42 protein-coding genes, 5 tRNA genes and 1 pseudogene (1 of these 48 running past the window's edge) are annotated in these 57,671 nt (G+C 51.6%); 23 read left to right on the forward strand and 25 right to left on the reverse strand.

The window, feature by feature from the left end; translation table 11 throughout:
• The coding region (locus CSQ88_RS23650) for a transposase (RefSeq protein ID WP_143449455.1) at positions 1-384 on the reverse strand (384 nt) is incomplete at its 3' end.
• A 197-nt stretch (positions 385-581) separates the two neighbouring features.
• On the opposite strand from CSQ88_RS23650, the gene ppa reads away from it, so the two are divergent.
• Positions 582-1,109: an inorganic diphosphatase gene (gene ppa / locus CSQ88_RS09400; RefSeq protein WP_099397856.1), complete on the forward strand. Its 528-nt coding sequence runs from the start codon at positions 582-584 to the stop codon at positions 1,107-1,109.
• A gap of 502 nt (positions 1,110-1,611) precedes the next feature.
• Here ppa and fghA read toward each other — a convergent pair.
• Complete coding sequence (fghA, locus tag CSQ88_RS09405; protein WP_180273615.1) at positions 1,612-2,445, reverse strand: S-formylglutathione hydrolase; 834 nt, start codon at positions 2,443-2,445, stop codon at positions 1,612-1,614.
• Positions 2,446-2,668: 223 nt separating this feature from the next.
• On the reverse strand, positions 2,669-3,781 hold the full coding sequence (locus tag CSQ88_RS09410) for an S-(hydroxymethyl)glutathione dehydrogenase/class III alcohol dehydrogenase (protein ID WP_218963056.1): 1,113 nt from the start codon (positions 3,779-3,781) through the stop codon (positions 2,669-2,671).
• A gap of 540 nt (positions 3,782-4,321) precedes the next feature.
• Between CSQ88_RS09410 and CSQ88_RS09415 the strand changes: the two genes are divergently transcribed.
• Positions 4,322-5,191: a LysR family transcriptional regulator gene (locus CSQ88_RS09415; protein WP_099397859.1), complete on the forward strand. Its 870-nt coding sequence runs from the start codon at positions 4,322-4,324 to the stop codon at positions 5,189-5,191.
• A 524-nt stretch (positions 5,192-5,715) separates the two neighbouring features.
• Here the strand turns inward: CSQ88_RS09415 and CSQ88_RS09420 are convergent.
• Positions 5,716-6,072, reverse strand: coding sequence for a translation initiation factor Sui1 (locus tag CSQ88_RS09420; protein ID WP_099397860.1), 357 nt, complete (start codon positions 6,070-6,072; stop codon positions 5,716-5,718).
• 210 nt (positions 6,073-6,282) lie between these two features.
• Here CSQ88_RS09420 and CSQ88_RS09425 point away from each other — a divergent pair.
• Positions 6,283-6,368 (forward strand) — tRNA-Tyr (locus tag CSQ88_RS09425).
• 201 nt (positions 6,369-6,569) lie between these two features.
• On the opposite strand, the gene CSQ88_RS09430 is transcribed toward CSQ88_RS09425, so the two are convergent.
• Positions 6,570-7,370, reverse strand: a complete 801-nt coding sequence (locus tag CSQ88_RS09430; protein ID WP_180273611.1) for an energy transducer TonB — start codon at positions 7,368-7,370, stop codon at positions 6,570-6,572.
• A gap of 169 nt (positions 7,371-7,539) precedes the next feature.
• On the opposite strand from CSQ88_RS09430, the gene CSQ88_RS09435 reads away from it, so the two are divergent.
• The gene (locus CSQ88_RS09435) at positions 7,540-8,814 is read left to right on the forward strand and encodes a ferric reductase-like transmembrane domain-containing protein (RefSeq protein ID WP_099397862.1); all 1,275 of its coding nucleotides are present in this window, start codon (positions 7,540-7,542) and stop codon (positions 8,812-8,814) included.
• Positions 8,815-9,067: 253 nt separating this feature from the next.
• Here CSQ88_RS09435 and CSQ88_RS09440 read toward each other — a convergent pair whose 3' ends face one another.
• The 5 genes from CSQ88_RS09440 to CSQ88_RS09460 form a co-directional block, all read right to left on the reverse strand.
• Positions 9,068-9,649, reverse strand: a complete 582-nt coding sequence (locus CSQ88_RS09440) for a DUF1294 domain-containing protein (protein ID WP_099397863.1) — start codon at positions 9,647-9,649, stop codon at positions 9,068-9,070.
• A gap of 130 nt (positions 9,650-9,779) precedes the next feature.
• Positions 9,780-13,469: an SIR2 family protein gene (locus tag CSQ88_RS09445; RefSeq protein ID WP_218963051.1), complete on the reverse strand. Its 3,690-nt coding sequence runs from the start codon at positions 13,467-13,469 to the stop codon at positions 9,780-9,782.
• Positions 13,470-13,687: 218 nt separating this feature from the next.
• Complete coding sequence (locus CSQ88_RS23150) at positions 13,688-14,710, reverse strand: nuclease-related domain-containing protein (RefSeq protein WP_218963052.1); 1,023 nt, start codon at positions 14,708-14,710, stop codon at positions 13,688-13,690.
• A gap of 218 nt (positions 14,711-14,928) precedes the next feature.
• On the reverse strand, positions 14,929-18,894 hold the full coding sequence (locus tag CSQ88_RS09455) for a Pls/PosA family non-ribosomal peptide synthetase (protein WP_099397865.1): 3,966 nt from the start codon (positions 18,892-18,894) through the stop codon (positions 14,929-14,931).
• 145 nt (positions 18,895-19,039) lie between these two features.
• Complete coding sequence (locus tag CSQ88_RS09460) at positions 19,040-19,705, reverse strand: DNA alkylation repair protein (protein WP_099397866.1); 666 nt, start codon at positions 19,703-19,705, stop codon at positions 19,040-19,042.
• A 1,050-nt stretch (positions 19,706-20,755) separates the two neighbouring features.
• Between CSQ88_RS09460 and recB the strand changes: the two genes are divergently transcribed.
• The 3 genes from recB (at position 20,756) to recD (ending at position 27,288) form a co-directional block, all read left to right on the forward strand.
• Positions 20,756-24,400, forward strand: a complete 3,645-nt coding sequence (recB, locus tag CSQ88_RS09465; protein WP_099397867.1) for an exodeoxyribonuclease V subunit beta — start codon at positions 20,756-20,758, stop codon at positions 24,398-24,400.
• A gap of 417 nt (positions 24,401-24,817) precedes the next feature.
• Positions 24,818-25,447: a PolC-type DNA polymerase III gene (locus CSQ88_RS09470; protein WP_099397868.1), complete on the forward strand. Its 630-nt coding sequence runs from the start codon at positions 24,818-24,820 to the stop codon at positions 25,445-25,447.
• Positions 25,448-25,605: 158 nt separating this feature from the next.
• The gene (gene recD, locus CSQ88_RS09475; RefSeq protein ID WP_099397869.1) at positions 25,606-27,288 is read left to right on the forward strand and encodes an exodeoxyribonuclease V subunit alpha; all 1,683 of its coding nucleotides are present in this window, start codon (positions 25,606-25,608) and stop codon (positions 27,286-27,288) included.
• A gap of 416 nt (positions 27,289-27,704) precedes the next feature.
• Here recD and CSQ88_RS09480 read toward each other — a convergent pair whose 3' ends face one another.
• The 4 genes from CSQ88_RS09480 to CSQ88_RS09495 all read right to left on the reverse strand — a co-directional run bounded on the left by CSQ88_RS09480 (position 27,705) and on the right by CSQ88_RS09495 (position 31,923).
• On the reverse strand, positions 27,705-28,466 hold the full coding sequence (locus tag CSQ88_RS09480) for a class II glutamine amidotransferase (RefSeq protein ID WP_099397870.1): 762 nt from the start codon (positions 28,464-28,466) through the stop codon (positions 27,705-27,707).
• A 71-nt stretch (positions 28,467-28,537) separates the two neighbouring features.
• Complete coding sequence (locus tag CSQ88_RS09485; RefSeq protein WP_099397871.1) at positions 28,538-29,323, reverse strand: enoyl-ACP reductase; 786 nt, start codon at positions 29,321-29,323, stop codon at positions 28,538-28,540.
• 150 nt (positions 29,324-29,473) lie between these two features.
• Positions 29,474-30,457, reverse strand: a complete 984-nt coding sequence (locus CSQ88_RS09490) for a folate-binding protein YgfZ (RefSeq protein ID WP_099397872.1) — start codon at positions 30,455-30,457, stop codon at positions 29,474-29,476.
• A gap of 206 nt (positions 30,458-30,663) precedes the next feature.
• Positions 30,664-31,923 (reverse strand): AsmA family protein, encoded by a 1,260-nt coding sequence (locus CSQ88_RS09495; RefSeq protein ID WP_099397873.1) that lies wholly within the window; start codon positions 31,921-31,923, stop codon positions 30,664-30,666.
• Positions 31,924-31,995: 72 nt separating this feature from the next.
• Here CSQ88_RS09495 and CSQ88_RS09500 point away from each other — a divergent pair.
• The 4 genes from CSQ88_RS09500 to CSQ88_RS09515 all read left to right on the forward strand — a co-directional run bounded on the left by CSQ88_RS09500 (position 31,996) and on the right by CSQ88_RS09515 (position 32,516).
• Positions 31,996-32,071 (forward strand) — tRNA-Asn (locus tag CSQ88_RS09500).
• Between the two features lie 51 nt (positions 32,072-32,122).
• Positions 32,123-32,198, forward strand: a tRNA-Asn gene (locus CSQ88_RS09505).
• 84 nt (positions 32,199-32,282) lie between these two features.
• Positions 32,283-32,358, forward strand: a tRNA-Asn gene (locus CSQ88_RS09510).
• 82 nt (positions 32,359-32,440) lie between these two features.
• A tRNA-Asn gene (locus tag CSQ88_RS09515) sits at positions 32,441-32,516 on the forward strand.
• A 123-nt stretch (positions 32,517-32,639) separates the two neighbouring features.
• Here the strand turns inward: CSQ88_RS09515 and CSQ88_RS23350 are convergent.
• A complete protein-coding gene (locus CSQ88_RS23350) occupies positions 32,640-32,762 on the reverse strand; it encodes a hypothetical protein (protein ID WP_257212542.1) in 123 nt (40 codons plus the stop codon).
• 14 nt (positions 32,763-32,776) lie between these two features.
• On the opposite strand from CSQ88_RS23350, the pseudogene CSQ88_RS23155 reads away from it, so the two are divergent.
• Positions 32,777-33,040, forward strand: a pseudogene (locus CSQ88_RS23155) (PaaI family thioesterase); the annotation flags it as partial.
• On the opposite strand, the gene CSQ88_RS09525 reads toward CSQ88_RS23155, so the two are convergent.
• Positions 33,037-33,828: a class I SAM-dependent methyltransferase gene (locus CSQ88_RS09525; protein WP_218963054.1), complete on the reverse strand. Its 792-nt coding sequence runs from the start codon at positions 33,826-33,828 to the stop codon at positions 33,037-33,039. The pseudogene CSQ88_RS23155 and the gene CSQ88_RS09525 overlap by 4 nt on opposite strands.
• Complete coding sequence (locus tag CSQ88_RS09530) at positions 33,825-34,625, reverse strand: zinc-dependent peptidase (RefSeq protein WP_180273612.1); 801 nt, start codon at positions 34,623-34,625, stop codon at positions 33,825-33,827. Before CSQ88_RS09530 ends, CSQ88_RS09525 begins: the two co-directional genes overlap by 4 nt.
• A 132-nt stretch (positions 34,626-34,757) precedes the next feature.
• Between CSQ88_RS09530 and CSQ88_RS09535 the strand changes: the two genes are divergently transcribed.
• Both CSQ88_RS09535 and CSQ88_RS09540 read left to right on the forward strand, forming a co-directional pair.
• Positions 34,758-35,873 carry an exo-alpha-sialidase gene (locus tag CSQ88_RS09535; RefSeq protein ID WP_099397875.1) on the forward strand — a complete coding sequence of 372 codons (1,116 nt, stop codon included), beginning with the start codon at positions 34,758-34,760 and terminating at the stop codon, positions 35,871-35,873.
• The gene (locus tag CSQ88_RS09540; protein WP_099397876.1) at positions 35,870-36,382 is read left to right on the forward strand and encodes a hypothetical protein; all 513 of its coding nucleotides are present in this window, start codon (positions 35,870-35,872) and stop codon (positions 36,380-36,382) included. The genes CSQ88_RS09535 and CSQ88_RS09540 overlap by 4 nt, the downstream gene beginning before the upstream one ends.
• Positions 36,383-36,388: 6 nt before the next feature.
• Here CSQ88_RS09540 and CSQ88_RS09545 read toward each other — a convergent pair whose 3' ends face one another.
• Both CSQ88_RS09545 and prmB read right to left on the reverse strand, forming a co-directional pair.
• Positions 36,389-37,147 (reverse strand): biotin/lipoyl-binding protein, encoded by a 759-nt coding sequence (locus CSQ88_RS09545; RefSeq protein WP_180273613.1) that lies wholly within the window; start codon positions 37,145-37,147, stop codon positions 36,389-36,391.
• 161 nt (positions 37,148-37,308) lie between these two features.
• Positions 37,309-38,217, reverse strand: coding sequence for a 50S ribosomal protein L3 N(5)-glutamine methyltransferase (prmB, locus tag CSQ88_RS09550; RefSeq protein ID WP_099397878.1), 909 nt, complete (start codon positions 38,215-38,217; stop codon positions 37,309-37,311).
• A gap of 156 nt (positions 38,218-38,373) precedes the next feature.
• On the opposite strand from prmB, the gene CSQ88_RS09555 reads away from it, so the two are divergent.
• The 3 genes from CSQ88_RS09555 to dapA all read left to right on the forward strand — a co-directional run bounded on the left by CSQ88_RS09555 (position 38,374) and on the right by dapA (position 41,383).
• Positions 38,374-39,753: a DEAD/DEAH box helicase gene (locus CSQ88_RS09555; protein ID WP_099397879.1), complete on the forward strand. Its 1,380-nt coding sequence runs from the start codon at positions 38,374-38,376 to the stop codon at positions 39,751-39,753.
• Positions 39,754-39,760: 7 nt separating this feature from the next.
• Positions 39,761-40,195, forward strand: a complete 435-nt coding sequence (locus CSQ88_RS09560; protein ID WP_099397880.1) for a YiiD C-terminal domain-containing protein — start codon at positions 39,761-39,763, stop codon at positions 40,193-40,195.
• A 312-nt stretch (positions 40,196-40,507) separates the two neighbouring features.
• A complete protein-coding gene (gene dapA / locus CSQ88_RS09565) occupies positions 40,508-41,383 on the forward strand; it encodes a 4-hydroxy-tetrahydrodipicolinate synthase (protein WP_099397881.1) in 876 nt (291 codons plus the stop codon).
• A 47-nt stretch (positions 41,384-41,430) separates the two neighbouring features.
• Here the strand turns inward: dapA and CSQ88_RS09570 are convergent, their stop codons facing one another.
• A complete protein-coding gene (locus CSQ88_RS09570) occupies positions 41,431-42,180 on the reverse strand; it encodes an ABC transporter substrate-binding protein (protein ID WP_099397882.1) in 750 nt (249 codons plus the stop codon).
• Between the two features lie 257 nt (positions 42,181-42,437).
• Here CSQ88_RS09570 and CSQ88_RS09575 point away from each other — a divergent pair, with 257 nt between their 5' ends.
• The 5 genes from CSQ88_RS09575 (at position 42,438) to CSQ88_RS09595 (ending at position 50,570) form a co-directional block, all read left to right on the forward strand.
• Positions 42,438-43,493, forward strand: a complete 1,056-nt coding sequence (locus tag CSQ88_RS09575; protein WP_099397883.1) for a choice-of-anchor A family protein — start codon at positions 42,438-42,440, stop codon at positions 43,491-43,493.
• Positions 43,494-43,735: 242 nt separating this feature from the next.
• Positions 43,736-45,178: a DUF3375 domain-containing protein gene (locus CSQ88_RS09580; protein WP_099397884.1), complete on the forward strand. Its 1,443-nt coding sequence runs from the start codon at positions 43,736-43,738 to the stop codon at positions 45,176-45,178.
• A gap of 36 nt (positions 45,179-45,214) precedes the next feature.
• Positions 45,215-45,820: a DUF4194 domain-containing protein gene (locus CSQ88_RS09585; protein ID WP_218963055.1), complete on the forward strand. Its 606-nt coding sequence runs from the start codon at positions 45,215-45,217 to the stop codon at positions 45,818-45,820.
• On the forward strand, positions 45,813-49,181 hold the full coding sequence (locus CSQ88_RS09590) for an ATP-binding protein (RefSeq protein ID WP_099397886.1): 3,369 nt from the start codon (positions 45,813-45,815) through the stop codon (positions 49,179-49,181). The genes CSQ88_RS09585 and CSQ88_RS09590 overlap by 8 nt, the downstream gene beginning before the upstream one ends.
• A 219-nt stretch (positions 49,182-49,400) precedes the next feature.
• The gene (locus CSQ88_RS09595; RefSeq protein ID WP_099397887.1) at positions 49,401-50,570 is read left to right on the forward strand and encodes a Wadjet anti-phage system protein JetD domain-containing protein; all 1,170 of its coding nucleotides are present in this window, start codon (positions 49,401-49,403) and stop codon (positions 50,568-50,570) included.
• Here the strand turns inward: CSQ88_RS09595 and fdhD are convergent.
• A complete protein-coding gene (gene fdhD / locus CSQ88_RS09600; RefSeq protein ID WP_099397888.1) occupies positions 50,528-51,352 on the reverse strand; it encodes a formate dehydrogenase accessory sulfurtransferase FdhD in 825 nt (274 codons plus the stop codon). The two genes, CSQ88_RS09595 and fdhD, sit on opposite strands and share 43 nt — an antisense overlap.
• Entirely contained in the window at positions 51,349-53,571 is a 2,223-nt protein-coding gene (locus tag CSQ88_RS09605; protein ID WP_099397889.1) for an FdhF/YdeP family oxidoreductase, read from the reverse strand. Before CSQ88_RS09605 ends, fdhD begins: the two co-directional genes overlap by 4 nt.
• 305 nt (positions 53,572-53,876) lie before the next feature.
• Between CSQ88_RS09605 and CSQ88_RS09610 the strand changes: the two genes are divergently transcribed.
• Positions 53,877-54,599, forward strand: a complete 723-nt coding sequence (locus tag CSQ88_RS09610) for a PepSY domain-containing protein (protein WP_180273614.1) — start codon at positions 53,877-53,879, stop codon at positions 54,597-54,599.
• A 436-nt stretch (positions 54,600-55,035) separates the two neighbouring features.
• On the opposite strand, the gene CSQ88_RS09615 is transcribed toward CSQ88_RS09610, so the two are convergent.
• From CSQ88_RS09615 to CSQ88_RS09625, 3 genes are all read right to left on the reverse strand, one after another.
• Positions 55,036-55,239 (reverse strand): hypothetical protein, encoded by a 204-nt coding sequence (locus CSQ88_RS09615; RefSeq protein WP_099397891.1) that lies wholly within the window; start codon positions 55,237-55,239, stop codon positions 55,036-55,038.
• 81 nt (positions 55,240-55,320) lie between these two features.
• A complete protein-coding gene (gene chrA / locus CSQ88_RS09620) occupies positions 55,321-56,673 on the reverse strand; it encodes a chromate efflux transporter (protein WP_099397892.1) in 1,353 nt (450 codons plus the stop codon).
• A 39-nt stretch (positions 56,674-56,712) separates the two neighbouring features.
• Positions 56,713-57,671, reverse strand: the 3' end of a protein-coding gene (locus CSQ88_RS09625; RefSeq protein WP_099397893.1) for a TonB-dependent siderophore receptor. It continues 1,207 nt past the right edge of the window; the window shows 959 of its 2,166 coding nt (coding positions 1,208-2,166); its start codon lies beyond the right edge, outside the window — the gene reads right to left on this strand; its stop codon occupies positions 56,713-56,715.

A 57,671-nucleotide genomic window follows, 5' to 3' on the forward strand; every position in this document is an offset into this window, starting at 1 on the left:
TGCATCCATCAGCTTATGTTTGAGCAACCACGCGGCTTTCCAGCTAATTCCCAGTTGTCGCCGCAATGCCAAGGCAGCAATATTGGTCTTGGATTGAGTCACCAAGTAAATCGCCAAAAACCATTTATTGAGAGGCAATTGACTTTGATGCATCATGGTGCCCGCAGTCAGCGTAGTTTGATGTTTGCAAGCACGGCAGCACCATAAACGAGTTTTGCTACGCAAGAACTCAGTGGCTACAGCATGTTGGCACACGGGGCAGCGAAACCCTTGTGGCCAACGTGCTTGGAACAATGCAGCTTCACATTGAGCTTGCGTGCTGTACTGCTGCAAAAAATCAGTCAGCGACAGCCCCTTTTGCATCTGGATTGGGTTGATTGCCATGACGACCACTCCACAAAAGAACGTTCGTTCACCTTAGGCCTTTTAAGTGGTTTGAGCAAGGAGATTGAGCAAGAGACATAATCAGGAAAACTTTTGCCCAGGATAAGGCACGCAAAATACCTGCAAGCAAAGGTGCATGCACCCGCTGCAAGCCTTATAATTGCCGCCGTTCTCAATTGAAACTATGGAATCATCCAATGGACATCAGCAAAATTGCCGCAGGCAAAGATTTACCAAACGATTTCAATGTCATTATCGAAATCCCTGCTAACGCACCCCCAATCAAATACGAATTCGACAAAGCATCGGGCGCGATTATCGTCGATCGTTTTGTTGGCACATCGATGTCCTACCCAATGAACTACGGCTTTGTGCCGCACACACTGTCCATGGATGGCGATCCTGTGGATGTGCTGGTTCACACTCCATTTCCATTGCTGCCAGGTATGGTCATCAAATGCCGCGCAATCGGCGTATTGGGCATGGAAGACGAAGCAGGTATGGACGCAAAAGTCATTGCCGTACCGGTAGAAAAAGTTTGTGCCATGTATGCCCACATCCAAAAGCTGGAAGACCTGCCAGAACTGCTCTTAGCCCAAGTTAAACACTACTTCGAGCACTATAAAGACCTAGAAAAAGGCAAATGGGTGAAGATTACTGGTTGGGGCGACAAAGCCGCAGCCCACGCAGAGATCATGGAAAGCTACGATCGCGCGCAGAAGTAATTAATCTACGGCAGGAAAGTTCTGCCGCCAGATACGCAAGATAAAACGCGGGTTTCACCCGCCCGATAAGATGATTGATCTTAAAGGGTGAGTGAGGCCCGCGTTTTTTATTGCGTTTTGAGGTTGCAAAACCAAAATCCTGGACCACAGAGAACATGGAGTTTCACGGAGAAAATCAGGAGATGAATTAAGCTATTTTCTTTGGATTTTAGGCATTATCAAATTGACTAATCTGGGCCTCAATCACGGCTAGTTGCACGGGGCTTAAATCTCCCCTGAATCACGCCGAAGCGAGGAACAAGCGGGGCGGGGTTTCGGCGAGGATGTTTGAGCGAGCGAAGCGAGTGAGTCCCGCAGCCGCCGACTCGATTGTCCGCAGTGAGGGGCCTTCGTGCTGTTCGGGGCGGCCTTCTTTGCTTACTTTCTTGGCCGTTCAAGAAAGTGAGTCCCTCGCGGGGGACTCCCGCACCTAAACCAACGTGCCGAAGGCGCTAAAAATGAATCACGCCCCCAAATGATCCGCATGAAAACGCAAATGCGCTTCAATAAAGCTGGCGATAAAGTAATAGCTGTGGTCGTAGCCGGGCTGGATATTTAAGGTAAACGGCCACTGTTTGGCCAGAGCAATTTTCTCTAAAGCCTCCGGCTGCAATTGCTGTGGCATAAAACTATCCTGATCGCCTTGATCAATCAGCAGCGGCAGCATCTGTGTGGCGTGCTGCATTAAGTGGCAGCTGTCATAAGCCAGCCATTTGCTTCTGTCATCGCCAAGGTATTCGCTAAACACCGTTTCGCCCCAAGGCACCTGGGCGGGGTTCACAATCGGCGCAAAAGCAGAGGCGGATCGATAGGCTTGCGGGTTTTTCAAAGCAATCATCAAAGCGCCATGCCCACCCATCGAATGCCCGCTGATGGACTTGCGGTTAGTTACTGGGAAATGCGCCTCAATTAATGCGGGCAATTCGCTGACGATGTAATCGTACATCTGGTAATGCTGCCGCCAGGGTGCCTCGGTGGCATTCACATAAAAGCCTGCCCCCTGCCCCATATCATAGCGCCCCGCATCAGCAACTTCACTGCCCCGCGGGCTGGTATCGGGCATCACCAGCGCCATGCCCAGCTCTGCGGCCACGCGCTGAGCACCTGCTTTGGTGGCAAAGTTTTCATCATTGCAGGTGAGGCCAGAAAGCCAGTAAAGCACCGGCACCTTGCCCCCCTGCGCCGTTTGCGGCGGCAAATACACCGCAAAGCTCATCTCGCACGAAGTGCTACTGGCCTGATGCTTATAGCGCTTATGCCAGCCACCAAAGCTGCGGTTACTGCTGATCAGTTCCAGAGACATAACCATCCTTTCAATTAAATGAAAACCCAAACCTTAAAACACAGAGATAAGGAGGACGCGGAGATACACGGAGAAAACCCATAAACCTTGCCATGCCACTACTTACGCAACTTACAGCTAAACCTGAAAACCTAGCTTTCGATTTTCTCCGTGAAACTCCGTGTTCTCTGGGACCTCCGTGTTTCAAGCCTTGGGTTTCCTCAGCCATGGCTAAAAATTAAAAATGGATCACCGAGCGGATTGATTTGCCTTCATGCATTAAATCAAACGCAATATTGATGTCTTCCAAAGGCATGGTGTGGGTGATGAAATCAGACAGAGCAAACTCGCCTTTCATATAGCGATCCACAAACCCAGGCAGCTCGCTGCGGCCACGCACACCGCCAAAGGCCGAACCGCGCCATACGCGGCCAGTAACCAGCTGAAATGGCCGGGTCGCAATTTCGGCACCTGCTTCTGCCACGCCAATAATCACCGATTCGCCCCAGCCCTTATGGCAGCATTCCAAGGCGGAGCGCATCACATTCACATTGCCGATGCATTCAAAGGAGAAATCTACCCCGCCATCGGTCATTTCGACGATCACATCCTGAATTGGCTTTTCAAAGTCTTTAGGATTGATCACATCGGTTGCACCTAGCTGCTTGGCGAGCCCAAACTTGCTGGTATTGATATCGATACCAATAATCCGGCTGGCCCCAGCCATACGTGCGCCAATCACCGCCGACAGACCAATACCGCCCAGGCCAAAAATCGCCACGGTGTCGCCGGCTTTTACCTTGGCGGTATTCATTACCGCGCCCATGCCAGTCGTTACACCACAGCCCAGCAGGCAGACTTCTTCTAAAGGCGCTTCTTTATTGATTTTTGCCAGCGAGATTTCTGGCAGCACGGTGTATTCAGAGAATGTAGACGTGCCCATATAGTGATAAATCGGCTGGCCGTCTTTATAAAAACGCGTGGTGCCATCGGGCATTAAACCCTTACCCTGTGTGGCGCGGATTTTCTGGCATAGATTGGTTTTACCCGAGGTACAGAATTTGCATTCGCCGCATTCCGGGGTGTAAAGCGGAATCACATGATCGCCAATCGCAACGCTGGTCACACCCTCGCCAATCGCCTCTACCACGCCTGCGCCCTCATGCCCCAGCACCACAGGGAAAACCCCTTCCGAATCCTTGCCCGATAAAGTGTAAGCATCGGTATGGCAAACCCCGCTGGCCACAATACGCACTAACACCTCGCCCTTTTGCGGCGGCATTAGATCAAGCTCTTCAATCACTAAAGGCTGATTAGGGCCCCAGGCTACGGCTGCGCGTGTTTTAAGCATCTTCATGGCGAATCCTTGTGTTTAATTGCAGCCATTTTAAGCGTTACCTAATTAAAGATAATTAGCCTAATAAGAAAGATATTGTTACTGGTGTGTAATAATTAATACGCGGGAGAACCCCATCAAACGGAAAAAACCCAAATCTTGAACCACGGAGGACACAGAGAACACGGAGTTTCACGGAGAAAAATAGGTTTTGAATTACGATATTTAAATAGGTTTTAAATGTTTTCAAACCCAGCGAACTAACTTTTTATCGCGACTCGTGACATGGGGCTTAAATCCCCCCCTTGAAGCACGCCGAAGCGAGGAATAAGTGGCTCGGGGTTTCGGAAAAGGGGTAGCGGGCTTGCTCCCGAGCAGCCTTTTTCGCCGAGCCGATTATCCGCAGTGCAGGGGCCTTCGTGTTATTGGTGTTGTGGCTTGGCTTCGTTTCTTGGCCGCGCAAGAAAGGAAGGTCCAGCGGGACGCCCGCACCTAAATCAATGTGCCGCAGGCACTAAAAAGAGTTTTTAGACTTTAGTTAAATGAGAAAAAACAATGCAATGGCAAGGAATTGTTGAATTTATCAGCGTTGCTGAAACACAAAGCTTTACGCTGGCAGCGCAAAAGCTGGAGATGTCGGTAGCGCAGGTTAGCCGCCAGGTCAGCGCGCTGGAGCAGCGCCTTGCCGCGCGCTTATTGCACCGCACCACACGCAAAGTCAGCCTTACCGAGCAAGGCCAGCTCTATTATCAATACTGCCGCCCGCTGCTCGATGGCCTGCACGAGGCCGAGCTGGCGCTGCTGCAAACGCAAGATAAGCCGGTTGGTAAATTACGCATCACCGCGCCGGTTTATTACGGCGAAACCGTGGTGGCCCCCATCCTGCACCAATACCTGATCGACTTTCCCCAGCTCAATGCGGAATTACTGCTGGATAACCGCAAGGCCGATCTGGTGGCCGATCATATCGACCTGGCGATCCGGCTGGGGCCGATGGATGAATCGTCCCTGATGGTGACGCAGCTAGGCAGCCGTATTCACCATGTTTGCGCCTCACCGCAGTATTTAGATCAATACGGCACGCCGCATACATTGGCCGAGTTAAAGCAGCACCAGTGCTTGATTGGCGCGGTAAATATGTGGCGATTTAAGGAAGGCACGCAGCACCGCGAAATATCGGTCAGCGGGCGTTTGCGCTGTAATAGCGGCAGCAGCCTGGTGCAGGCGGCGCTAAAAGGCCTAGGGCTGGTGCAATTGCCGGATTATTACGTTGATGCCTATTTGCAAAGTGGCCAGCTGATCAGCGTACTCGAACCCTTTGCCCTCACAGACGGCATCTGGGCCATCGCGCCCCGCAGCCGCTTTATCCCCCCCAAAGTCGGCCGCTTTATTGAATACTTGCAAGCGGCTTTATTGGCGGAATAAAAAAAACGGTAAAACCCAAACCTTGAACCACGGAGGGCACAGAGAACACGGAGTTTCACGGAGAAAATCAGGCTTCAAATTAAGTCAACTCAGTGATCCCGCCCGACTTGTGCGAGACTTGTACAGGCATTCGTAGCGCGGTTGAAACTCCATATTTGCTTTTGCATCAACAAACAACGAAATAATGTAATAACCACGATCTTGGCATAGGGCTTTATAGCCCCCTTGAAACACGCCGTAGCGAGGAACAAGCGGGGCGGGATTTCTTTGATCCTGTTTGAGCGAAGCGAGTCGCGCAGCCGCCGCCTCGATTGTCCGCAGTGAGGGGATTTCGTGCTGGTCGGGGCGGCCTTCTTTGGCTTCGTTTCTTGGCCGTTCAAGAAAGGAAGGCCCCCGCGGTGGCTACCGCTCCAAAACTCATGTGCCGCAGGCACTAAAAAGGTCTTTTTGCTTAGTGGCTATGCCGCTTCATAGTAAAAGCGTAAGGGAAGCAAAACCAACACCTCAAGCGAACAACATGACCCCTAGCCCCCCGCCCGCTTCACCACCCAGCCCTTAGGCTTTAAGAATTCCAGCACCACATCGCAATGGTCCCCTTGCACCTCGATCACACCGTCTTTCACTGTGCCACCTGATCCGCAGCGGGTACGCAGCTGCTTGGCCAGCACGGCCAGCTCATCATCATCCAGCGGCACGCCTTTGATCAGCGTTACACCTTTACCCTTGCGGCCCTTGGTTTCCCTGGAAACGCGCACCACGCCATCACCGGCCGGGCGTGGCTGTTTTTTGCATATGCAGGCGTCTTTTGGCTGGCTGCAGCCCGGGCACATCGTGCCGTGTTCGGTGGAATAAACAAGACCACCTAAAGCTTTTTTCATCATGATATTTTTAGGGTAGAAAACCAGACAGCGGCAGTCTAGCAGCCTGCAGTACTTTCGTGTTCATTGCGCGGTAAGAGGCCAACAAGCAATGCAAACGCATCGAAACCACGCAGGCCCGCTATTTCTGACTGATTTATGAATAAAAAATGACTAATTTATAGTAAGGGTGTTGACACACGGCCAGAGGGGCCGTATTATTCGGGCCTCTGTGGGGGGGTTACCCCAGCGGTCAACGGGTCCGGACTGTAAATCCGGCGGCTAAGCCTTCGAAGGTTCGAATCCTTCCCCCCCCACCAGAAACCAAAATCAACAGGCGATCAGCCTGTTTTTTTTCGTCTGTACATTTCAGAATGTGACCATTGCATACAGGCACAGCGCCACTCCTAGCGCGGATGCTTACCCCATAGGCGAAGCAAATTAATTTTGCATTAGCAAACAACGAAAAACGTGATTACCTAAAAAGATCTTTTTGAATTTAGTTGGCATCAAGCCCCCACTCAAGACCTTCCCCACACCGCCCTTTCATTAATAAACTGATAGTAGCGCAGCAGCATAATCTGGCCGCGCTTATCCAGAAGTGGCACAGGCACGGGGCCGAAGGTGGCGGAGCGTCTTACGATTTGCAGGGCCGCTGCATCCAGAGCAGGGTTACCCGATGATTGCTCTAAAGTCAGCGATGCAATATTGCCATCACCATTGAGCACCAGCCTGAACTGCAAAGTGCCGAACATTGAGCGCCCGTATTCATCTTTAGGGAAGTTCATTTGCCCGATGCGCTCTACCTTCTTGCGAATTTGCGGCTCCCAGATATTAAACAACGCCTGGGTATCCACACTTTGCTGCGCGCGGGTTGCGCCATTTTCCTGCTGATCTTCTTCTCTTGGCTTTAAATCTGCGTAACGAGTAATCAGCTCAGCAGGCTTACTACCCGGCTTGCCACTGAGCGCGTCCCCCAAATCAATCTCCACTTCCTTACCTGGCACAGCTTTGGCAGCAACCTGGCTGGCCGGGCGTGCAGGCACGGAGTAATCTTTTTTCACCACTACTTTAGGCTTCGCTTTCGTCATAACCGGCGGCGGAGTAGGAACAGGCGTGGGTTCGGGCGTGGGCTTTGGGGCCGGAGCAGGTTTAGGCTGCAATTGCAGCTGAATTTCCTGGCTGCCCGCTTGATGCGGCAATACCTTTGGCTCGGCGGCAGGCAGCAGCAAAAATAAAAGATGCACAAGGATAGAAGCCGCTAAGCCGTACCACAGCCAGGACGAATGTCTTTGAGAATCGTGTGATACGGCAATATTCATAGCGCTCGGATAGAAAACTGTGCGAGGCATTCTACATAAGGCACAGCATGTATGGCAGTAAACTTATTTCATTCTTCAGCCAGCGCGCCATTAATACCCAAGCGCCTTAAGTTTCAATTCATATTCATAGCGCCCAATATGGTCATTCATTCAAAGACGAATACGCCCTATGAAACCCTTACCGATACTCTTACTGATCAGTACCCTGCTCTACAGCCTGTGCAGCTACTTTCAAAACGGCATTCCTGCCAGCTATTGGGATTGGCGGCATGAATTAGTGCTGCTCAGCGGCGTGCAGCTGATGACGGTGATGTCTGCCGCCATGCTGCTGGCCACCCGCCCTGCCTGGCTGGAAAAACCCCTGCGCGGGCTGGATAAAATGTATGGCCTGCATAAGCAGCTGGGCATCGCGGCTGGCATTTTGCTGGCATCGCACTGGCTGATTAAATTATCCCCCAAGCTGGTTATGGCGATGGAATGGGCGGCCCCGCGCATCAAACGCAGTGGCGGCATTAAAGACCCGCTGGTTTCTTTTGCCAAAGATGTGGGCGAATGGGCTGCATGGGCCGTGCTGGCGATGGTGATTTTGGCGCTGCTGCGCGCCGTGCCTTACCGCTTTTGGCGCAAAGTGCATAAGCTATTTGCACCGCTGTTTTTAATGGGCGCGTTTCACGGCCTGATTCTTATGCCACGCAGCATGTGGCTGACGCCTGTGGGCGCACTGATGGCGGCGCTGCTGATAAGCGGATCAATCTGCGCGGTGTATTCACTGCTCGGCAAAATCTGCAAAAGCCGCCAGATCAATGGCCACATCAGCCAGATCACCCCACTACCCGCCAATCAGCTAGAAGTAATTTGCCAGATGAACAGCAACTGGCCCGGCCACCAGGCAGGCCAGTTTGCCCTGGTCAGCTTTAATCCAGACGAAGGCGCACACCCCTACACCATCGCCTCGGCCCCGCGCCAAAATGGCGAGCTGCGCTTTATTATTAAAGCGCTGGGCGATTACACCCGCACCCTGGCCCAGGATTTAAAAGTGGGCGGCACAGTAACAACAGAAGGCCCTTACGGCTGCTTTGATGGCGGGGCCAACAGCCCCCGCCAGGCATGGATAGCAGGCGGCATCGGCGTAACGCCCTTTTTAGCCTGGCTGGAAAGCCCGGATTTTAAAGGCCAGCAAATCGACTTTTACTACTGCGTAAAAAGCGCCAAAGATGCCGCCCGCCTGGAAGAAATCCAGGCCGCCTGCCTGGCCAAAAACCTGCGCCTGCACCTGATAGAAAGCGACGCCGGCCAGCGCCTGAATATCGCCGAAATCCAGGCAGAAACACTCGACGATATCTGGTACTGCGGCCCGCAAAGCCTGGGCAAAGCCATCAGCCAGCACCTGGCCCAAATGAGCAAACCACCGCGCTTTCACCACGAAGCATTTGCCATGCGCTAAAGATACGGCTTGAAACACCCTGGCTTTTGCCTCTCGCCTATCCCTTAGTAAAAGGGGATTAAGGCCATTGCCATTCACTTTAGTGATCTTGACTTTAGCCTCCCCCTTAGTAAAAAGGGAATTGAGGGGGATTTGCTTTTGAATCAGCTTTCGCCCTTTTATCAAAAGAGGCAGTGCCAAATCCCCGAGTGCTTTTGTCGGCGACCCGGCTATACCGGCAGGCACACAAACCGCTCCTCTTACGCACCGCCGCTCAACGCCAGCGCAGCAAAACCCACACCAAAGCCGCGCAATTCACCAGCACCGTGGCCCAAAAAACCAGCAAAAACGCAGTCTTCTTAGATTTATGCCTGAGCACCCGCTGCGCCAGCAAAGCCCCCGGCCAGCCACCCAACAGCGCCAGCAAATGCAAAGTACGCTCCTCTGTACGCCAGCGATCATTCCTGGCGGCAGATTTATCCAGTGCGTAGGCAATAAAAGTAACAATGCTCACAGCCAAATAGCCGCCTGCAATCCACCACGGCAAACGCCCCATAAAACACGCGGAAGTAATTAATCCACTAAATACCAGCATCAAAAACACAGAGCCAGGGCCGGGGCCAGATTCAGCCGCAGCCACCCTGCGCTGCCCAACAAAACAAACCTGCTCCGCCCGAAACCGCCCCTTGTTATCCTGCACCTGCACATAAGTAATCAAATCACCCTCTGCCGGTCGCCGGATGCGATTTTCAAACGCCTTAATATGCAAAAAAGCCCGCTCCCCGCCACCGTTTTGAACTACAAAACCAAAGCCCTGATCATCCTTCCAACTGGTGATTTTTCCTTGAAAGCGCATATAAATGCTCGTTTAGATACTTTTTAAAAAGGTAGGAATTTTAAAAAAACGAATATTAAATTTGGCTGGCAAGCGCCAGCAATACGTATTGCTGACGCTGAGAGCACGAACTTCAACAATCAAGACACATCTAACTTCGTTCAACCAAATCGATAAGGCGCAAATAACGAGAATCTGAACTCAGCTCAGGTTTGACATCTACAATATATGCAAGCGCCTCCTTTAACTCGTATGGCAAACGTGGAAGGACAGGAGGTATCACTCTGTTCAACAAATCAAGCGTCGTATCAGGGAATAGGACGGCAATCGGCTTTTGATCATCACCCTTATCTATCAACTGATAAAGGGGCAAGTCAAAGATATCTACTGCTGCCAAGAACTTTTTTACCGCCTCATAAACAGCAGGAAAATTATCTCCTGCGTCATCCAAGAGGCCAAACCACGCACTCATCGATGCAGTAGTCAGGGATCGACGCTCTTTCGGCCAGTCCCCATTAATTAAGGGGATCACGTGTTGTTCCCAACCGTTATCGCTCATCCTCCCAATGTGACCTAACCATGAAATGAGGCTGTTCCGATTGTCATCAGACATCGCTCGAAGGACCGAGCGCATTTCGCCTCCTGAAAGACCGCTTGGCTCATTAGGATGAAATACCCGCATCTTGCCTAGCCATTCTGCAGCCACCCTCGAGAGATCGCGATCCCACGAAAACCCTTCGACCCACGAAAATAGACGAAGCAGGAGCGGTTTGATAGCCACTATCAGCAGTGGCTCCGTCAATTTACCGCTATGAAGAAACCCATTCCATGCTGGTTCCGCATCTGGATGTTCAAAATCCAACATTGGAATGAGACGTTCCTTGGTCCAAGCGGGATCAACAGACATGAGCCAATTCATCTGGCTGCTTGCTATCGATACAGCATGATCTGAGCCCTCACCGGGTGCCAAAAATAGGCGTTCGACACGAGACTTGATGTGATCAGGGATCACTGACCCTGCCTCCTTCATCTGTCTGGGTACTACATGAAAAAGGGCATTCATGCACATGCCGATGGGGCCGTTGATCGCATAATCAACGGTGCGCCGCGACCGTTGAATGAGATTTCCAGTACGTCTGATTTCGCCAAGAGCGCTCTTTGCGGCATCTTCACCACAGCTCAAGATGCCATCAATGATGTGATCGTAGACAGCCCAGCCAAGGCCATCATCAAACTCAAGAACAGTAACCAAGTTTTGCTCGAGCCATCGCCCTAAGGTATGGCACAGTTCAGCAGTAACCGATTGAGGAAGCCGCGCAATTCTGTGCAGAAATACCCGCCTTAATCTAGGCGATATATCTGATGGAAGGTCATTAATCATGGATGACCACAATGGGCTTGAGTAGTTGCCCCCCTTACCTGCAACAGTCAGAGCTGATAATGCCTTATGCGGTTTGCGTTTCACCAATCCAGCAAAAGGCCGCTTCTCTGTGAAACTGCCAAAAACCGGTGTGTGCTCTTCCGTTGCTCTGGAAACTATTTGGTTAACAGGAAGACTCAAAATGACATCAGGGTTTTCATCTGTACTGATACAACCGCTTCGCGAGCCCCAGTTGATCACCACCGATGTCGCCCAACCGTCGTTCCATCCCGAAATGCCCTTTATCATTTCAACAAGCCATTCACTACCATCAACTGCCAGATCACACCCCTGTAGTTCGAGATAGCGGCCATATCTGGCAGCGAACTCATCCCGCAACCTTGGAAACTCTTCATCAGACCAGTTGGGGCGCTGATCGGGGCCTGTCAAAATGCGATCAGTCAGTTTATTTCGGCCAACCTCAGAGAATTGCCCCCATCGATCAGCCAGTAGGAAAAGAAGCTCTCGAACTACATACCTATCCCAGAAAGTCTCCTGATTAAGGGACAAAACCTGTTCAACAACATGGTCAGCATCAAAGACATCAACGTTGCTAAACGCATACAGCTTGAGCTTCCGAAAAAAGAACTGGTCTGTCACGGGCCAAGTCGTTACGTGTGCATGCGCCAACTTTGGCAGTGTGGCGGCCAGTCGATCAAAAAGTTGGACGAACCAAGGCAGAGCCTTAGCTGTTTTCTCAATGTATTCTCTTCCGTCCACCTCGCGCCCCGGATATAAGGTCGGTGTACGGAAGTAAACAGTCCCAATATCCCCAAGTAAGCCTGAGGCGACCATTAGTTGGTCCTCTAGGATGCCCAATATCTGAGGTAACAGATCGTCAGGGATATGTAAATCTTCCCTATACCGCTCAAGGAATACAACATCAAACTGCCCTAGACTGTTGAAAAAAACTTTATCCCAAGGCAAGCACGGTGGTCTGGACTGCTCCAAGCCAAGTGGTGCATTAATCTCTAATCGCGGAATCGAGACCCTCCGGAATTCTCGTAAAACGCCAGCGGTCCATCCCTCTACCTTGATGCGTTTCTTCAAAGCAGACCAGTCGTCTATCCTCTGACGATTGCGAGGGTTTCGATGGTGTTCAAGAATGAGATTCCAAATGTACCGAGCTCGCTCGCTGAGTGTCTCCGAATTTGCAACTTGCCATTCGATCGCTTGCAGTAGTTGCGGATGAAGTCTGCTCTGCTGAATCGCCCACCAAGCCAACACCGGGCTATCAAGAGACTTACTAATCCAGGTTATAAGATGCCAGAGCCTTTTTGGAATTGTTTCGAAGCCCCCAGCAACCCGATGAAAACTATTCGGGTTATCGTCTTTGTCACCCCAGATAAGGAGATTATGATTGCCAATGCCATGCTTACGTCCATCCTCAATAGTGCCCCCCAAATCGTCATCCAGCCCATATGCGGATTGGGGATCGAAGATTTCTGCATCAGCACAATAGCCACTACTCAACGAGGCTGAACGAATATTCGCATCCATTACGCACACCCATTCTGGATGAGGAACCGGATCAGCCTCCGAGAATAATTTAGCCCCCTGCACGGTGCGAAGGACGTGAGCAACTTGCCCACGTTCATAAGGGGCCAGATCCTTAGGGTCCTGCTGGCTCTTCGCTATTATGGATGCACGCCACTTGCGGTGATCGTCAGCCCGATCTGCCCAAGCCTCCATGCTCTTCCATAGTTCAGGGAAAGCAGAAAAAGCGATGGCAGTAACACCTCGGTCACGCCACTTGGCTTCGATCTCCTCCGGAAGCCCGCGGTCAAAGGCATAGAGTCTAGACCGGTCATACTTGCCATCATGATTAAGACCCTCAAGAAGATATTTAACAGGGGGATCTTCTGCCTGATAGCCAAGTAAAACGACGGTATATCGTTCGAGAAGTTGCCTCATGAAATTGGTGGCCCATCCTTCCGAAAGGTAGGCACGCCCGAAGTCCGCACTACTTAATACGTATGGATGATTTTCAGAAGTAACATCAACCAGTCGCCCGTGTAAATACGTAATCCCTTCAATACTCGCTCCAAAGTTCAGATAAGGAAAGGCAGGCGGGACATGCCATTTTAGATGCTCTCCGTTCTCCCCTAACTCAAACAATCGATCAAAGTTCGTCGTAACAATCTGCGGCACGCCCCCATGACTCGAAGAGATCCGCTTAATCAAAGCGTGCTCATATCCCAAATCATTGGCACCTAGGGGAATACTCAATCTCTCTGTGACCAGAGCGTTAACTTCGTCTTTGCCATATTCAAGGTGAAGCAGGTTAAAGATTTGGTCGAGAGGGACATTTACTGCAGATGAACCGTTCAACCATGGCCGAAACGCGGTCATGATTTCTGAATCGGCTGACGGATCAAAGAATTCTATGACGCCCTGAGTCAGCTTGATAAAAGTTGGCATCCCTGATGGCAATGAAACCCCAGCGCCGCACAAAAAAACGACACGGCCTTCATCACATTTTTCTAGGAGACTATCAGGTATGGAAGGACCGTCAGAATGGAATCTCATAAGCTCAATTTACCAATGCTGTTCATATATCATTACCCAATTGATGAGCAACCCTATCAAGCAATAGTTCTACAAATACTTAATCATTAATATTCCGGAGCTAGATATCTCTATGAAATTAACCCCTCAGGCCAAATAAAATATGCCCCAAATCTAGGGCTGAATTTGGCCTCACCGCCGGCTATTTTCCCTTGCTCCGTCATTGTTGTTTTGCCATCCACAATTTCCACAAATCCTTTCTCAAGCAATTTATCAATTAATTCCTGAGTATTCTTAAGGCCAAGTTTTGCGGCTAATTTAGAGCTGGTGAGCTTGGTTGTTTCTTCTGCCGTAATAGCAACAGTCACGACTTGCGGTACGATCGCCTGCACTTCAGGCTTTTGAACGACGGGAACTTCAGCAGGCTCTTTGATGCCAAACTTTGCTTTGTAATCGGGCTTTAATGGGCAGTGCTGGCTTGCGAATAACCCGGCTATTTCCATTACCGTTTCTGGGCTTACTATTTTGGCCAGGCTGCCGAATACTTGCCCAATGCTGGCATTATCTGCATTTGTCTTAGTTACCCACTCCAGAATTTTCTCTGCTTTAATAATGTTTTGGGTATCAAATTTTTTAGGGCGGGTAATACGTTGTTTATTGCTGACCATGACCACACTGGTAAAGCTGGGCATTAAGGTAAGGCCAAGCCGTTTAGGTAGAGGCAGTGTTTTGCTAAGTGCTTTTAATACTTCGATATGTTTTTCATTTTGTGCCAGCGGGCTGGGGATGCCGATTGGCTTTTTGTTATACCAGGCCGTAAATTCACCCAGCTCATTGATTTGCAGATCTGCACTGAAATTTTTGGTCTCAATGACAAATACATCCAGCAAGCGGTTGATTAATAGATGATCAATTTGTGCTACCCGGCCATTGTGTTCAATGCGCAGGTCATGAATCACGGCCCATCTTTTTGCGTCTTTCAGATAAAAATTAATTTCATATTCGCTATTCTGCTCACCCTGCATGCCTTGCTTGAGCATATAAATTTCTTTGTTAATTAATTCGCGCTGATTAGCGCTTAGGTTTGCTTGGGTAAGCAGGCTATTAAGCTCTTCAAGCTGTGCTTGTTTTGAATCGGGGGATTTGAGGATCATTGCAGCCAAACATAGGTCAATACAGATATGTAAGCATAACGCAGTTTTTAAGCTGTAACACCATACAACACACAAGAATTAATCTTATTTTTAAAGTAAGTATTTTTACGTCTGAGCTTTGCTTTACTTAGACGAGCAGCCATAGGTGGAATAGCTGGGATTTATATAAAAAATGGCACTGCTTTTAAACAGTGCCATTTAGCTATTCAGTTAAACCATCAACTCCTGCACGTCCGCCAAGGCACGGCGGGGCTGCCGGTCCAGGCCTGGCCATCGGGGATGGTTTCGCCTTTGACTACCAGGGTCAGCGGGCCGAGGCGGGCGCCGTTGCCTACGATGGCGTCGTACAGGATGGTGCTGCGCGGGCCGACGTTTACGCCAGCGCCGATTTCTACCCGGCCGATTTTCATGATGCGGTCTTCAAACAAATGGGTTTGCGGGCCAGACCATGCGTGCAGCACGGTATCGTCGCCGATGCTGACACAATCGAATTCTGTGATATCGGTGGTATCCATAAATACCCCGCTGCCAATCTTACAACCCATACAGCGAAACGCCATGGGCAGCCACGGGGTGCCGCGTAAGAAGTTAAAGAAGTTGGGCACGGCGATGGATTCGTAAAGGCTGGTCAGTGCTTCGCTGCGCCATACAAAGGATGTCCACATGGGCGCTTCTTTACGGCGGTAGCTGCCAATCATCAGCCATTTCAGCGCCACAATAAAGATAAAGGAGCCCACGCCGTATAAAACACCGGCAATCATCAGCGCCCAGAATACGCCGTGAAAATCTTCCTGCTCGGCAAAGGGCATGACTTTTAATACGGTGAGATAGCCCACGGTAATGATCACCGCCAGCGGCATTACGGTGCGCAGCGCTTCAACTAAGCCACGGGCCAGGCGGCGTGCCGGACTGGGGCGGAAGGTCAGGCTATCGGCAAAGCCGCTGACTTGCTCGCGGGCTGGCAGTGATAATGCCGGGCTGCCCAGCCATGTCTGGCCGGATTGCATACGATCATTGGCCGGGGCGCGGGATTGCACACCGATCAATACATCGTCGGGGATGATGCTGCCATCGGGCACGTAAGCGCCATTGCCCACAAAGCTGCGATTACCTACCACGGTGGGGCGCAGCGTCATCCAGCCGCGATCAATTTCTTCGTCCCCCAGCATCACCGCATCGGCAATAAAGCTGTCTTCTCCTAGGGTGAGCAGATCGGGCACCACGCCAATGGCGTTGGATATCTCGGTGCCGCGCCCTACTTTTGCCCCCAGAAGGCGATACCACCAGCCTGCGTAAACCGATGCATAAAGGCCGTGCAGGATATTAAGGCTGGATTCCTGAATCTGATTTGTCAGCCAGCGGCGGTAATACATGGGGCCAAACACGGGCCAGCTACCTAGCGGATTACGCGGCAGCAGCAACCAGCGTACAGCGGCAGAGCCGATCAGTGTCAGCACAATCAGCACCGCACTGGCGGGCAACGCCAGCATCAGATAAAACATAAAGGCTTCGGGCAGCGCCACGCCTTGCTCGGTCAGATCAAACCAATGCGCATCCAGCCAGTCAATCAGCAAAAAGCTGGGGAAAACCGGCACAAAAAACAAGATGGCCACAAGCGCTGATCCACCCGCATAAGCCAGGCCATGCAAGCCGCGCAGGGATGAATTACGCACAGGCCGTGCGGGGGCTTCTGGCACGGTATCGGCGCTGCGCCTTGCGGGCGAGCCGCTCCACACCTCGGATGCGGCAATTTTTTGCCCTCGGGATAAAGCCGATAAGCCTTCTAAACGGCCTAAATCTGCGATATGGGTGTCTGATTGCAAAACGGCATAAGAGCCAATATAAGCATCCTTGCCGATAGTAATTGGCCCAACTTCCCAATGATCGCCATCGACTCTGAAGTTTTCAAAATTGACCGAAGCGCCAATGCTGGCCCCTTCACCAATGCTCAGCAGATCGTAAGCACGCACGCTGATTGCAGCAAGGGCAACATTGCTGCCGATTTTGGCCCCCAGGGCGCGTAAGTAAAGCGATTGCAAAGGCGAGCCAGTCAGAAAATACAGCGGCGTAATATCGATCAGCCGATCAGCCAGCCACCAGCGGAAATAGGTCAACCCATAGAGGCGATAGCGCCCTGCTTTTAGCCGGCCCAAAATCAGCCACTTACCGGCAATGGCAATGGCAAAGCTAAATAACAGGCTGCCTAAATACACCAGCACAGATACGCCCACCGCCACGCCTAAGCTATCGCCCTCTTCGCCGGTCATAAAGTGATAGGTAAAAAATGGCGCCAGCCAGAGCAACATGCGCAGGCCAATTAAAAATGGCAGGGTAGCCAGCTGGGCGCTGCCACAAATCAGCCTGCGTAAGAAAGGCACTTTACGAATTGGCTCAATTTCTGCTTGCTCTGGCTGCTGCTCTGCCAGCACATCCAGACGGCTAGCAATGGCTTGCAAGGTGCGGCTTTGGTAAATCTCTTGCACCGTCATCCCGGCATAAGCCGGATTGCGCCGCAATATAGACACTAATCGCGCGGCCAGTAAGGAATGCCCGCCAAGCTCGCCAAAGAAATCATCCACAAGACGCAGCGGCTGGCCGGGGAATAAGGTGATCAGCGCCGCAAACAGGGCTTTTTCTGCATCGCTGACGGGTTCATCGCTTTCCAGATTTTTACCCGCTGGAACGATCAGCTCGCGGGCTTTCAGGGTTTTTCTGTCGATTTTTCCTGAGGTCAGCCTGGGTAATTCGCTCATAAACTCAAAGCGGGCTGGAATCATATAGGCTGGCAAGCTGCGTTTCAGCTCATTTTTTAAAGCCGCCGCATCGCTGCTTTCTGCCACCACAAAAGCCACCAGCTGATCGATACCAGCCAGCTCGCGCAGCAAAACAGCCGCCGTGCCCACGCCTGCTATCTGGCAAAGCGAGGCTTCAATTTCGCCCAGCTCTACCCGAAAGCCGCGCACTTTTACCTGATCATCGGTACGGCCCAGGCATTGAACCTGGCCTGCTTCATCGATGCGCGCTAAATCACCAGTGCGGTATAAACGCCGCTCATGCGGGAATTCTTCGAGATTTGAAAAGGGATTATCAAAGAATTTTTCAGCGGTTAAATCAGGGCGGCCCAAATAGCCATCGGCCACACCGGGGCCAATAATGCACAGCTCGCCAGTTTCACCCTGCGGCAATAAGCGGCCATCTTCGCTGCGCACCAAAAGGCCATAATTAGGCAGTGGCTTACCAATGGTCACCGGCTCGCCACGGCGTAATTGGGCTAGGCTGGCCGATACCGTGCATTCGGTTGGGCCGTAAGTATTAAACACTTGCCGCTCTGGCGTAGCCCAGCGCTCTACCAGCGATTCCGGGCACATTTCGCCGCCCAGATTAATAATCCGTAAGCTGGGGACTTCCTGGCTGAACAGCGCCAGCAGCGTGGGTACAGCGTGCAGTACGGTCACTTTTTCCTGGTTTAATACCGCAGGCAAAGCATCCGGATCGCCCGTCAGTATTTTAGGGGCCAGCCACAGGGATGCACCCACCAAATAGCTGATCCAGATTTCTTCAAACGACATATCAAAGGCAACAGAGAAGCCCTGATACACCTTGTCATCCTGACGCACACCCAACACTGAGTTTTCGCTGCGCAAGAAATGGCAAATACTGCCCTGGCTGATCGGCACACCTTTGGGCTTGCCGGTTGATCCGGATGTGTAAATCACATAGGCCGGATGGCTAGGTAAGAGGCCTTGGCGGCGCAACAAATCGCCCGCAACGGGTGCAGACAATTGCGCGCTGTCCAATACCGGCACACCCGCGCCAGCCAGATCGCCATCGCCCACCAAGAGCACCGCCGCCGCATCTTCCAGGCAAACCTGCATGCGATCAACCGGCGTATCGGCCTCAAACGGCAGCCAGGCCGCGCCCGCCTTGGCAATTGCTGCCTGCATAATCAAGAGCGCAGCACCACGCGGCAGGCACAGGCCAACTATCTGCCCCGCTTTTACGCCAAACTGAATTAAATGATGCGCGGCCAGATCGGCACGACGGTTCAGCTCGCTATAGCTCAACACTTCATCCTGCCAATAAATGGCCGGATGATCTGGAATACGCTGTGCCGTGCTTTCCAGCAAATCAGCCAGCGTTTCTGCACGCAAAAGTTCAGGAAGATATGGGCCGCGAAGAATCATAAAAGTAGCTAGTGAGCGTCAACAGAAGACTGAATTCTAACCAGATATTGCCTCATTCATATTTTTATATTTCATACAATGACATTGGAATCAAAACATTAAGAAAGCTTGTTGATCCGCCCACGCCGTGGCCTTACAGCGCTGATCACAAATGCTTAGCCGCCTCTCTGCGGCTGAGTGGCGATAATTGATCGCCCATGCCCAGTAAAAACGCGCGAATAGCGGCAGGATCGTGCCAGGCGTACTCTCTGAGCGCCCAGCCTATGGCTTTCCTGATAAAAAACTCACCCTCGGGGGCTAGCTGCCTGGCGTAGTGTTGCAAGCGGATCAAATCAGTCTCGCCCTTCCAGCCCAGCTGATGCAGCATAGCAATGCGCCTGATCCAAAAATCCGGGTGAAGCAGCGCGGCATCCATCTGGCTTTGCTGGGTTTTATCTGCTTTTGCAATCGCGCCAATCACTTTCACCAAACCATCTACCGTATCCCACCAGGATTTCTGCTGAGCTAAGTTGAGCAATGCGGGGATATCTGCACCTGTTAAAACTTTGACATGCCTTGCCAGTAAATCCACGGCGATATATTGGTATTCGCGCTGCGGAAAATTCCACAGGCCTTGCGCCTCAGCAATTAAAAACTCGGCGCTGGCTGGCTTTAGCTCTTTAATTAAAGGCATCGTTACGGCACGCCGCGCGGGTGCAGCCACACCCAGAAATTCAAACTGATCACGCTGATAGGCGCGCATGGCGATTGCGGCAGCATCATTTGCAATGGCTTGCATGGCGCTGTGGATATGGTTTTGAAAGGAAGTCATTGAGCCTCTTTAATTATTTTTCAGGTCTGGTTTATTTACTTGTAAATCCCCCCTGGCCCCCCTTTTTCAAAGGGGGGAACAACATCATTCTGAACTATTGAAGTACATGCGCCAATTGAATCAATCTTTATCCCTCCTTAAAAAAATGGAAGAACTTGCACAGTTACTTACCTTAGGGTCTGTTGACGTTTCATTCACGGCTGCGTTGGCTGCAGTTTTGGGGCTGAACAAGGCAAAAATTGCGACATGGCACGAGTACCATTAGCGATTTTTAACGATGTGCAGCCCCAAAAATGCAGTCAACCCGAAGGGCTGAGCCGGAAAACGGCCATTCACTGCGTTATGCTCCTCGACAATAACCAGTTATTGCCTTCGTCGCATGCCTTGTGCTTGGCCGTTTTCCGGCTCAGCGCAATTGTGAATGAAACGTCAACAGACCCTAGGTTTTACCCCCCTTTGAAAAGGCTATGTCTGCGTTAAATGTTGAAATTTAGTTGAGTGGATACTTACGCTTTTAGGGGGTAAATTGAAAATTTTTTCTTAAAATTTTTAATTTAAAGCGTAATTGCCACTAAGCAAAAAACAAAAAGACCTTTTTAGTGCCTTCGGCACGTTGATTTTGGAGCGGTAGCCACCGCAGGGCCTTCCTTTCTTGTACGGCCAAGAAACGAAGCTAAAGAAGGCCGCCCCGACCAGCACGAAGGCCCCTCACTGCGGACAATCGAGGCGGCGGCTGCGGGACTCGCTTCGCTCAAACATCCTCGCCGAAACCCCGCCCCGCTTGTTCCTCGCTTCGGCGTGCTTCAAGGGGAGGATTTAAGCCCTGAGCGAAGAGCGCGTTTATTGCATTCCCTGCTGTTTGCTAATAACAAACCTTAATTTCAGTTTTCAACTGTTAACGCAGACATAGCCTTTGAAAAAGGGGGGTAAGGGGATTTGCCTTTCAACTGCCGTTATATGGCCCAAAGATATTACTCAGCGTCATCACCAAGTCAGGCTGAGCCTTTATAATCCCCCTACCGCTCATCTTCCACCCCGCCTGGAATACCCATGAATCTTCGCCCCTTAAATCTGTTTGAGATGCCATTAGCTGGCCCGCATATGATCGAGGCCAGCGCGGGCACGGGCAAGACTTGGACGATTACGGGTTTATATACAAGGCTGGTGATTGAGCATGGCTTAAAAGTGCCAGAAATTTTGGTGGTCACCTTTACCGAAGCCGCCACTGCCGAGCTGCGCGATCGTATCCGTGGGCGGCTTGCCGAGGTGTTGGAATCTTTCGAGGGGGAAGAAGCGCTTGATCCGTTTTGTGAGCAGCTATTAATCCAGCACGCAGATCGGCGAACCGAGGTGATGCGCCGCTTGCAGCGTGCCATTGCCAGCCTGGATGAGGCGGCGATTCATACCATTCACGCTTTTTGCCAGCGGGTGCTTATCCAATCCGCCTTTGAAAGTGGCGCTGATTTTGGTATGGAAATCCTCAGCGATACCGGCCCTGTGCTGGATGAAATTGCTGCAGATTTTTGGCGCGAGCAAGTCTACCCTGCTGATGCGATTTACACCGAGTATTTACTTAAAAGCAAAGCCAGCCCCGAAGAATGGCTGCGGGTGGTTTATGGCCATTTAGGCCAGCCGCTGCTGCATACCGTGGAGCTGGGAGTCGCTGCCGATACCGCAGAATTAAGCGCCGCCCTGCCCGCAGCTTTTGAGAACTACCGCCAGCTTTGGAGTAAGCATTCAGCAGTCATTAAGGAAATGTTGCAAGGGCTGTCTGCCAGCAAGGCCTTAAAGCAAACCAGCTATAAGCCAGAGCAATTAGAAAAAGTCTTTTTGCTGATAGATGACCATATCGCGGGCAATGGTGGCTGGCAGGATATCGATAGCAAGGAGCTGGTGAAGCTCAGCAGCAGTAAGCTCATCAGCGGCACAGCCAAGGGGAAAATACCGCCTGAACATGCTTTTTTTGATGCAGTGGAATTACTAGCAAGCTTAATTAATGATCTCAGCACAGCTTGCGAGTTGCGGCAAAAGCAAGGCCTGGCCGAGCTGCGCCGCCGCTGTGATATCGAGCTGCCCGAGCGCCTGGCCCGCCGTCAGCAATTATCTTTTAACGATCTGCTGCTGCGCGTGTGGCAAGGCCTGACTGCGGAAGGCGGCGAGCGCTTAGCCATGGCCATGCGCCGCCGCTACAAAGCCGCGCTAATTGATGAGTTTCAGGATACCGACGGTATTCAGTACGATATTTTCTCGCGCGTGTTTGCAGATGGCAGCACGCCGCTGTTTTTGGTGGGGGACCCTAAGCAGGCGATTTATAGCTTTCGCGGCGCGGATATTCACGCCTATCACCAGGCCGAAGCCCTGGTCGATGCCAAGGAAAGCTTAGACACCAATCAGCGCTCGGTGCCCGCTTTAGTCACGGCGGTAAATACCCTGTTCGAGCGGCCTGGCGAGGCTTTTGTTGATCCGCATGTCAGTTTTAGCGCGGTAAAAGCGGCGAGTAAACCCCGGCCGGAATTGATTGTTGATGGCGAGAATGACACATCAGAAATGAAAAGCGCCCCTTTTCGCTTCCAGTTTTTGCCCGAGCCTGAAGGCGTCTCAGAAAAAGGCGTGCAAATCAGCTGGCCCAAGGAAACCGCCAATCATCTGGCCGCCCAAATCACCGCACAAGAAATCGAAAGGCTGCTGCGTTTGGCAGGGGAAGGCAAAGCCAGGCTGGCAGATAGTCCGCTCTCTGGCGGCGATATGGCCGTGCTGGTTCCTGATCGTTTTCGGGCCAAAGCCATGCAGGATGCGCTTACCCAGCTGGGCGTGCCCAGCGTGCTGAGGGTAAGAGACAGCGTTTGGGAATCACAAGAGGCCGTTGAGCTTTACTCTGTGCTGGCCGCGATCAGTGAGCCAGCCAATCAGGGCCTGGTACGCGCCGCGCTGATCAGCACCCTGCTGGGCAACAATGCCGCCACCCTGCTGCGCTTGGAAATCAACGGCTGGGATCAGATTGCAGACGCCTTTGCCCACTGGAAAAAACTCTGGCAAACGCAGGGTTTTATTCCAATGTTCAGAGAATGGCTGGAATACCAGGGTTTGGATGGGCGCAATGTGGCGCAACGCTTACTTTCTTTAACAGATGGCGAGCGGCGGCTGACTAATCTGTTACAGCTGGCCGAGCTGCTACAAGCACACAAAGCCACCGGTATTGAGCAGCACCTGGCGTGGTTTAGCCGCCAGAATAAAAACGCAGGCGATGAAGCCCTGTTGCGCCTGGAAAGCGATGAAGACCGCGTGCGCATCGTTACCCTGCACGCCAGCAAGGGCCTTGAATATCCCATCGTGTTCTGCCCGTTTTTATGGGATGGCCGCCTGCTGGGCAAGCACACCGAGGCGGTACGCTATCACCAAAACGACAAAGCCTGGCTGGATTTAGGCAGCGAAGATTTTGATGAGCATAAAGACAGCGCCAAACGGGAAGCCTTTGAAGAAAAACTGCGCCTGCTTTACGTGGGCCTGACCCGGGCAAGGAATCGCTGCTATATCGTATGGGGCAATATTGGCCTTAAAGATGGCCGGGGCTATGCAATCAGCGACGGCCTGTCGCAATCGGCTATGGCCTGGCTGCTGCATCCCCTTACCGGGGAGCATAGCGATGTATTAGAAGCACAAAAAGAGCATCTAAAAGCTTACGATCATGAGACCCTGCTGGGCGAAATTACGGCAATGTGCGCACAAAGCCCCGAAGTGTTTGCCCTGCACGATGCGCCCAGCGGTGCGCGCACCGGCCTTAAAACCGCCCCAACCGAGCCACTGGTGTTTAAGCCCTACCTCGGCAAAAAGCTCTACCCCACATGGCGGGTGGCCAGCTTTTCTGGCATGACTGCGCACAATCATTCCGAAGGGCCAGACAGAGACAGCGCCAGCAATGCGCCAGAAACCGATTCATCCGCAGCCCCCGAAGGCCGATCCGTATTTAGCTTCCCCGAGCGGGAAGCCGCCGCCACCGTGGCCGGTACTTGCCTGCACGCCATTTTAGAAGAATGGGATTGGCTAGATGCCGATGCGCTGCCCGCCACCACGGCCAAAGAGCTGGAGCGCCATGGTATCCCGGAGCATTGGCTAGAAATCGTCAGCCAAATGGTGCAAGACACCGTTTCTGCGCGGCTCGATGGCAAGGCGCTGACCTTAGCCAGCATCCCGCCGAAAAACCGCGTAGCAGAAATGGAATTCACCTATAGCGTGAGCCACTGCCAGCCCGAACGCCTGATCGCAGCGCTGCAACATCCATCGCTGCCACCTGAATTTCGCGCCGCCGCCAGCACCTTAGATTTCTTCCATATCAACGGCTTTTTAAGAGGCTTTATCGATCTGGTGTTTGAATACGAAAACGCATTTTACGTGCTCGATTACAAAAGCAACTGGCTGGGCAATAGCGTGGCCGATTACGCCCCCGCCCTTCTCATCCCCGCCATGGCCCAGCACCACTATTATCTGCAATACCTGATTTATTCAGCGGCAGTACGCCGCTTCTTACGCCAGCGCCTGCCCAACTTTAGCGACGATCAATTCGGCGGCGTTTACTACTTATTTATGCGCGGGCTGGGTAAACAAGACGGACAAAACGGCGTGTACTTCAGCAAGCCTGGTATGGAATTGCTGGATGATATTGAAGTGGCGCTGATGGGAGTGTCTGCAAAAACCTAAGATCGTTGCCACAGAGAAAACCCAAATCTTGAACCACGGAGGAAAAGGAGAACACGAAGGGGCACGGAGAAAAGCATATTTTTTAAAATGTGATTTGCTGTGCGTTTTTCAGTATTTAAGAACACCGTAAACTGGATTTATATCGTTGCTCGTTGCACAGGGCTTAAATTTCCCTTGAAGCCGCGACACAAGTATCCGTAGGGTGGGTTAGGCCAGAAAATGCATTAAAATATGGGCACAACAGTCTCTTGGCCGTAACCCACCGCAGCGCAGTGTCATGGTGGGTTACGGCCGAAATAGATCAGCGCACTTATAAGCATCAAGAGCGGCCTAACCCACCCTACGATGACCTTTTTCTTCTACAGAAATTGTGTAAAAAAATGACTTCCAAATAATATAAATGATTAAAAAGACCCCATGATTTCATTCAACCGCCCTATCGTGATGCTGGATTTTGAAGCCACCGGCATCAGCAGCAATACAGACCGCATCACCGAAGTGGCTGCACTGCGGATTGTTGACGGGCAGATTACTGATCGCTTTGTATCCCTAGTCAATTGCGGTGTGCGTATTCCCTACTTTATTACCCAGCTCACCGGCATCAGCCAGGCCATGGTCAACAAGGCCCCGCCTGCCAGCGAAGTGGTTCCGGCGCTGATCGAATTTATCGGCAGCGATGCGCTGTCGGCGCACAACGCCAGCTTTGACGCGAAGTTTCTATTGGCCGAAAGCCAGCGCCTCAATCTGTTGCCGCAATACCAGGGCCTGCACTGCACGCTTAAACTATCGCGCCGCTTATTCCCCGGCATGAGCAACTACAAACTCGCCACCCTGGCGGCAAGCTTGGGCATTCGCTTTCAAGGCACCGCCCACAGGGCCGAAGCCGATGCAGAAGTCTCGGCGCATTTACTGATCCATATTGCCCGGCACCTGGCCAAAACCTGCAAAATGCAGCAGATTGATTTGGACCTGCTGGATAAAATCAGCAAAACCGTCGCCGCCAAAGTGCCAGATTTACTCAACAAACAACTCGGGTATGCAAAATGAGTTAAATCTTGAACCACGGAGGAAAAGGAGAACACAAAGTGCCACGGAGAAAAGCATGAGAAATAAAGGTTTTCTCCGTAAAACTCCTCGCTCTCTGTGGTTCAAAATTTAGGTTTTCCATTTAGACTTTTTTACCCGTTTCGCCTCAAGAGCATCCCATGCCAGACTTTGCCTTTGAATTAAGCCGTAGCTTCGAACGCCTCTGCGGGCCGCAATCGGATGAGCTGCACACCACCCTCGCTAAGCTGTGTGCGGCGCTGGCGGCGGGGCATAGTTGCATTAAAACTGCGCCGCTGAGCAGCCCCTTAATCGGCAGGCCGGGCGAGTTTAAGCCCTTAACTCAGGACAAAGACCGGCTCTATCTCACCCGCTACTGGTGGTATGAATCGCAGCTGGCCACGCGCCTGCGGCAATTGGCAGGGGAAAAATGTGATGTGGATCTGGCCAGGCTGGCCACGCTGCTGGATGAGCTGTTTCCTGCATCCGGCATTCAGCCAGACTTACAAAAAGTAGCGGCCGCAGCAGCAGTGATGCAAAAGCTGACGGTGATTTCCGGCGGGCCTGGCACGGGTAAAACCACCACCGTGCTGCGTATTCTGGCCGCTTTGCAAATCATGGAAGGCAACACCCTGAGCATTAAAATGGCAGCGCCCACCGGTAAGGCGGCAGCCAGAATGAGTGAATCGGTGCGGGAGAGAAAATCCAGCCTGGCTGTATCGCCTGCAACACTGGCCGTTATCCCAGAAACCGCATCTACTCTGCACCGCTTACTGGGGCCGCGGCCCGATGGTAGTTTCAAGCATCACGCGGCTAATCCACTGGCGCTGGATGTGCTGGTGGTGGATGAAGCATCGATGATCGACTTGGCCTTGATGGCGCAGCTGGTGGAAGCCCTGCCCGCGCACGCCCGGCTGATTTTACTCGGGGACAAAGATCAGCTGGATGCAGTGGATGCCGGTGCGGTATTTGCCGAGCTGTGTAGCTTAAAATCACCCGGTGCCGATTTTATTCAGGCGCTCAAAACCGCAACGGGGGTGGAAATTGCTCGCAGTAAAGCCCCGGCCAGCAGCGTGGGCAATGCAGTAATGAATTTAGAACACAGCCACCGCTTTGCCGCAGGCGGAGGCATTGGCAAGCTGGCGAGCTTGGTGAATTCGGGCGACGCCAAGGGCGCATTGGCACTCTTGCAGCCGGATGATTTATTTGCCGAGGCAGAAACAGAATTAGGCTGGCAGCCCAATAGCAAAACGCTGCTCAGCCGCTGCGATCAGGGCTACGCGGCTTACTGGCAGGCCGTGCTGGCAGGCGATGTGGACGCGGCGTTTGCCGCCTTCGATACCTTCCGCGTGTTAACTGCCTTACGCGAAGGCCATGCTGGGGTAATGGGGGTGAATCAGCAGTTGGAAGCGCACTGGCAGGCCAGAAACTTCATCCCCGAAAACAGCCTCTGGTACGCAGGCCGCCCTGTGTTAATCACGCAAAATGATTACGGCGTGCAGCTCTATAACGGCGATATCGGCCTGACCTTTATCCTGGAAGGCGCGCCCCGCGTGGCTTTTAAAGGCGAAGGCAATACCCTGCGCTGGTTCAGCCCCGCCCGCCTGCCCGCCCACGAAACCGCACTGGCCCTCACGGTGCACAAAAGCCAGGGCTCAGAATTTAACGAAGTGATCTTGTTGCTGCCAGACCAGCCGCACGAGCTGCTGAGCCGCAGCCTGATCTACACCGGCCTTACCCGCGCCAAAAAGAAAGTAGAGATTTGGGGAAGCAATGACGTACTGAGCAAAGCCATTGCCAAACAATCGATTAGGCAGAGCGGGCTGGCGGCGGCGTTGAGGTAGAGGGTACTAGTGGCGTGGTGAAGCAAACCCAAATCTTTAACCACAGAGAACACGGAGGACACAGAGTTTCACAGAGAAAACCAAATGATCTCAAGCCTTTGCTTTTACATCAGCAAACAAATAACAGAAATAATGGCTGTGCTCTCGGCACAGGGCTGAAAATCCCCTTGAAACACGCCGGAGTGAGGAACAAGCGGGGCGGGGGATCGCTTGGGAGCGAGGCAGCGAGCCAATCCCGCCAGCCGCCGACCCGATTGTCCGCAGCGCAGGGGCCTTCGTGTTTCGTGGGGTCGCCTTCTTTGCTTACTTTCTTGGCGAAGCAAGAAAGTGAGGCCCACGCGGGGGACGCCCGCACCTAAATCAACGTGCCGAAGGCACTAAAAAAGTCTTTTTGACTTTGCCTTCCTTACAATACCTTACCCTGGCATCCCATCCACAAAACACAGCAACTCACCTGGCTGCATTTTGATCCAGGTTTCATTGTCGGTCAGTGGCTGGGTTGCGATGACGGCGACCCGGTCTTTTTGCGTGGTGACTTCGGAAAAATCGACGCTGACATCCGTGTCATTCAGATGCGCCAGCGTAAAGGGGGCTTTGCGCACGATGTAATGCAAATCGGTACTGCAATGGGCAAACAAGGCGCGGCCATCAGAGAGCAAAAAGTTAAATGTGCCCACTGCCATCAAGGGGCTGGCCAGCTCGGCCAATGCCTGCTTCAAAACCGGCAAGGGCGGGCAGCTGACATAACGCTGGGCAAGCTCAGATAAAATCCAGCAAAAAGCGTGTTCGCTGTCGGTATTACCAACCGGCAAAAAACGGCTGCTGCTTAAATCCGGCCGCTCCGGCAAATTGCCATTATGTGCAAAAATCCAGTAACGCCCCCACAACTCACGGCGAAACGGGTGAGTATTGGCGAGGCTGATCTGCCCCTGGGTAGCCTTGCGGATATGGGCAATCACATTGGTCGATTTAATCGGGTAGGCACGCACCAGATCGGCAATCGGCGAGCTGGCCGATGGCAGATAATCCAGAAACATGCGGCAGCCGTCGCCTTCAAAAAAAGCGATTCCCCAGCCATCAGAATGATGATCTGTCTGCCCGCCGCGACGCCGGAACCCTTCAAAAGAGAACACGATGTCGGTAGGCACATTGCAATTCATACCGAGTAGCTGGCACATGGCCTTATTCCTTGTACATATAAATGCAAAAAACGCCCGTTACGGGCGTTTTCAATGGAGTAAAAGCTTGATCAGCTTTCCATTGCGCCCGCGCCGTGGCTAAAGCCACAGTCCACCATCACTACTTCACCCGTCATACCAGATGATAGGGATGACAACAGGAAAGCAGTTACATTACCTACTTCTTCTTGCGTCACATTGCGCTTCAGTGGCGTGCCATCGGCAGCGCGCTTTAACAGCGTGCTGAAGTTAGCAATACCCGCAGCAGCCAGTGTTTTGATTGGGCCTGCTGAAACGGCATTCACACGGATAGCACGATCGCCGCCTAAAGCAGCAGCCATATAACGTACATTGGCTTCTAATGAAGCTTTAGCCAAGCCCATTACGTTGTAATTAGGGATAGCACGCTCTGCGCCCAGATAAGTCATGGTCACTAAAGAAGCGCCTTCGCTCAGCATTGGGCGGGCAGCCTTGGCCAGGGCCGCAAAGCTGTAAGAGCTGATATCGTGAGCAATATGGAAAGCTTCGCGGCTAAGGGCATCAAGGTAATCGCCTTTCAGCGCTTCGCGCGGAGCAAAACCAATGGAATGAACCAGACCATCCAGCTTGTCCCAGTGCTTGCCAAGCTCAACAAATACTTGAGCAATCTGCTCATCACTGGCCACATCACAGGGCAGAACCAAATCAGTATCGAAGTCTTTTGCCAGATCAACTACGCGCTGGCGCAAGTTTTCACTTACATAAGTGAAAGCCAGTGTTGCGCCTTCACGTTTAGCTGCCTGAGCAATGCCGTAGGCAATAGAGCGGTCTGATAACAAACCGGTAATCAGGATTTTTTTGCCGGCGAGAAAGCCCATACAAACACCTTTAATATATGTAATTAAGATACAGAGGGCGGATTATAGACGAAACCGCGCCCATTGACGCCAATGATCATCGTGAACACTACTTTAAGCTTTGATTACACGCTGTAAATCAAAGCTTAAAGCGATGCTTATCGGTTGATCTTATAAAGAATAAGGTAGATCAAGCATTTCCAGCTGCGGGCCATCTGCTGCAGCTAAATGTAAACCATGCTCAAGGCTGGCAATCTGAGCCACCAGCAAGACTTCCCACACGCCTTTTGCTGCCTGTGCAGCCAACACCAGCTTACCACTGGCTTGGCCATTCATTTCACTACTAAATACATCCTGCCCTGCTTCGACCAGCTCTGTTGCAATACGGGCACGATACATACGGCGTTTCAGCTTACCCAAATATTGGGTTCTGGCCACAATTTCCTGCCCCGGGTAGCAGCCCTTGGTAAAGCTCACACCGCCAATTAAATCCATATTGGCCATCTGAGCCACAAAAGCCTCCTGTGTTGCGGCAGTAATCCATGGTGCGCCAGCCCGAATATCACTCAAGCGCCAAAGTGACTCTGCTGCAGCCACAATGCCTGCAGCGGCTAATTGCTGCCAGAGTGCAGGGGCTGCATCTGCGCTGATCACCAGCTGATAACGCTGGCCCGGCAAGGCAATCACGGTGCAGTTTTCTTTATGTACGCTGCTAAAATCAGCATCGGGCAAAGAGCCTAATACTGAGGACAATTTTTCAGCGGCCAAAGGGCCCGCAACGCCCAATAAGCAAAGCTCGCTGCTTGCATCTCTGGCCTTGGTTTTTGAGCGCATCACAAACATAGACAGACGCTTTTGAATGGCCTCCTGCAATTCTGCCGCAATCTGCAAGCAGTAATCATCCCCACGGCGAAACACCAGAAAACTAGCCAGCATGCGCCCCTTTGGGGTGGAATAACTTGAGTATTGCGCCGAATTTTCGCCCAAAGCCCGCACATCACTGGAAAGCTGGCCCTGCAGGAAAGGCTCTGTTTCTGCCCCGGTAAATGCAATCACCGCAAAATTTGTCAGCGGGCTCATCACAGCATTTTCTGCTAAGGCCTGCAGCTCGTCTGCGCCATGTTGCAATTCGCCCTGTAGATCTGTCCAAGCCATGGAGTGCCCTGCTGTTTGCTAGAAAAACGCCATTATAAAGATTTTCATGATGAGCAAGCGAATTGGCCGGAGATTAGCGGTGTAAATTTTAATGCAGGGTGTAAACAGCCCAAAGTAAGCTAAGCCCTGCAGAGAACATCAATCATTGATGCACTCTGCAGGACATTCATATCCGCTTAAAAATAAGGGGTTTTATCCGGGGAAAACTACTGAAGCAACTCATCAACTGATGTTGCAGGAGGCTGCTCACCTGTTCTGGCCGCATTACCAGAATTTAATGCAGGCTTGCTAAGATCACCAGACAGGCGAATTTGATTTGCAATGGCTAACACACCCGCTTGCAAGCGCCCCGAAACCGAGCCATTAATCCGGCCTGCCGCAATTTGCACCGCACCCTGCGCATTAAATTTACCCGCACCCAGTGCCATGCCTTGCAACTGCACGCTGTGATCACGGATCAGCATTTTCCCTTTTAAGGTATCAAAGCGCGTTTGCCCGCCGCGGCCTGCTGGTGTTTCACCCGCACGCAGCTGAGCTACTAAATCCATATTATGAATGGCCCCATCGCGCAGCAAGAAACTGGCATCGACCTGCGGATGCGCAAAAAGCTTTAAATAATCTGCGGCGCTATATACAAACTGCACTTCTGCATCCATGCGGCCGGAAACAAACGTAGCCGGGCTGAATATTTTGCTTAGCGGCTCGGTATGAATCCCTTTTGCCAGCAGCTGCCCTTGTAAGTTCCAGTCTGTTTGCCGGGTTAGCTGTGCCTTACCGCTTAAAACACCGCCATAGGTTTCACCACGGATATCGTCAATCAGCAGGCCTTCCGGTGAGCCTTCGCCGCTTAAATACAATCTTTCAAAGACCACCGGATAGCCAAGAGGAAGCTCCCAGTTGCTGGCTTGTACCGTTACGCCAATATTGTCACCCTTAGGTTTGATATGCACATCAAGATGCCCTTGTTTATCAGCCAGCTGCAAATCGCCCATGGCACCATTTTTGGCAAACCGGATCACGCCATCAATCGGCCCCAGCTCACCCTGATCTAATAAAACGCTGGCCTTCGTCAGCTCCACATCACCCAAAGTAATGCGATCTTGCTCGAGTGCGGCAAAGCGTTTTGGCAAAGTAAATGCAAGCGCAGGCTTTAATTTCACCCCTGCCACGGTTACATTTTTCAAACTTTTACCATGTTGAAGCACGTTAAACAGGCTGAGCGGCACACTTATTTGCTCAATTTTCCCTGCTTCACCATCAATTTTTACGTTATTAAGCGTGAAAACGGGCCAGGGCTGATAGGAAAACTCGACCGTTTCGAGTGAAACTTGCGCCTGTAACAGCGAAGAAAGACGTTTTTCCAGCTGTGGTTTATAGTTATTCAAAGGCAAAATCAGCGGCAGACATACAATTACTACAAAGAATAAAAGTAAACAAAACAACAGTGTTCTTGTTTTTTTCATCATAACGTCTCGAATAATTCATACTTTATGTTGACAGAAAGGAGTTCGGATTCTACCATACGGGCCTTCATCGATTCCCTGATAGCTCAGTTGGTAGAGCGACGGACTGTTAATCCGCAGGTCCCTGGTTCGAGTCCAGGTCGGGGAGCCAAAGAATCTTACGATACTAGGCTGCGATGATAAAGTAGGTAAAAGCTGTTATTCCCTGATAGCTCAGTTGGTAGAGCGACGGACTGTTAATCCGCAGGTCCCTGGTTCGAGTCCAGGTCGGGGAGCCAAATATTTAAAGGTGCTGCTGAAAAGCAGCTTCTTTTTTCTGAGGTATAGCATTTAGCGCTCAGAAATAAAAAAAACAGTTTTATTCCCTGATAGCTCAGTTGGTAGAGCGACGGACTGTTAATCCGCAGGTCCCTGGTTCGAGTCCAGGTCGGGGAGCCAATATTTAAAGGTGCTGCTGAAAAGCAGCTTCTTTTTTCTGAAGAAAAGTATTTAAGTCCTCAGAAATAAAAAACCGTTTTATTCCCTGATAGCTCAGTTGGTAGAGCGACGGACTGTTAATCCGCAGGTCCCTGGTTCGAGTCCAGGTCGGGGAGCCAGTTAAAAAACCACAGTGCAAACTGTGGTTTTTTTTCGTCTGCTGTTTGCCCGCCATGCTACCTTAAGCACCTTCCCAATTGAGCATTTACGCTATGAATCCAAACGAATTCACGGGCCTGCAATTACTGCAAGCCATGGCCGATGGCAAACTGCCTGCGCCTTCCATTACCCAAACCATGCCGATGAGCATGGTGCATATCAGCGAAGGCCTGGTGCGCTTTACCGCGCAGGCCGATGAGCGACATCTGAACCCTATGGGGGGGTGCACGGCGGTTTTGCCGCCACCGTGCTTGATTCAGTCACCGCCTGCGCTGTACACAGCATGCTGGAGGCAGGGGCCAGCTACGCCACAGTCGATTTAAATGTAAAAATGGTGAAAGCCATTCCTAAAAACACTGAGCTGATGGCCGAAGGCAAGATTTTGCATATTTCTAAGAGCATCGGTGTTTCAGAAGGAAACATCAAATCAGCCGATGGCACCCTGCTGGCCCATGCCACCGCCACCTGCGTGATTCGGCGCTAGCGGCTCAATGGCAAATAGCCATCAAAGCGCGTACTTTCCCCGCCAAATACAAAATCAGGCTTCACACCAGCCATAACCGGAGCAATGCGCGGGCGCTTTACAATCACGCGTTTTTTAGCAATTTGCCTTGCAGGAAATAACAAATCATTCGCATCCGGATCATCACCAATCACGGTTTGGAACGCGGCCATTTCTTTTTTAGATTTGGCGCGTTTTGTCGGGTCTGGAAACATCGGGTCTAAAAACACCACATCAAACTCGGGCCCGGCAAGCGTGGGGTTAAATAAATAACTAAAACCCTGCCCGGCCAAAAATTTAGCCAGCTCCTGATGGCCATCGCCAAAAACCAAGCGCATTCTGCCCACGATCTTGCCAATAGCCGCATCGGCCTGTGCACGGCGTAAGCCATCTAATAGCAGGGCAACGGCTACAGGTGAGCGCTCGATCAGCGTGACTTCACAGCCCAAAGAAGCCAAGACAAATGCATCCCGGCCAAGGCCTGCCGTGGCATCCAGCACTCTGGGCACGTACTCGCCTTTAATCCCTACCGCTTTGGCCACCGGCTGACCACGCCCGCCGCCAAATTGCCGGCGGTGCGCGGCGGCTCCGCCGACAAAATCGACCGCTACCGTGCCTTTTTCGCCGATAGTCACCAGCTCCAGCCGCTCATTTTGCCAGCAAAGATAATGGGCAACTCCCTCGGGCAATTCACTCCAAAGCGGCAAGCCCAAAGCGACTATTTCTGCGCATAGCTCAGGGCTGGCCCCTGCTTGCAACAGGCCCATCATACCCAGCCCCCCATCACGGGTCGGTAAGGAAGCTGCGGCCTGCGCGCAGCGGGGTTCTGGCGATAAAATAAACTCAGTTGTTGATACACGTCGGGATAGCTCTCAAGCAATAAATGGGGGGCAGCAAAGAACGTTTCGCTGCACACAGCCAGACATTCTGCCGGATTTTCTGCCGCATAGAGATCAATTGTGCCGGTTTCGCCCATCGCAGCCTGCCGGCTGATGGCCTGAAACGCCTTAGAAAACACTTTTTTCCAGCGTGCATAGCTCATGCCCTGATGCAGCGGCGGGCAGCCATTGGCGCTGCCAGAGCGCATATCCAGCTTATGCGCCATCTCGTGTATCACCACATTGCTGCTTGGGTGATAAGGCGCTTCAATCACATCCATCATCGATAGCAAAACGGCGCCCTGATGCCGCGCCTGCCCGGATAAAACACGTATTTCCTGATGCACAAGGCCAATTGAATCAGTGTAAAGATCACGGCTGATAAAACGCCCCGGATACAGCACCACCTCCTGCCAATCGTCATAAGCATCAAAGCCCAGATTAAGAATCGGCAGCGTGGCCTGCACGGCAATCAGCAAGCGCAGCTCATCGTCGATCTCCAAACCATGCACCGGCGTAATGGTTTTTGTATGCAAAAACCATGCGGCGTGGTCTTTGAGCAGGGCCAGATCAGCTTCATTTAAGCCACGCAATAAAGGCAGGAGCAGCACCTTTTGCCACAAATGATCTTGTACAGGCTGGCTGGCCAGATAACGCCGCCGGCTGCGCTGGCGCAAAAAATTAAACATAGGGCTCATCCAGCAAAGGGCATATCCAATGAGATGGGCATGGTTTTATGCAAATCAAGCTGGCAACGGCGGCCCGGAGGTTTTCTCCCTGGCAATATCAGGTAAACTCGCTGACCTTACTGAATCGATCAAATGACAATGACGCTAAAAAGCTCCACTTTGCTGTTTGGCTTAGCCGCAGCATGCTTACTGGCGGTTAACTACCAGAAAAGCCCTGCAGACATGCGTTTTGCGCTTACAAAACAGCCACATCTCACCGCCAGCACGCCGCAAATGGAAGTGCAACGTTTACGCGCCCCCGTTCCTGCAGCGCATAGCGCCAGCATCATTGCACTGCCCAACGGAGAACGGATTGCTTTTTGGTTTGGCGGCAGCCGTGAGGGCGCTACCGACGTGAGCGTCTGGGCTTCGCGCTATCAGAATGGCCAGTGGATTAAGCCATGGATCGTGGCCACGCCTGCTCAAAGCTCTAAAGATCAGTGGCGCTATATTAAAAAAGTAGGTAACCCCGTGCCGGTGCTCGATAACCAGGGCCGCCTGCAATTATTTTATGTTTCGGTGTCGATGGGGGGCTGGGCCACCAGCACGCTCAACCGCATGATCTCGGCCGACAACGGCCACAGCTGGGCGCCCGCAAGTAAAATCATCACCAGCCCCTTCTTTAATTTATCTACCTTAGTGCGCACCCATGCCGCCCAGCTTGAAGATGGCGGATTTTTGCTGCCTGTGTATCACGAGCTGGCGCGTAAATTTGGTGAAATCCTGCAATTTGATAAAGACGGCAAACTCGTCCGCAAAATCCGTATGAATGCCGAAGGTGAAAACCTGCAACCCGGCATCATTGCCTACAGCTCTACCGACGCCTTTGCCCTGCTCAGAAACAGCGGGCCTTCCCGCCAGCTTTTACTGCAACAAACTCACGATGGCGGGGCCAGCTGGTCGCCGATTCAAAATCTAAATGTAAAAAACCCTGATTCAGCCATTGCAGTGGAACGCATGCCAGACGGCAGGCTGATTATGGCGCATAACCCGCGTACAGACGGGCGCAGCGAATTGGCACTCAGCGTATCGCCTGATGGTAAAAACTGGAAAAAAGTAAAAGTGATTGAAGATAACCGAGGCATGGAGTTCTCCTACCCCACCCTGCTGGTTAACGACGAAATCATGGATCTGGTCTACACATGGGAGCGCTCTGAAATCCGCCATGTACGCTTTAACCGCGCCTGGCTGGATGGAGAAAAATCATGATTGCATCTCTTACAGGACTACTGCTCTGGGGTACTACCGGGGCGGCGCTGGCCGCTGCGGGCTGGAAAAAAAATCGCTTATTAATCGCCACCGGCGCACTCCTTATCATTGGCTCGCCTTGGTTACTGGGCCTCTTGAGTATGCCCAGCCTGGCAACGCTGGGACTTGCCTGCGGCGTATTATTTAAACAAAAACTACGCCCGGCCTTAGCCGCCTGGCTGCTGATCAGCGGGCTTGCGCTCTATTCATCGGCGCTGGGATTTTGGGCTTTTGATGTGTATGCGCTGGGCTATGCGCCGCAAGTGCTGCTAATCTGGTGCGCCATCTCGCTTGCCCTTGCCTGGCAGCAGGGGCATAAAGCTTTAGCAGTCGCCTGGCTACTCGCTTTGGCACTGTTTCCGCTTGGTGTGCTGGAAAGTGCCAATCTGTGGGATGCCATGCTCGACCCGATGGCGATGATCACCGGTGCGGTGGCTTTATTGCTGAGATTAAAATCAAGGCCTGATTAACTGGCATTATGCAACAGCAAGCCAAATCTTGAGGCTAAGCCAATTGTTTTTCATTAGCAAACAACGAAAAACGTAACTTAATTTGCTCTGGCGGCAAAAGCTTAACCACGGGAGCTCCGGCTTTAATTCATGCCCCTCCCTGTAAAGCGTGTCCACCACCAGAGCGGATTTGGGCGAAGCCACGCTTTTTTGCTCTACCAGCCACCTGGCTTGCTGCAAGGCGGCCTCAGCAGCTGACCATTGCGCCCTGGCGGCTTTGAGCTGCTGATCGCGGGCTGGAAGCGCTGCAACCTGCTGTTGATTTTGTAATTCGCGCACACGGGCGGCGCTGCTTTCGGCGGCGGCAAGCGCCTCATCCGCCTGAGCTTGCGAAACGGCGTGCTCGGCATAGAGCTGGCTGATGCGATTTTTTTGCCGCAAAGCATCATGAGCGGTGGCTCGGGCCTGAATCAGCTGCTCGGCAATCACGGCGATTTCCGGGGCGCGTTTTCCCGACTGCAAATCCTGCCACTGCGAATGCGCGGCCTCGGCCTGCTGCTGTGCCTGATTTTGAGCAGCCATTTCTTTTTCGGCATCTAAGGCAAATAAGGGCGCTTTGGCAGGAACCTGCTGGCCCCGCTTCACCCAAAGCTGATCAAGCCGCCCTGCCTGTGAAGAAGAGATATACACATAATCCCCTTCCGCATAGCCCTGATAGCTGGCCCGCTCTGGCGCACTGCATCCGGCCAGCAGCCAAACCAAGCCGTAAACCCAAGATGGCCGCATACGTATCCCTGTGAAAACTTTCTTCAGCCTAGACCTTGCACCTAAGAAAGTCATAACAAGCACGGTGGGATCAAGCAATACGCTTTAGCGCATAAAAAAAAGGTGCAAGAAAATAGTATTTTCTTTGCACCTTTTTTGAATCCAAACTGCAAATAAGCCGTTTACATCCCCGCCTCTACCAACATTTCACGCGTCAGCAGGAATACAAAACCATCGCCGCTTTCGGTATCCAGCCACACAAAAGGCAGCTCGGGGAAACTGGCTTCCAGCTCGTCGCGGTTGTGGCCAATTTCTACCACCAGCACGCCCAGCGGATTCAGGAAGCGAGTCGCTTCTTCCAGAATACGGCGGGTAATATCTAAGCCGTCTTCACCACTGCCAAGGGCCATTTCCGGCTCGTGCAGGTATTCCGGCGGCAGCTCTTCTACCGAATGCGCGTCTACATAAGGCGGATTAGAAATAATCAGATCGTAGAGCTCGCCTTCCACTGCGCTGAATAAATCTGAATCCATCAGATCAATGCGCTCGCCCAAGCTGTATTCCAGCACATTAATTTCAGCCACATCCAGCGCGTCTGGCGATAAATCCAGCGCATCAATCGCGGCATCAGGGAAGGCATCGGCCATCACAATCGCAAGGCAACCCGAGCCGGTACACAGATCCATCGCGCGGTGAATCAGCTCAGGGTATTCAATCCATGGTGTTAAGCCGCCCTCACGGATAATCTCGGCAATAAACGAGCGCGGCACGATGGTGCGCTCATCCACATAAAATTTGTACTCACCCAGCCACGCTTCCTTGGTTAAGTAAGCAGCCGGTTTGCGGGTTTCTACACGCTCTTTTAATACCGCCAGCACTTGCGTTAATTCTTCTGGCAGTAATTTTGCGTCGTACATGGGCTCTAAGCGATCAAGCGGCAATTTCAGCGTGGCTAAAATCAGATAAGCCGCTTCATCCCATGCGTTGTCAGTACCATGGCCATAAAACAATTCGGCCGCGTTGAATCGGCTGACCGCAAAGCGATGTAAGTCGCGCACGGTGGTTAAGTGTTGCGAAGCGTGATCAAACATTGCGCTATTCCGTCAGGTTTAAATATGGGCGTTAGTTTAACCGATTGGCGGGCTTAGAGCCTGTTTCACTATTGTCCGATGGTCGGTCAGGGTATGCAGCGGGCCTCGCTTCGTGTAAATTGGAACGTTGTTCTTATTTTTCGGAAAGAAACACGCATGACATTCGCATCGCTCGGGCTGGCTCCGGAAGTGCTCAAGGCAGTCGCCGAGCAAGGTTATGAACATCCGACGCTGATTCAAGCGCAGGCCATCCCTGTCATTCTGTCCGGACGCGACGTTCTCGGTGCAGCACAAACAGGCACCGGTAAAACAGCTGCGTTTACTTTACCGATACTCACCAAAATCGCTAAACACGCGAACACCAGCGCGTCTCCTGCCCGCCACCCCATCCGTGTATTGATTCTTACACCGACCCGCGAGCTGGCCGATCAGGTTTCTGAAAGCGTCACCACCTACAGCAAGCACATGCCGCTGCGCAGCCATGTGGTGTTTGGTGGCATGGATATTAAAGCGCAAATCCCAAAACTGCGGGAAGGCGTTGAAATTCTTGTCGCTACTCCCGGGCGTTTACTCGATCATATCCAGCAAAAATCGGTTAATTTATCGCAGGTTGAAATTCTGATCCTCGATGAAGCCGATCGTATGCTCGATATGGGTTTTATTCTGGATATCCGCAAGATTTTTGAGCTGTGCACTACGCGCAAGCAAACACTGCTGTTTTCAGCAACCTTTGCGCCAGAAATCAAAAAGCTGGCCGAAGACTTTATGCACGACCCGGAAGTCATCGAAGTGGCGCGCCAGAATTCAGCCAATGAATCGGTGAAGCAAGAGCTGCATCCGGTAGAAAACAGCCGCAAAAAAGCCCTCGTTGCCCATCTGATCCGCACCCACAATATGGGGCAGGTCATTGTATTTTGCCGCACCAAAATTGGCGCAGAGCAATTGGGCCGCGAGCTGAAACGCGCTGGTTTTTCCGCCGAAGCTATTCATGGTGACCGCACTCAGCAATCTCGCTTAGAAACGCTGGCGGCATTTAAAGACGGCACGCTTAAAGTATTGGTGGCCACCGATGTGGCCGCACGCGGGCTAGATATTAACGAGCTGCCCTTTGTGATTAACTTTGAGCTGCCAACCAATCCGGAAGACTATGTGCACCGCATTGGCCGTACCGGCCGCGCAGGCGCATCAGGAATTGCGATTTCTTTAGTCGCACCAGAAGAAGAGAAAGCTTACCTTGGCATTCAAAAAATGCTCAAACGTGATCTGCCTCTGATTCCGGTTCCAGGCTTCTCACCAGGCACTACACCGCTTGAAACCGCTCCTCAGCCAGGCCGAGGACGCGACCGTATTCCTGCTGCACGCTCTGCTGCTGCACCTGTTGCAGCTCTGACCCGCAATATGAATACGCCGCCAAACAGCCGGGCCCGCGCACAAAGCTATGACGAAATGCCAGATGCACCACTGTCTAAGCTTAAGCGTGCACCGCAAATTGCAGCTTTATTTTTACCGCCTAAGTATCAAGTAAACCAATCATAAATCCGCCATGAGTGATTTCTCCCAACGCTGGACCACAAGACTGCATCAGGGCTTCCCCCTTTTAAAAGCCATGCAGGTTCAGCTATTGGGAGATCAATCCGGCTGGCAGCTTGCTGCGCCCTACGGCCCCAATCAAAATGATCATCACAGCGCATTTGGCGGCAGTATCAGCACACTGGCCACTATCGCTGGCTGGTTGTGGGTTTCTGAATTAGCAGGGCCCGGCGTGAATGTGGTCATTCAAACAGGCAGCACCCACTTTTTAAGCCCCTTAGAGACTGACCTGATCGCACAAGTGTGCCCGCCAGAAGCCAGCCAGACCGCTCGTTTTTTACATGCACTGCAACGTAAAGGGCGTGCCAGAATGGCACTGGAAATCACCGTGGGCGATGCAATGGGGCAGATTGCTGCGCGATTTAATGCTCAGTATGTAGCGGGCTGATGTTTCAGGCGCCTTGCGGGCAGAAAAAAATTAAAGTACATTGAGCCTTCCCCCATTCTTATTGCCAAAGTAATGATGATGCATACTACCCCACTCTGCCAAACAACAGCTCTGCTGCTGTGTTTGCATGTGGCTTGCATCAATCTACCTGGCAATAATAAACCGAAGAAACAGCTGTCCCTCTGACGGAGCAGCCTTCCCGTCAGACGATAGCCGACGGGAAGGTCTAAATAAATCCACTTCTACTTATTCCCTGAGCGCTTCAAGTCTGAAGGTATGGCCTCCCATGGTTTCGCGCACAGGAGCAAGAATATGACCGGGTTTTCTGGTATTTGGGTCCCCATGGTGACCCCCTTTTTAAATGGGCAAGTTGATCTGGCCGCAGCAGGCCGCCTGGCAAAACACTTAGAAGAACAAGGCGCAGATGGGCTTATCGTCTGCGGCACCACGGGCGAATCCGCCACGCTTTCCCAAACTGAACAGCATCAGCTGCTCACTGCCGTTATCCAAGCAGTCAGCAAAGATTATCCCGTGGCCTTTGGCATCAGCGGCAATAATACGGCAGAAGTAATTTGCGCTGCAGCGGCACTGAATGATATGCCCATCGCCGCGCTATTGGTTTCTGCCCCCTATTATGTAAGGCCATCCCAAGCAGGAATTTTGCAGCATTTTGAAGCCATTGCTGCAGCCAGCCACCACCCTGTAATTATTTATAATATTCCCTACCGCACCGGCGTAACCATAGAGCTGGCCACCATAAAAACGCTCAGCCTTAATCCGCAATTTGTGGCCATTAAAGAAAGTGGCGGCGGGCAAATAGAAGCTATTTATCAAATTATTAATGAAACCCCGCTTAAATTTCTAAGTGGTGAAGATCATCTTATTTTTATTACCAGCTGTATGGGTGGCAACGGTGCAATTGCTGCTGCAGCGCATATTCGCCCTGATTTGTATAAAAAAATGCTGCGCTATATCCAGGAAGGTAATTTAGCTGCAGCAAGGATAATTGATCTGCAATTACGCCCGCTGATTAAGCTGTTATTTTCCGAGCCCAACCCTGCAGTAATTAAAGCAGCACTGGCCATGCAGGGTTTAATACACGATGAACTCCGCTTGCCGATGACTTCTGCCTCAGCAGAAACAAAATCAAAATTAAGTACGCTGCTCGCTGAAATCAGCGCCATTTAGCATCCGCATAAAAAAGCACTTATTGTCTGTAAGTGCTTTTTTTGTATTTATTTCTGAGCGCCCCATTTTGCTTTAATTTGCTTTAACTTACCGTTATCGGCAACTATTTTATAGCCCTGCTCAAACTGGCTCAGCGCCCATAAGCCTTTGGGATGCTTAATACTAAAGCCAATAAACACATCCTGTTTGGTACTTGGAAATATCGTTTCTACCTGGTCTGCCACACCCGCGTTTTCTGCCCAATAACCAGGGATTTGTATTTCATTTGCCATAACCAGAGCAGCATCCAGGCTTTTGCCTGCCAATTGTTTTAAATTAATTTGCTCACTATTACCCATCACAAAAATAATTCCTTTTTTAGGCAACTGGCTGGCACTTGGCGGATATTCATAGCCATTGACCACGCCTATTTTTAAGCCAGGTTTAAGCTCTGCCTCGCTTTTTGCCGCAATAGGATTCGCTTTATTCTGAAAGTAAACCGGTGTGACCGTATAAAGCGGCACGCTGGGGAATTTGACTTTTCCATTTAATGCCGGCTCCCATGCCATATTAAAACAAGCAATGGCGCGGGCATCTAAAACCATATTTTTACAGCGCGCATAGGGCACAACTTTAAGTTTTGCTTCTATGCCAACTGCAGCATAAACAGCCACAATCAACTCATTGCTATAGCCTGTGCCATCTGCTTTAGAAAAAGGCTCTGCCGCATTTTCTACCATCAGCTCCACCACCGGCCCGGCAGAATAAGCTGATCCCATCAGCAGGCTGGCCAACGCCCCACAACAGATTAAACGCATCACTCCACCCCGAAGATTATTCCAGATCTAAATCTAGATTCATTCTGAGACTTAGCATCATATCCGCATGCATTGCCAGACAAGCGAAGCGGCAGTATCCGCCTTGCTTTCAATAATCAATGAGCAGTGAATACCCATTTTTTTAAAGCATATTTAGTTCTTAAAAACTAAATTAAATAAAGAAAAATTCTCAATCCCATTGACATGCCATTTTATGGCATTAAGATACGCCCATTAGTAAATTAGGATTTAATGATATGCGATTAACCCGTATGGCACTGCTTCTGAATTTCGCTATCGCAGGCTATACACACGCTTTAGTGCTTGATTTAGGTGTGGCCAATGAATACAACGGTTTTTTCTTTGCAGATATCAATACGGCAGCTTACGCAGAAGGGCGTCTGGCAGTAGGCGGCAATTTAAATGCAGGGTTTGACGTGGGCTATCGCAATGCTCACGATTCCTCTGCGCCCTCTCTTGTGGTGGCAGGCAATGTATTGCTGAGCACGGCATGGGGTAAGGCAGGCATTATCTCGAATGGTCCGGTCAAAAACACAGATACAAACACGAGTATTGGACTTAGCCCCGCCAGCTGGGTGAGCAGAGGGCCTAATCGCACAAACGGGCTGCAAATGGGCGATGTGGTCTATGGTGGTCAGCTCAACGCAGCAAGCTGGCAATATTCAGCAGCGGTTCAGAATCCCTCATTCATTGATTTTTCAGCAGCAAAAACTCAGCTCACTGCCTTGTCAAAAAAATTAGCCCAGCTGCCCTCAATGGGGCAATGGCACGCAATTGCCGAAGGCGTGGTGCTCAGTGGAAATGGCCAATCCGATTTACAAGTTTTTAACCTTGGCGATACCGATCTCACCAATGTTTACCTCAATAATATCAAGCCAGGCGCGCATATCATCATCAACAGCACGCTGAGCAAAGTTGATTTTTCTGGCCATTATGGCGGAGAGCACGCAGATTCTGCTGACGCAATAGCAAAACATCGCGATCGCATTATCTGGAATCTCAGCCATGCGCGGCAGGTAAATATCAGTCGTTTTGTAAACGGCAGCGTACTGGCCGTAAACGCCGATGTTATTGGTTCCGGCCATATTGAGGGCACACTGATTGCCAATTCGCTAAGCAATGGCAATTTAGAATTGGGCTACGAGCCATTTCAAGCCATGATCATGCCCTCGCCAATCCCAGAGCCAGAAAGCTTTGCCCTCATGAGTATAGGCTTAGCCAGCTTTTTTTTACGCAAACAGCGTGCAACGCTTACTTCCTATAAAACTAAAAAAACACACAAAAGGCAATGAGTCACCCATTCTCATCGATAACGAACACCAGTATTGTCATTCCCGCTGAGAAGGGAATCCAGCTAAGCGACGGAATCTCCGGCAAAAAAGCTCACAAACAAGCACGAAAATGCGGGCCTTGTTTCAGGATATTCATCGGGTGTCAGTGGCTATTATGATCAAATAAGGCCTTAGACTATTAAAATGTAAGCTGCAGCCAAGAATAGTATAATTGCTTGTAAACTTTTCTGCACCGGACTCCTATGGCCGACTATGCCACGCTTATTCTCTTGCGCCAAAATCACCCAGCGTGGCGCTTACTCTGCTCCGACCATGCCCCTTTGATTGCCAGTTTTTTGCAGCGGGTTTTTATCGCCCCCAATATTCGCGTCATGGCGCAAGCCGAGTTGGCAGAAAGTTTAGAAGACGAATTATTTGGCCTGCGCGAACAACTTGGTCCTAAAGCATTCCCCAAATCTGCGCTTGATTATCTAAATGACTGGGCAAGTTCTGCCTGGTTGAGAAAATTTTATGCCCAAGATTCAGACGAGCCACAATTTGATCTGATGCCTGCCACCGAAAAAGTCATCGCCTGGCTAGGCTCCTTAACAGAGCGTAGCTTTGTAGGCACGGAATCCCGCTTGCTTACTTTATTTGAATTACTCAAGCAAATGAGCCAGGGCAGCGAAACAGACCCACAGATTCGCCTTGCAGAATTACATCAGCAAAAAAACGCCATCGACGCCGAAATTTCACGGGTCATGGCGGGTGATATGGCCCTGCTGGACGATACCGCGCTTAAAGATCGCTTTCAGCAGTTCACCCAAATTGCCCGCGAATTACTCAGCGATTTTCGTGAAGTGGAGCATAATTTTCGTGGGTTGGATCGACGCGTGCGTGAGCGCATTGCCCTGTGGCAAGGGTCAAAAGGCGAGCTACTCGAAGAAATCATGGGCGAACGTGATGCCATCAGTGATTCTGACCAAGGCCGCAGCTTTCGCGCCTTTTGGGATTTTTTAATGTCGGGTAAGCGGCAAGACGAATTATCTACCCTACTCGAGCGCGTATTGTCGCTCCCACCCGTCGCCGAGCTTAAGCCCGATAGCCGCACCCGCCGCATTCACTACGATTGGTTAGAAGCTGGCGAACATACTCAGCGCACCGTCGCTGATTTAAGCCGTCAATTGCGGCGCTTTTTGGACGACCAAGCCTGGCTGGAAAACCGACGAATTATGGATATTTTGCACGGTATTGAAGCCAAAGCTCTTGCGCTAAGAGACTCTCCACCAAGCAGCCTGATGGAAATCAGCGACACCGCCGCCGATATTGAGCTGCCAATGGAGCGGCCACTCTATACCCCGACGATCAAGCCCATTATCGATAACATCTTGATTGAGTCTGGCGATTTTAACGCCGAAACCTCCGCACTCTACTCGCAAGTTGTGGTCGACAAAGCCGCCTTAACCTTACATATTGAGTGCAGCCTGCAAGATAAATCACAAATCAGCCTGAGAGAGCTCACCGAATTACAACCACTAGAGCAAGGACTCGCCGAGCTAGTGGCCTATTTGCAATTGGCAGGAGATCGCTTTAAAAGCGTTATCGACGAAGAAAACTGCGAGCTGATTGTCTGGAAACGCCGCGATGGAACAGAGCAAAGCAAACAAGCACGTTTACCACGCGTTATCTTTATCAGATCAAAATAAACATGCCTTAAGAAAACAGCAGCCCAAGAGATGATTATGAGTGAAACAGAAATAGCCAGTGCCGATCTATCCACCCTGATTATTACCCTGCTTAAAGGCGTGATTTACCAAGATAGTGAAGCGAAGCTTTGGCGGGATTTGCTCGAGCTGCAAGTGCGGGTACGTGATTATATTGTGACACTGGGGCTGGAGTTGGTGCTAGACGAGGCCGAAGGCTATGCGTTTTTAAAGTCTAAAACCGTTACGGACGATGAGGCCGCCGCGCCCAAACGGCTGATTAGCCGCAGGCAGCTCTCCTTTCCAGTTAGCCTGATGCTGGCACTGCTGCGCAAAAAACTCGCCGAATTTGACGCCAGTGGCGGCGACACCCGGCTGGTGCTAAGCCTAGACGACGCCAGCGAGCTTATCCGTGTTTTCCTGCCAGACAATAATAATCAAGCCAAGCTGCTCGACCAGATTGAAACCCATCTAAATAAAATTGCCGATCTGGGGTTTTTACGCAAAATTAAATCGGGCAATCACACGCTGTATGAAGTGCGGCGCATTTTAAAAGCCTTTGTCGATGCGCAATGGTTGGCCGAGTTTGACGATCAATTAGCCGCCTACCAAATGCAGCTCGCCGGAGGCACAAGCAATGACTAAGCCATTGCCAGACAGCCTTGGGCTAGATTTTGTCAGCGACGATGCGCTATCGGGCTTTCGACTGCAGCGCTTAGAAGTCTTCAACTGGGGCACTTTCGATGGCCGCGTTTGGGCGCTGCATCCTGCTGGAAAAAACTCACTACTAACAGGAGATATTGGCTCAGGTAAATCAACCTTAGTGGATGCTGTTACCACCCTGCTGATTCCTGCCCATCGAATTGCTTATAACAAGGCAGCAGGAGCGGATAATAAAGAGCGCTCCTTACGCTCCTATGTGCTTGGGCATTATAAATCGGAGCGAAACGAGGCCAGTGGTAATGCCAAGCCCGTTAGCCTGCGAGATAACAATAGCTACTCGGTGATTCTTGGTGTGTTTCATAACGAGGGCTACGATCCAACCATTACCTTGGCGCAAGTGTTTTGGATGAAGCAGGGAGCGAGTCAGCCAGAGCGCTTTTATGTGGGCGCAGAGCAAGATTTAACCATCGCCACAGACTTTGCCCAATTTGGCGGCGATATTAACGCGCTACGTAAAAGACTGAGGGCCAGCAAGGCCGAGCTATTCGATAGCTTCCCGCCCTATGCCGCATGGTTTCGCCGCCGCTTTGGCATTGAAAACGATCAGGCTTTAGAGCTATTTCATCAAACTGTTTCGATGAAATCAGTTGGCAATCTCACCGATTTTGTCCGCAGCCATATGCTCGAGCCATTCGACGTGGCGTCGCGGATTAGCGCACTCATCGGCCATTTTGACGATCTAAACCGTGCTCACGAAGCCGTACTAAAAGCGAAGCGACAAGTAATCTTGCTGACGCCGCTAGTAGCAGACACAGAACGTCACACCAAGCTAAGCAGCCAGCTCGAAGATTTACGCCTCAGCCGCGAAGCGCTCAGGCCCTACTTTGCTGGCCATAAACTGGCCCTGCTCGATAAACGAATCAGCCATCTACTGGATGATTGCAACAGGCAGCAAGCGCAAATTGAAAAGCTCGAGCAGCAACGCAGCGAGCAAAGGTATAGCGAGGCCGAGCTAAAGCAAAATATCAGCGATAACGGCGGCGACCGGCTGGAATTCTTAGCCGCCGAAATCCAACGTAAAGAGCAAGCACGCCAAGCCAAAGAGAAAAAAGCCGAGCGCTATGCCGAGCTGGTCAGCGCGATTGGCGAGCAGCCTTGCACAAACGAAAGCGCCTTTCTTAAACAGCAACTTGGCTTTGCCGCCATTAAAGACGCCGCTGAAGCGGAAGATGCCCAACTTAAGAATACCGAAAGAGAGCATGACTTTAGCTTTCTGCAAGGTAAGAAAGAGCGTAATGCCCTCGTTGCAGAAATCAGCAGCCTGAAAGCGCGGCTTAGCAATATTCCGGATGAGCAAGTCAGAATGCGTGCAGCGCTATGCAGCGCCTTAAGCCTCAACCCCGCTGACATGCCCTTTGCTGGTGAGCTGCTACAAGTACATGAGGACGAAAAAGACTGGCAAGGCGCGGCAGAAAGAATGCTACGCAGCTTTGGTTTATCCCTGCTGGTGCCGGATGAGCATTACGCCAAGGTGGCCGATTGGGTCGATAAAACCCATTTAAGAGGCCGCTTGGTGTATTTCCGCATCCGCCCAAGCAGCCACAGCACGCCACAAAACCTAGGGCCCGATTCACTGGCACGTAAATTGGCGGTAAAACCCGATTCGCCTTTTTACCACTGGCTAAAAAACGAAATCGACAAACGCTTTGACGTGGCCTGCTGCGCCAACCAAGAGCAATTTCGTCGCGAAACTCGCGCCATCACGCAAGCAGGGCAAATCAAAGCGCCTGGCGAGCGCCATGAAAAGGACGACCGCCACAGCCTGACTGATCGCAGCCGCTATGTGCTGGGCTGGAGCAATCTGGATAAAATCGCCGCGCTGGAAGCCAATAAACTGACGCTTGAAGCCGAAATGGCCAAAATAGCGGCGCTCATTGGCGCAATCAAGGCCGAACAAAATGTATTAAAAGATCAGCTCACAGCCTTATCTAAGCTGGATGAATACAGCGATTTTAAAGAACTCGATTGGCAAGAATTAGCCTTAGAAATAGGTAAGCTAGCAGACGAAAAACGCCAACTAGAATCCGCATCGGATCTACTACAAGGCCTTAGCCTGCGCCTAAAAGCACTGCAAGCCGAGCTGGCAGAGACAGAAAACACCTTGGCAGATAAAATCTGCGACTCAGGTAAAAGCCAATCCAGATTGGAAGATGCCAAGAGCTTACACACTCAAACTCAGCTTCAATTAAATGAAGCTCAGCCCTCGCTCATCCCACTAGAAAAACTCGACGCCATGCGTAGCGAAGCGCTGGGGGAGCACCAACTTTCGGTTGAATCCTGCGAAAACCGTGAGCGCGAAATACGCGACTGGTTGCAAAAGCAGATGGATAGAGAAGCGCAAAAAATCAGCAATCTAGGTGAGCGTATCGTCAAGGCGATGACCTCCTACAAGGAAGAATTCAAGCTAGAAACCGCCGAAACTGACGCCAGTATTGCGGCAGCCTTTGAATACAAGACCATGCTAGATGCGCTACAAGCCGACGATCTGCCTCGTTTTGAAGCGCGCTTTAAAGAACTGCTGAATGAAAACACCATCCGCGAAGTGGCCAATTTTCAATCACAGCTAGCGCGTGAGCGCGAAACCATTAAGGAGCGGATCGCGCTAATTAATGGCTCGCTGACGCAAATCGATTACAACACCGGCCGCTATATCGAGCTGCAAGCCCAGCCGACACCCGATGCCGATATTCGGGATTTCCAAAGCGAATTGCGCTCGTGTACCGAAGGCGCTTTAAGTGGCTCCGAAGACGCTCAGTATTCTGAGGCCAAGTTTCTGCAAGTGAAACAAATTATCGAGCGCTTTCGCGGCCGCGAAGGACAAACCGAGCAAGACCGTCGCTGGACGAATAAAGTGACCGATGTGCGAAGCTGGTTTGTATTTACTGCCAGCGAGCGCTGGCGCGAAGACAACACCGAACACGAGCATTATTCAGATTCGGGCGGTAAATCGGGCGGGCAGAAAGAAAAACTGGCTTACACCATCCTCGCCGCCAGCCTTGCTTATCAATTTGGTTTGGAATGGGGTGCGGTGCGTTCCAGATCGTTCCGCTTTGTGGTGATCGACGAAGCTTTTGGCCGTGGCTCGGATGAATCGGCGCAATACGGCTTGCGGCTATTTGCCCAGCTCAATCTGCAACTCTTGATCGTCACGCCTTTGCAAAAAATCCACATCATCGAGCCCTTTGTCGCCAGCGTCGGCTTCGTCCACAACGAAGCCGGCCGCGCCTCCATGCTGCGTAATTTATCGATAGAAGAATATCGTAGTGAAAAGGCAGCGAAGTAAGATCGCAAGAAGAATCACAAGGATAAAAAACCCAAATCTTGAACCACGGAGGGCACAGAGAACACGGAGTTTCACGGAGAAAACCTTGCTCATTTTTTTCTCCGTGACTCCCCGTGTTCTCCCAAACTCTGTAGTTTAAGATGTGGGTTTTAAACGGGGTCAGATTTCCTTCCTGGCAGGATGTCTACAAAAAATTTTCCCAAACAATGAGCTACAAAAATGACATGGACCACCCCGATCGAGCTGCATGCCCAAGTTAAAAAACTTTGGGATAGGGGTGAGATACTGGCTGCTTTAATCAGCGGCGAGCCGCTTTTTCCTAAGCGCTTGCGGCTCAAAGGCCCCTCTTCCGCCGAGCTATCCAGCCATTTTGATGCGGCAAGAGCTTGGATTAGCGAGCTAAAAACAATGCGCCATTGCCGCATTACCATGCGGGAAATAAATCACCGGACCCTTGGCACAAACAGCCTGCCAGATCAGGCATGGATCGATACTCAGGAAAACGCTTTGGCGCTGATCGGTAAAACCGCTGAGGCCACACGGTTTAAACAGCTGTTTGCTGTAACACACAATCAACAACTTCATCCCTGGCTGGCCAAACGCGCCTTACGGGCGCTGGAGCTGGCAGACGATTGGCCTAAGCTGCTGGCAATTGTAGCTTGGCTACAAAGCCACCCGCAGCCAGGCATTTATCTGCGCCAGGTTGATCTGCCTGATGTACACAGCAAATTGATCGAATCCCATCGTGGTGTATTGGCCGAATTACTCGATCTGGCCTTGCCACCAGATGCCATCAACAGCTCAGCAACAGGCATCACCCAATTTGCTCAACGCTATGGCTTTTGCGATAAACCGCAGCGAGTGCGTTTTCGGATTCTCGACCCGGCATATGCCTTACTGGCCAACGATGCCGATATTACCCTCGATGCGGCCAGCTTTGCCCAGCTCAAGAGCAAGATCAGCATGGTCTTCATCACCGAAAATGAAGTCAATTTTTTAGCCTTTCCCAAGCACCCCCACAGTATGGTGATCTTTGGCTCAGGCTATGGTTTTGACATGCTGGCGCAAGCTCAATGGCTGAATAACTGCCAAATTTATTACTGGGGCGATATCGACACCCATGGCTTTGCGATTCTGGACCAGTTACGCAGCCATTTTCCGCATGTGCAATCGCTGCTGATGGATAGGCAAACGCTGCTGTATTTTAAGAGCCAATGGGGGCAAGAAGAGACACCCAGCTCTGCTGAGCTAACGCAGCTGAATCATGAAGAAGCCGCGCTTTTTGCAGATTTAAAACACCATACAATCCGCAATAAGCTGCGACTAGAGCAAGAAAAAATCGGCTTTCACTGGCTGGAGCAGGCTTTAGCCAAATTGCCATCGGAGTGAATCACCCTCTCCGGGCGGGTATAAACAGTAAAACGCTGCCCACGCACAAAGCCGAGCAGGGTGATATTAGCCAGCCTTGCCTGTTCAACAGCCAGATGGCTGGGGGCGGAGATTGCGGCAATGATAGGCATTTGGGCGCGGGCGGCTTTTTGGATAAGATCATAAGAAAGTCGTGAAGACATCAGCAGCAGGCCATCCGGCCTTTGCCGCTGGCTGGCTAAATGGCCGATCAATTTATCTAAGGCATTATGGCGGCCAAGGTCTTCAAAAACCGTTAACTGCCCTGCTGCCCACCAACCCGCAGCATGCACGCCGCCTGTTTGCTGATTGATGATTTGCAGCTGACTTAAGGCCTGCATCCCGGCCAGAATATCCTGTGGATTAATTTTAAAATCAGAATCAAATGCGGGTGGTGCACGCATCACCTCGGCCAGCTGCTCAGTGCCACACAGGCCACAAGCGGTACGGCTTTGCAGATTGCGGCGACGGCTGCGCAGCTTAGCGGCAAATTGATTGGGAATTTGCAAATGCGCCTCATAGCCATCGTGGCTGGCTCTGATTTCCACAGCCAGTATCTGGTAATAGGCATCCACAATGCCCTCGCTCAGGCTAAAGCCAATCACCAGTTGCTCCAGATGAAGCGGGCTGCACAGCATCACCAGATAGGCCACGCCGTTGTAAACCAGGAGCAGCGGTACTTCTTCAGCCACCTGCTGCTCCAGCACTTGTAAGCCATCATCGGAATAAAAATGTGCTGTTACGGTTTGAATTCCCTCGCTCATGCTTGCAGATATACCACTAAGGCTTTGCTGGCCGGTGTCATCGCGTCAACGGCGTAATAATCCAGGGGCACCAGCGGATTGGTTTCCGGAAAATACGCAGCCAGACAACCACGCGGCGTATCAAAAGGCTGCAGGCGAAAATCATTCACCTGCCGCTCGCGGTCAAACCACACTGAAACGATATTCACATACTGATCGGCCTGTAAGCCCAGCTCAGCCATATCCTCAGCATTAATAAATAATACTTTCCGCTCATTCTGAATGCCGCGATAGCGGTCATTTCTGCGGTACACCGTGGTGTTGTACTGATCGTGGCTGCGGATAGTCGAAAGGAGCAGCAGTGGATGCGTGGTTAAGCCCTGCAGCTGATCACGGACAGGCGCTTGCAAGGCATGCACTTTAAAACGCGCCTTGCCCACCACCCAGCGCCGCTCTCTTGCCGTATTACCCAGATAAAAACCGCCAGGCACGCGCACCCGCTGATTAAAACCGGCAAAACCCGGAATCGCGACGGCAATCATGTCGCGGATCAAATCGTAATCCTGAATCAAGGCCATAAAATCAATCGGGCAATTACTCAGCGTGGCGGCCGCCATACGCGCCACGATTTCTGGCTCGGACAATAAATGCGGGGACGCTGGCGTTTTAACGCCCTGCGTCAGGTGCACCATACTCATCGAATCTTCAACAGAAATGCTTTGCGGCTGATCATTTTGCAGATCGATTTCGGTGCGGCCAAGGCAGGGCAAAATCAGCGCATCCAGCCCCGGCACAAGGTGCGATCGATTCAGCGTGGTGTTGATATGCACGGTCAGGTTTTGCTTACGCAATGCTGCGTGCGTGCGCTCGGTATCCGGCGTGGCAGCGGCAAAGTTACCCCCCATAGCGATAAACACCTTGCCCTTGCCTGACTCCATTGCAGCAATGCTTTCCACCACATTGCGCCCTTGCTGGGATGGCGGCGTAAAACCACAGGCCTTACCTAGTTGCTGCAAAAAGGCCGCACTGGGGCGCTCATTAATCCCCATGGTGCGATCGCCCTGCACATTGGAATGCCCGCGCACCGGGCAAACTCCCGCACCGGGCTTGCCGATATTGCCCTTCACCAGCAGCACATTGCAGAGCATCTGGATAGTCGCCACCGCATGCTGATGCTGGGTAATGCCCATACCCCAGGTAATAATCGTGGCTTTGCTCCGGATATACACATCACCAAGCTGCTTTAATTTGGCCAGTGTTAAGCCGCTATGGCTGACCAGATCTTCCCAAGAAGTGGCGGTAATATCGGCCACCAACTCGGCATAGCCTTCGGTATGCTCAGTAATAAAAGCCTGATCAGCCGCTCCTGCCTCCAGCACCAATTTAAGCAGCGCCTTAGCAATCGCCAGATCGCCGCCCAGCTGCGGCTGAACATACAGCGAGGCAATAGGGGAAGCGGAGTTGCGCAACATTTGCAGCGGATTTTGCGGATCCTGAAACGAGACTAAGCCGCGCTCTTTCAGCGGGTTAATCACCACAATCTGGCAGCCCCGCTCTGCCGCTTCATGCAAAGTACCCAGCATGCGCGGATGATTTGTGCCGGGGTTTTGCCCAAAAATAAAAATCGCCTCGGCGTGCTCAAAGTCTTCCAGCGTCACCGTGCCCTTACCCACCCCAATGCTGGCATTCAGCGCAAAGCCGCTGGGCTCGTGGCACATATTCGAGCAATCGGGCATATTATTCGTGCCATAAAGACGCACAAATAATTGATATAGAAACGCCGTTTCATTACCGGTACGCCCCGAGGTATAAAAATGCGCCTCGTCTGGCTTTATCTCTTGCAAATGCCTTGCAATCAGCTGAAACGCATCATCCCAGCTAACCGGCACATAGCGATCACTTGCCGCATCAAAGCGCATTGGCGCGGTCAGCCTGCCCTGCTGCTCCAGCGAATAATCATCCCATAGCTGCAAATCGCTGACGGTATACTCTGCAAAAAAATCAGCCTCAAGCCGCTTTGATGTAATCTCGTGGCCAATCGCCTTGGCTCCGTTCTCACAAAATTGCACACGGGTATTGGGTTTGTCCGGCCAGGCACAGCCTGGGCAATCGAAACCATCCGGCTGATTGGCGTTGGCTAAGGCAATCACGGATTTGCCCGCATGACCTGGCTCGATGGTAGCAAGCGTTGCTTTTAGCGCGCCCCAGCCGCCCGCTGGCGATGGATTTTTCTGCGACATTCTGGCTTTCCTAAGCTCAATTGCATATTGAGAACAAAACACGGCTCCGATGTGGATAGGGTGATCTGCTCCGCCCCATCTCTTGCCTAATCTTACGTAAGCAATACATTTCAATCTATCTATCTTTAAGAAAATATTCACGTAAGCATTTAAACAGCGACAAACCGCTCTATTTAATTCTAACAACTTGATCAGCCAAAGCGCACAAATACTCTGTATCCGCCTCATTCAAATAACTGTGCCCGCCCACAAAAGATGGCATTAGAATAGCGCCCACAAAAATGATTCTTAATCAGGTTATCAATATGAGTTTGGCTGCAAGCTTCTTTCGCTGGCATCGCTGGATAGGCTATCTGGTGGCATTTCAGGTTTTGGCATGGATACTGGGCGGACTGCTGTTTGCCTGGCTCCCTTTTCAGGATTGGATTAAATGCGGCGAAGTGATGGAAAAACCACGCCAGCCACTGCCTGCTAATTGGGCGGCTCAGATCGGCCCCATGCCCACTGATAAAGGCGCTTTGCTCGGCGTGCAAAGCATCGCAACCGCCACCGGCCCGGCACTTAAACTGCGTTTTGAAAAAGAAGAGCTGCTTTTGAGTGTGGCAGGCGGTGCAGTCACAGCAGCCAATGCCAGCAACATCAGCCAGTTTGCCCTCAGTATCTATAAGGGCGAAGGCAAATTAGCTGAAGTAATCAAAATCAAAGAAGCCCCTCGCCGCCTTGGCATGGTGCATGAGTTTTCTGCCCGCCAGAATGTATGGGTGGCACGGTTTGATGATGCGCTGCAAAGCCGTTTTTACTTTGACGGCCAGAGCGGCGAGCTATTAGCTGCCCGCAACGAAGCGTGGGTGATTTACGACTTTTTCTGGCGCTTACATGTGATGGATTACAGCGAGGGCGAGGATTTTAACAATAGTCTGTTGCGCGGCACCTCCATCGTCGCCATGGGGCTGACCATTACCGGCTTTGCTCTCAGTTTCTTTGCGCTAAGGCGGAGCTGGCGAAGAAAAAGGCAAACCAAGTCTTAAACCACAGAGGATGCAGAGAAAAACAGCACTCTCGCAGGGCGGGTGAAACCCACGTATTTTTCAGTACCGCTCGCGGGTTTCACCCCATGGGCGCTAACCACCTTGGTTTTCATCAGCAAACAGCGAAAATCGAGTGACTACGCTCTTTGCACGGGGCTTTTAGAGTCCCCTTGAAGCGCGCCGAAGCGAGGAACAAGCGGGGCGGGGTTTCGGTGAGGATGTTTGAGCGAAGCGAGTCCCGCAGCCGCCGCCTCGCTTGTCCGCAGCGAGGGGTTTCGTGCTTTGTGGGGCGGCCTTCTTTTGGTTGTTTTCTTAGCCGTTCAAGAAAAGAACGCCCCTGCGTGGCTACCGCTCCAAAATCAACGTGCCGAAGGCACTAAAAAGTTCTTTTTGACTTTGCTTAGCGCATATGGGGTTTCACCCACCCTACAACGCATCAAGCCTGATCAGCACCAGACTGATCATCCCTTAAACGAAAACAGGCCCGCTCGAATAAATCCTGTATATCAGGCTCCAGCTCACAGGCACCGGCCAACCGCTCCAGCAAATTGGCCGCTTGCTGTGCGGCATGATGGCAGCCCGTTTCATGGTGCTTCAGCAAGAGGCTTAAAGCGCCAATACCTAGATCTCCATTGCCCATTTCCTGCCCTCACAAGCTTGATGAAAGAATGATCCTTTAGTGTAATATAGTTGATATTAATTATCATTTATATTTCACACCTTATATGACAGCGCTCATCTTCAAAACCAGTCCCAGCAAGGCGCACGCCACAATCATATGAATGACCGATATTTTGTATCGGAACAAAGCCACCGATGCAGCCAAGGCAATCAGCCCTGATATCCAATCAAACGTGCCTGCAAAGCCCGCAGGCCACAGCACGTGATAGCCAAAAAACAGCGCCAGATTTAAAATCACTCCGACTACAGCTGCAGTAATAGCGGTAAGCGGCGCAGTAAATTTCAAATCGTTATGTGTCGATTCCACCATCGGCCCACCAGCCAGGATAAGAATAAACGAAGGCAAAAAGGTAAACCAAGTCACCAAGGTGGCCGCAGCAGCCCCTGCCCAAAACAGATTATCCGGCCCAAACAATTCCTTGGTATAGCCGCCAATAAAGCCCACAAAAGCCACCACCATAATCAAGGGGCCGGGGGTCGTTTCACCCAGCGCCAAACCATCGATCATTTGCACCGGCATCAGCCAGCCATAATGATCCACCGCCCCTTGATACACATAGGGCAGCACGGCGTAAGCTCCACCAAAAGTCAGCAAGGCCGCCTTGCTAAAGAACCAGGCCATTTGCGCAAAAGTGTGATCCCAGCCGTAGTTTGCCAGTAGCAGCCCCATAGGAATCAGCCAAAGCAGCAGGCCCACGATGGCGACTTTGATGAAGCCAGCCCAAGTAAAACGTGCATGCTCTGGCGCTGGCGTGTCATCATCAATCAGCGCGGGGCCAAAAGATACATCAACCTTGCCGTGGCCGCCGCCCGCCCTAAATTGCTCCGGCGCAATGCGCCCGCCGATATAGCCGGCTAAAGCTGCCGCGGCAACAATCACGGGAAAAGGCAGCTTTAATGCGAAAATGGCGATAAAAGACGCGGCGGCAATCGCCCACAGCGTATTGTTTTTCAGCGCCCGAGAGCCGATACGATGCGCGGCTTGCAGCACAATCGCCGTAACCGCAGGCTTAATCCCGTAAAACAATCCCGCCACCAGAGGCAGATGACCAAAGGCGATATACACCCAGGAAAGCGCAATCAGAATAAATAAGGATGGCAAAACAAAAAGCACACCCGCAGCGATGGCGCCACGGGTTTTGTGCATCAGCCAGCCAATATAAGTCGCCAGCTGCTGCGCTTCGGGGCCGGGCAGCAGCATGCAGTAGTTCAGCGCATGCAGAAATCGCCGTTCAGAAATCCAGCGCCGCCGCTCTACCAGCTCCTGGTGCATGATAGAAATCTGCCCGGCAGGCCCGCCAAAGCTAATCAAACCTAATTTCAGCCAGAATAAAAAAGCCTGCCAAAAGCTCACTGCTTGCGGTGCGACTTGGGGAGTTTCAAGCTGGGGCATACGACTCTCTGGGGGCAGGGGATTGGATGGGCGGTATTCTTATAAACGCATTTCTAAAACCGCCCGCGCCGTCATCTCGCTTTGGCTGGTAGTCGTTTGCTGGCGAACTCCGTTTTGATCTGCATAAAGAGATTCGGCGATATGGTCTTCAGCCAATATATTGGCAAATGAAATACGCAATTGCATTGCCGGGCTTATTTTCCATAAGCCATATACATCGAGCGTGCGTTTGGCTGGGTTGATTGCAGTTTGGGTATTAGAAAGCCGGGTTGTTGCCGCACTCTGAAAATTATAATTGCCACCTAAAGTCAGAAACTCACCCAGCAATTTATAATCCACACCAAAATTAGCACTCACAGGCGTTTGCTGATCAAGGCGATTATCCGGGCCTGCTATTGATTCAACTTCCGACCAATTGGCCGCCATATTGGCGCGAATATCTAAAGCAGGTGCATCAGGCCAATACTGTTGTAAATTAAATTTGGCTTCTAATTCTAAACCGCGCAAATTGGCCCGGCCCTGATTAAAAGGTTGAGAAACCCACAGGCCGTTTATTTGCATGAGTGATGGCAATATCACATCATCAATTTGGCGCGCATAAATACTGGCACTGAGCACGCCGCCTTTTTCCAGATAATGCTCAAAGGCCAAATCAGCGCCCCAAGCTAATTCAGGGCGTAAATTCGGATTACCCTTAGTGTCTGGCGTGGTAGCGCTATTATCATTGGCCACATTACGCCGTGGAATTAAATCGCGGGTATTGGGCGCTTTATAGGTTCGGCTTAACGCAAATCTCAGCTGATCTTTCTCAGCGAATTTCCATAGCGTTTGCAAAATAGGGCTAAGCACAGCAGAACGATTCGCCACGTCATCCAGGTTATTGCCCTCGCTTTGCGTAGCAATCCCTTCCCAGCGCAAGCCCATATAGAGCGACCATTGCGGCAAGATCTCCCATTCATCCTGAGCAAATACAGCTAGGCGCTCTACCCTGGCGGTAT

This window comes from Iodobacter sp. BJB302, from assembly GCF_002735645.1.
Taxonomy (GTDB): Bacteria; Pseudomonadota; Gammaproteobacteria; order Burkholderiales; family Chitinibacteraceae; genus Iodobacter.

Coding starts and splice junctions, on each gene's coding strand:
- CSQ88_RS09495 (WP_099397873.1), bottom strand. CDS start 31,923: ATGATGAAAAAAACAAGAACACTGTTGTTTTGTTTACTTTTATTCTTT.
- CSQ88_RS09580 (WP_099397884.1), top strand. CDS start 43,736: ATGGCCGACTATGCCACGCTTATTCTCTTGCGCCAAAATCACCCAGCG.
- fdhD (WP_099397888.1), bottom strand. CDS start 51,352: ATGAGCGAGGGAATTCAAACCGTAACAGCACATTTTTATTCCGATGAT.
- CSQ88_RS09530 (WP_180273612.1), bottom strand. CDS start 34,625: ATGTTTAATTTTTTGCGCCAGCGCAGCCGGCGGCGTTATCTGGCCAGC.
- CSQ88_RS09430 (WP_180273611.1), bottom strand. CDS start 7,370: ATGAATATTGCCGTATCACACGATTCTCAAAGACATTCGTCCTGGCTG.
- CSQ88_RS09435 (WP_099397862.1), top strand. CDS start 7,540: ATGAAACCCTTACCGATACTCTTACTGATCAGTACCCTGCTCTACAGC.
- CSQ88_RS09570 (WP_099397882.1), bottom strand. CDS start 42,180: ATGCGTTTAATCTGTTGTGGGGCGTTGGCCAGCCTGCTGATGGGATCA.
- CSQ88_RS09410 (WP_218963056.1), bottom strand. CDS start 3,781: ATGCTTAAAACACGCGCAGCCGTAGCCTGGGGCCCTAATCAGCCTTTA.
- CSQ88_RS09545 (WP_180273613.1), bottom strand. CDS start 37,147: ATGCGGCCATCTTGGGTTTACGGCTTGGTTTGGCTGCTGGCCGGATGC.
- dapA (WP_099397881.1), top strand. CDS start 40,508: ATGACCGGGTTTTCTGGTATTTGGGTCCCCATGGTGACCCCCTTTTTA.
- CSQ88_RS09470 (WP_099397868.1), top strand. CDS start 24,818: ATGATTTCATTCAACCGCCCTATCGTGATGCTGGATTTTGAAGCCACC.
- ppa (WP_099397856.1), top strand. CDS start 582: ATGGACATCAGCAAAATTGCCGCAGGCAAAGATTTACCAAACGATTTC.
- CSQ88_RS09535 (WP_099397875.1), top strand. CDS start 34,758: ATGACAATGACGCTAAAAAGCTCCACTTTGCTGTTTGGCTTAGCCGCA.
- CSQ88_RS09585 (WP_218963055.1), top strand. CDS start 45,215: ATGAGTGAAACAGAAATAGCCAGTGCCGATCTATCCACCCTGATTATT.
- CSQ88_RS09590 (WP_099397886.1), top strand. CDS start 45,813: ATGACTAAGCCATTGCCAGACAGCCTTGGGCTAGATTTTGTCAGCGAC.
- recD (WP_099397869.1), top strand. CDS start 25,606: ATGCCAGACTTTGCCTTTGAATTAAGCCGTAGCTTCGAACGCCTCTGC.
- CSQ88_RS09455 (WP_099397865.1), bottom strand. CDS start 18,894: ATGATTCTTCGCGGCCCATATCTTCCTGAACTTTTGCGTGCAGAAACG.
- CSQ88_RS09540 (WP_099397876.1), top strand. CDS start 35,870: ATGATTGCATCTCTTACAGGACTACTGCTCTGGGGTACTACCGGGGCG.
- CSQ88_RS09415 (WP_099397859.1), top strand. CDS start 4,322: ATGCAATGGCAAGGAATTGTTGAATTTATCAGCGTTGCTGAAACACAA.
- CSQ88_RS09605 (WP_099397889.1), bottom strand. CDS start 53,571: ATGTCGCAGAAAAATCCATCGCCAGCGGGCGGCTGGGGCGCGCTAAAA.
- CSQ88_RS09440 (WP_099397863.1), bottom strand. CDS start 9,649: ATGCGCTTTCAAGGAAAAATCACCAGTTGGAAGGATGATCAGGGCTTT.
- CSQ88_RS09610 (WP_180273614.1), top strand. CDS start 53,877: ATGAGTTTGGCTGCAAGCTTCTTTCGCTGGCATCGCTGGATAGGCTAT.
- CSQ88_RS09575 (WP_099397883.1), top strand. CDS start 42,438: ATGCGATTAACCCGTATGGCACTGCTTCTGAATTTCGCTATCGCAGGC.
- CSQ88_RS09445 (WP_218963051.1), bottom strand. CDS start 13,469: ATGCCAACTTTTATCAAGCTGACTCAGGGCGTCATAGAATTCTTTGAT.
- CSQ88_RS23350 (WP_257212542.1), bottom strand. CDS start 32,762: ATGTCGCTCATCGGCCTGCGCGGTAAAGCGCACCAGGCCTTCGCTGAT.
- CSQ88_RS09485 (WP_099397871.1), bottom strand. CDS start 29,323: ATGGGCTTTCTCGCCGGCAAAAAAATCCTGATTACCGGTTTGTTATCA.
- CSQ88_RS09460 (WP_099397866.1), bottom strand. CDS start 19,705: ATGACTTCCTTTCAAAACCATATCCACAGCGCCATGCAAGCCATTGCA.
- CSQ88_RS09420 (WP_099397860.1), bottom strand. CDS start 6,072: ATGATGAAAAAAGCTTTAGGTGGTCTTGTTTATTCCACCGAACACGGC.
- prmB (WP_099397878.1), bottom strand. CDS start 38,217: ATGTTTGATCACGCTTCGCAACACTTAACCACCGTGCGCGACTTACAT.
- CSQ88_RS09480 (WP_099397870.1), bottom strand. CDS start 28,466: ATGTGCCAGCTACTCGGTATGAATTGCAATGTGCCTACCGACATCGTG.
- chrA (WP_099397892.1), bottom strand. CDS start 56,673: ATGCCCCAGCTTGAAACTCCCCAAGTCGCACCGCAAGCAGTGAGCTTT.
- CSQ88_RS09615 (WP_099397891.1), bottom strand. CDS start 55,239: ATGGGCAATGGAGATCTAGGTATTGGCGCTTTAAGCCTCTTGCTGAAG.
- CSQ88_RS09595 (WP_099397887.1), top strand. CDS start 49,401: ATGACATGGACCACCCCGATCGAGCTGCATGCCCAAGTTAAAAAACTT.
- recB (WP_099397867.1), top strand. CDS start 20,756: ATGAATCTTCGCCCCTTAAATCTGTTTGAGATGCCATTAGCTGGCCCG.
- CSQ88_RS09560 (WP_099397880.1), top strand. CDS start 39,761: ATGAGTGATTTCTCCCAACGCTGGACCACAAGACTGCATCAGGGCTTC.
- CSQ88_RS09525 (WP_218963054.1), bottom strand. CDS start 33,828: ATGATGGGCCTGTTGCAAGCAGGGGCCAGCCCTGAGCTATGCGCAGAA.
- CSQ88_RS23150 (WP_218963052.1), bottom strand. CDS start 14,710: ATGATCCTCAAATCCCCCGATTCAAAACAAGCACAGCTTGAAGAGCTT.
- CSQ88_RS09490 (WP_099397872.1), bottom strand. CDS start 30,457: ATGGCTTGGACAGATCTACAGGGCGAATTGCAACATGGCGCAGACGAG.
- CSQ88_RS09555 (WP_099397879.1), top strand. CDS start 38,374: ATGACATTCGCATCGCTCGGGCTGGCTCCGGAAGTGCTCAAGGCAGTC.